This is a genomic window from Rhodoligotrophos defluvii (assembly GCF_005281615.1).
Taxonomy (GTDB): Bacteria; Pseudomonadota; Alphaproteobacteria; order Rhizobiales; family Im1; genus Rhodoligotrophos; species Rhodoligotrophos defluvii.
Window position 1 is genome coordinate 1133739 of the sequence record NZ_SZZM01000001.1, and the last position, 56953, is coordinate 1190691.

The window sequence follows — 56953 nt, forward strand, 5'->3', positions numbered from 1 at the left end:
GGCTGATCGTGAAAAGCCGGCCCGTAATAGGGATGCGGGATCAGTTTGCGGATCTCCTCGGCCGTGACCACCGCGTGCACGCCCGGCACATTCGCCGCCGCGCTCGCGTCGATGCTCTTGATGCGGCCGTGGGGCACTGTGCTGCGCACGATCTTGGCGTGCAGCATGCCAGGCAGGCGCAGATTGTGGGTATATTCCGCCCGTCCGGTCACCTTCGCCCAGGACTCCAGCCGGTGGACCGAACGCCCGACCTGGCCCTGCGGCATAAGCTTGGCTGTGGTCATTGCACGGCTGCTCCGGTATCGGTGTTGTCTAGCGCCTTGGCGAGGGCGCGCGCCACGTTCACGCGGATGAGCTGCTTCTTGTAGGCGGCAGAGCCCCGCACGTCGGACACGACGTCGGCCTGCTTTGCGGCCGCCTCCCCGGCTGCGCGAAAAGCCTCATCGCCGATGGGGGCTCCATTGAGCACCGTTTCCGCATCAGCCATGCGCGTCGGCGTCACGGTCGCCGCGCTGACCACGATGCGGGGATCACGAATGGTGTTGCCGGCCGCATCGAAAGACACGGCGATGCCGACCGCCGGCCAGTCATGCGCCGAACGGGTCGTGCATTTGATGTAGGCGCAACGGCGGCCGTCCTGCCCGGGAACCAGCAAACCGCTGATCAGCTCGCCAGGCGCAAGCGACGTCTCGTAATAGCCCACGAGCAGCTCGCCAATGGGAATCGTCCGCTCGCCCGCCCGGCTCGTCGCCACCACCTGGGCATCGAGCGCCATCAGCACGGGTGGCAGGTCCATATGGGGGTCCGCATGGGCGAGATTTCCTCCAATTGTCGCCACGTTCCGTACCCGGACATTGGAAACCACGCGCAGCGTATCCGCCAGAACGGGAAAGGCTCTGCGCACTTCAGCCGACCGCTCCAGACCGCCGAGGCGGACCAAGGCGCCGGCCTTCATCTCGCCGCCCGGACCAAAGCTGATGGAGGAGTAGCGCGGCTCGATCTTCCGCAAGCTCACGAGTTTCGAGGGTTGAAAGAACCCCGCCTTCATCATCAGCATGAGGGCGGTGCCCCCGGCAATCGGCCGCGAGCTCGGATCATCAGGATCAAGCAGGCTCATGGCCTCCGCGAGCGTGCTCGGCTCGGCAAGCGCGAAGGGTGTCACTGATCCGCCTCCCGAAGCAGCTGCTGGAGCTCGCCGGCGATCGCGTCGGGAACCTCGAGGGGGGTGAAGTGGCGCGCGCCGGGAATGACATGGAGCTGAGCATGCGGGATCTGAGCCTTCATGGCCTCCGCCATGGCGATCGGCGTCGCGTAGTCCTCTTCGCCCACCACGATGCGCACCGGCATATCGAGACCGGCAAGGGCTGCCCGCTTGTCGCAAGCGCCGAGCATATGGCAGGTGCGGGCGTAGGCTTTGACATCGTTCGCCAGAAACACATCGAGCGCCCGCTGAACCACATCCGGGTTCGTCTCCCGGAAACGGTCCCCGAACCAGCGGGTCTTCTGAAACTCGACCAGCGCCCCCATGCCCTCATCCAGCGCCTTTTGGGCCCGGCCCGCCCATTGCTTGGGCGCGTCCTCGCCGTAATAGGCCGTCGTATCGAGCAGGCCCAAGCCATCGACGCGCTTGGGGTAAGCCGCCGCAAAGGCGAGCGCGACGCAACCGCCCATCGAAGCGCCGGCCACCACCGCGCTGTTCCAGCCGACCGTATCCATGAGATCGGCGAGATCGTCGGCAAACAGCTCGACCGTGTAAGGCATGTCCGGCTTGGCCGATGCGCCATGGCCGCGGCAGTCATAGGCCAGCACATGGGCCGAGGGGGTCAGTCGCTCTGCGACCTTGTCCCAGAAGCCGCGGTCCATGGCCAACGAGTGCACCAGCACGATGCGCCCCGGCCCAGCACCCTCGTGCAGCGTATACCCGATACGGTGCCCATCGCGGGTTACAGCATCTCCCGCCCGAGACTTGGATGTCGTAGAGTTTACGAGCATTCTTCCCTGCTTGCGCCTATTCTTTTGGGAGCGGCCGGGCAAATCTGCCCGTCTGCGCTAGAGGCGACTGCCGCTGGCTCGCTTCCAGTTATAGCGACCAGCCATCCGCCCGGCCAAAGTACGCTTTCTCATGCCAAGCATGAGAAAGATTCATCCGGACGGCTCACGCGCCAGCTTGCAATTGGCGGATATTCGGGGCTGCATGATGTTCTTTCATGCTTGCATGCAAAAGCCTCACTTGCATTGAGGTGCGCTGTGCCAAGTACTAAGACGTGCCGCTAAAGCCCAGGAGGAGCCGCAAATGGATCAGAAAGTCTCCGAGAGCCATACGCTCCAGCACTACGACCTCTATATTGACGGGCGCGACGTGCCTTGCGACCGCACGATGGAGTCGCTCAATCCCTACAATGGCCAGCCCTGGGCCGTGGTGCCGGATGCCCGCGAGGAGCACATGGATGCTGCCGTGGCCGCCGCCCGCCGCGCTTTCGACGAAGGCCCCTGGGGCAGGATGACGGCGACCCAGCGCGGCGCGCTCATGCGCAAGCTTGCGGATATTATCGCACGGGATGCCGAGGAACTCGCCCAGATCGAATGCCGTGACAATGGCAAGCTCTATCGGGAGATGCTCGGCCAGTGGCGTTACATCCCGGAATACTTCTACTATTTCGCCGGAATGGCCGACAAGCTGCAAGGCGACGTGGTGCCCTCGGACCGCACCAACTTCTTCATCTATACCCGGCGCGAGCCGGTCGGCGTGGTCGGCGCAATCACGCCATGGAATTCGCCCGGCCTGCTGCTCACCTTCAAGCTGGCACCGGGGCTGGCGGCAGGCTGCACCTTCGTGGTCAAGCCGTCGGAGCACACGCCCGTCTCCACGCTCGAGCTCGGCAAGCGCTTCAAGGAAGCCGGCTTTCCCGACGGCGTCTACAACGTAGTGACCGGGCAGGGCGCGCTGGGCGCGGCACTCGTGCGGCACCCAGGCATTGACAAGATCGCCTTTACCGGCGCGACCGACACCGGCAAGAAGATCGCCGCCTCGGCAGCCTCAAACCTCACCCGCGTTTCGCTCGAGCTGGGTGGCAAGTCCCCCAATATCGTGTTCGACGACGCAGATCTCGACGTGGCTGCCAATGGCGCAATCGCCGGCATTTTCGGCGCGACGGGGCAGACCTGCATGGCAGGTTCCCGCCTGCTGGTGCAGGAGAGCGTTCACGACGCTCTGTTGGACCGCATCGTCGAGCGCACCAAGCAGATCCGCCTCGGCAACCCGATGGATGCCGAAACGGAAATGGGTCCCGTCGCCAACGAGCCGCAGTTCCGGAAGGTGCTCGACTATATCGAGATCGCCCGGTCCGAGGGCGGCACCCTCTGCTACGGTGGCCAGCGCGACCCCGACCTGGGCGGCTTCTTCGTGCAGCCGACCATCCTGTCGAACATCACCAACGACATGCGCATCGCGCGTGAAGAGGTGTTCGGCCCGGTGCTCAGCGTCATCAAGTTCCGCGACGAAGAGGAGGCCGTCCGCATTGCGAATGACACCCGCTTCGGGCTCGCCGCCGCGGTCTGGACCAAGAACATCCACCGCGCCCACCGGGTCGCTCATCGCCTGAGAGCGGGCACGGTCTGGATCAATGCGTATCGTGTCGTCTCCTTCCTCACGCCCTTCGGCGGTTACAAGGAAAGCGGTCTCGGCCGCGAGAACGGCGCCGATGCCATACGCGAATATACCGAGACGAAGTCGGTTTATGTGGAGCTCACCGGCGAGCCGCGCGATCCCTTTAAGCTGGGCTGAGCCGCCGGGCGCTGCCTGTCGGACAAGCCAGGTCTGCTCACGATCTGGAACCGTGTGCCGAATGGCGGGATGCTGTATAAAGATCACTGGAGGGGCTTGAGACAGCAGAGGTGGTCTGAGGATTGCGCAGGCATTTACCGTCCATGAAGGCGCTGCAGGCCTTCGAGGCCGCCGCACGCCACTTGAGCTTCACGCGGGCGGCGGTCGAGCTCAATCTGACGCAGACCGCCATCAGCCATCAGATCCGCAACCTCGAAGAGACGTTAGGGGTGAAGCTGTTTGCCCGCGGCACCGGCAAGCTCCACCTCACGCAGGCCGGCGAGAGCTACGCCGCAGCCGTGCGGCTGGTGATCTCGGAGATTTCGCTGGCCACCGACCGCGCAAGCTACGAACAGCGCGATGATACCCTCACCATCGCCTGTCTCGGCACATTCCAGATCAAGAGCCTGCTGCCGAACATCGAGGATTTCAGAACGCGCTATCCTGATCTCAAGCTCCGCTTCAAGACGCTGGTGCCAAACGCGCCGCCCACCCGGCCGGATTACGACGTGGCCATTCAGTATGGGGTCGGCGACTGGGCCGGCGCGATCGCCTATAAGCTCGGTGACGAGGAGGTATTCCCCGTCTGCAGCCCTGCCCTCCTGGAACGCGGTCCGCCGCTGCGGGAACCTGCCGACCTGCAATACCACGTCGTGGTCCGCACGGGATCACCGCTCCTCGTCCGTGATGACTGGCCGTTCTGGCTCGAGCAGGCCGGCGTTCCCGATCTTCGCTTTGCCGGCGAGATCAGCTGCGACCTGCTCTATCCCGCGTTTCACGCCGCCCTTGAAGGCTTGGGCGTCGTCATGGGCCGCTCCGCCGTGGTCCGCCATGACATGGATCAGGGGCGGCTGATCGAACCGTTCGACATCAGGGTGACCTCGCCATCGGCCTATTACCTGCTCATTCCCCACGGCCGGGAAGGCCTGCCGAAGGTCGTGGCTTTCCGCGCCTGGGCTCTCGAATGGCTGGTGCGGAGAGTGACGGCACCCAGCAGGGCGACGCGGTCACCAGTGGCGGCTCACCGCGCGAGGCGCATTGCCCCCGCCTAGAGCAATTTTCGAGCGAAGTGGATGCCGGTCCTCGGAAAGCGGCAAGTCCTATGAGAGGGAGACTTCGCTCGACAAGAGCGACAGGCCGAGCTCGGCGCGCCGGCGCAGCCACAGGCTCGCCCGATAGCGCGGATCTCCCGTGCGTGCCAGCAGGCCATCGAGAATGGCCAGAATGCGGGCCGGCCCAAGCGTATCGCCCAGGGACAGCGGCCCAGCGGGATAGCCGAGGCCGAGCCGCACCGCCTTGTCGATGTCGCCGGGCGAGGCGATCAGCTGCTGGGCGATGTCGCAGGCGATGTTGATGATCGTGGCGACGACGCGCTGGACGACGAAACCCGGGCTATCCCTGACGACCGAAACCTTGGCACCTGAGGCCGAAAGCACGGCCCAGGCCGCATCCCTGAACGCGCGCTGCATTGCCGGAGAGGTCATGAGGGTGAGCCGCCGATCGGGTCCAAACAGAGGATCGACCGCGACCGTGCGCGCCGGGTCGGTGCCGGCCGAAAGCGCCGCCTGGGTGGCATCCAGTCCGATGGGCGCGACAAGGCAGATGCTCTCCTCGGCCGGTGCCATGCCGTCGTCGTGCCAATCGGCAAGCCGCGCCGCCAAGGCACTGAGGAACGCCTGATCGGATATGGTCGAGCGGTCCAGCCAGATCCTCGCCGCGCTCCCCGCAAGCGCAGGCGGCGCGATCTCGGCTGGCCTCTCCATCGCTCCGTCGCGATAGCGGTAGAAGCCGCGGCCCGTTTTGCGTCCGAAATGGCCGGCCTGCACCTGCCGCTCGGGCAAGGGCGTCGGGCGGAAGCGTGGTTCCTGCCAGAACTGATCGTAAATCTTGCGCATGACCGTGTAGGAAACGTCGAGCCCGGTGAGATCGAGCAGCTCGAACGGCCCCATCCGGAAGCCGGCCGCCTCCCGCATCAGGAGATCGACCGTCGCCGGATCGGTGACCCCCTCCTGCACCACGCGCAGCCCCTCGGTGTAAAGCCCACGCCCGGCATGGTTCACGACGAAGCCGGGACTGTCGTCGGTCACGACGGGGAAATGGCCGAAGCTCTCGACGAGGCCAATAAGGCGTTCGATCACCTGCTCGGCCGTCTCGACTCCGCGGATCACCTCAACCACCTTCATCAATGGCACGGGATTGAAGAAGTGCAGGCCCGCCACCCGCTCGGGATGGGCCGAGCCGGCGGCAATTGCCGTGATCGAGAGTGAGGAGGTGTTGGAAGCAATGATCGCTGCCGGATCGAGAATAGGGTCCAGCCTGGCAATCAGCTCGCGCTTGGCCGAGAGATCCTCCACGATCGCCTCGATGATGATTTCGGCCTGACCAAGCCGGTCGAGCGACAAGGCTGGCACGATGCGCGCCTTTGCTGCTTTACCCGCGGAAGCGTCCATGCGGCCTTTCTGCACCGCGCGCTCGATCATGTCGCAGGCGAAACCGCGGCCCGCATGGGCGGCCGCTTCCGATGCATCGTGAAGCAGAACCTGCACGCCGGCCTCCGCCAGCACCTGGGCAATGCCCCGCCCCATGGTCCCGGCACCGACGACACCAACAACGCTCTCCGCTCTCGCCATGATCACCTTCCCTCGAACCGTGCCGGCCGCTTTTCCCGGAACGCCGCCCGCCCCTCGGCAAAGTCTTGAGAGGTGAACAGAATGGCCTGCGCGTCGGTCTCGGCTTTCAGTGCTTCTTCCAGCGACAGCGGCGCGCGTGCAAGCAGTGATTTCGTCATGCCGACGGCCAAGGGCCCCACACGCTTCAGCTTTTCCGCAAGAACATAGGCTTCCTCGAGCGCTCTGCCGGGTGTGACCTCGATATCGGCGAGTCCGGCGCGCACCGCATGCGTGCCCGAGAACGTCTCCCCCGTCATCATGGCCAGCTTGGCGCGACCGAGCCCCATGCGCTGCGGAAGGTACCACAGCGCAGCCGTGTCGGGCACCAGACCGATCTTGACGAACGCGCAGATGAATTTCGCGTCCGACGCCGTCACCACGAAATCGGAAGCCGCCGCCAGGGAAAGCCCGTTGCCGGCGACGACCCCCTCCGTCGCGGCGATCACGGGCTTTTCCGCATAGGCGATCTGGCGCACGATCCGATGCAGCTTCTGCAGACGCCTTCGGCACTGCAATGCCGTCTCGTTCATTCCCGAAATGTCGCCGCCGGCGCAAAAATTGCCGCCCGCTCCGGTGAGGATCACCACCCGCACAGCGTCATCGGAGAGCGCCGCCGCGAGGTGATCGTGAAAGACATCCCGCATGGGCAGGTCCATGGTGTTGCGGCGAGAGGCATTGTCGATCGTGATCAGCGCGATCCCATCGTCGACCGAAAGATGGACCACGCCGCTGCTGGCTTGACTGACACTGCTCATCGTCATTGCCCCACGAAAACTGGCTTACGCTTCTGCAGAAAGGCCGAAATGCCCTCCTTGGCATCGGCGGTCGCGAAGATCCTCGCCTGCCCCTCGGCCTCGCGGGCAAGCGTCTCGTCGTAGTCCGCCGGCTGCAGCAGAATGCGTTTCGAGGCCATGAAGGATGCGGTGGGGCCCGACGCGATCACCGCCGCCATCTTGCGCGCCTCCTCGAGCAGAGATGCGGCGGGATAGACCTCGCAGACCAGCCCCAGCCGCGCGGCCTCGCATCCATCGATCATCTTGCCGGTATAGATCAGCTGAGAGGCCTTATGGTGACCGAGCCGCTCGCGCAGCACATAGTGAGCACCCGAATCCGGCAGGAGCCCGATATTGCGAAAGGGGCTGCCCAGCCGCGCCGTGTCTGCGGCCAGAACGACATCGCAGGCCATGGCGATGCCCAGTCCGCCCCCGAGGCATGCGCCCGTCACCGCCGCGATCGTAGGCTTTGCGAAAGTTCGGATGGTTTGCAATGCCGGATTGACGAAGCCGTTTATCACGTCTGCCGGATCAACCTCGCCCCTGGCCTGGCCGAGGTCCCAGCCGGCGCAAAAGTCTTCGCCTGCCCCGCGTAGCAAAAGGCAGCGTAGGGGAAGGGTGGAGGCCCGTTCGAGCTGTTCGCGAAGCAGCCTCCAGTCCTCATTGCGCAGCGCGTTCTTCTTGTCTGGCCGGTTGAAGACAATTTCACCGACCGCATCCTCCGCGACGAATAGATCTATGGTGCCCATGTGCTATCTTCCTCCGGGCGCCGCGAAGCGAGCCCGACGAGCCGCGCTGACAGCCCCAAGAGTTGACCCGGCCGCCTCCGCATATTAATAATCCGGACGTCCATATGATTTTTGGCTATCATGAATCCACCAAGCCGACAAGGCATCGATGAGGGGGTGTAGCTCCATCATCCATGATGGCCAAGGCTTCCATGGGAGGAACTCGCTTGACCAGATCGGCCGCGGCAGCAGCGCGTACAGAGACATTTGAGAGCGAGTTTCGATTCTCCGATCCAGTGTTCCTCACAGAAGAGCTGCGCATGCTGCGCGAGCAGGTGCGCCGCTTCGTCGAAAACGAGGTGGTGCCGAACGGACCGGAGTGGGAAGCTGCCGGCAAGATCCCGCGCGAGGTGTTTCGGCACATGGGCGAGCTTGGTTTCCTGGGCATGCGCCACGCCGAGGAGCATGGCGGGACCAATATGGGGCCGCTCGCATCCGTGGTCTTCGCTGAGGAGCTGGGCCGGTCCACCTTCGGCGGTTTCACCGCGTCCGTGCTCGTCCATACCGACATGTCGAGCCCACACATCTCGATCAGCGGCACCGAAGAGCAGAAGCAGCAATACCTGCCGGACATCATCGCCGGGCGGAAGGTCTGCGCGGTGGCCGTTACCGAGCCGTGGGCAGGATCGGACGTTGCTGGCTTGCGCACCCGAGCGGAGCGCGACGGCGGGGACTGGATCATCAACGGCGCCAAGATCTTCATTACAAACGGTGTCTATGCCGACCTCTTCATCGTTGCCGCGCGGACCGATCCTGAGTCCAGCGGCAGTCGCGGGCTGTCGCTGTTCATCGTGGAGGCGGGCACCCCCGGTTTCCAGGTCACCCGCAAGCTCGAAAAGCATGGCTGGCTGTGCTCCGACACCGCCGAGCTCTCGTTCGAAAATGTTCGCGTGCCCGCGGAAAACCTGCTGGGGGAAGAGAACCGCGGCTTCTATGCGATCATGAACACGTTTCAGAATGAGCGCCTGTGCATCGGCGGCATCTGTGCCGGAGAGAGCGCCAAGGCAATCGAACTGACCGCCGACTATGTGCGCACCCGCACGGCCTTTGGCGGCACGTTATGGGACCTCCAGGCCACCCGGCAAAAGCTCGCCATGCTGGTGGCCAAGGCGGCCGCCGCCCGCGCTCTCACCTATCATACCGCCGCGCTCGAGGCGGCGGGCCATGACACGCGCCGTGACGTCTCCATCATTAAGGCGCTGAGCCCGGAGGTGCTGCATGAGGTCGTGCATGGCTGCCTGCAGCTTCATGGCGGAACCGGCTATATGCGGGGCACGCCCATCGAGCGCATGGCGCGTGATGCCCGGGTCCTGATGATTGGCGGCGGCGCGACCGAAGTCATGCTCGAGGAGATCGCCAAGCGGATCTAGGCCCGGTGCAGCCCGACGATCGAAACCGAGCAGACATTCTGCGAAGGCTGTCCGCCGAGATTGTGGATGAGCCCTAGGCTCGGCGCGGGCAGTTGCCGCTCGCCGGCCCGTCCCGACAGTTGCAAGTAGATCTCGTACAGCATGCGGATGCCGCTCGCCCCGACCGGATGGCCGAAGCACTTCAACCCGCCATCGGCCTGGCAGGGCACCCGGCCATCGGCATCGTACACGCCATCGAGCACGTCGCGCACCGCGCTCCCCTCCTCCGAGAGAAACAGGTCTTCCATGGTGACGAGTTCGGTGATCGAGAAGCAGTCATGCACCTCGGTAAGACTGATCTCCTGTCTCGGGTTGCGGATGCCGGCCTCCTCATAAGCCCGCTTGGCAGCAATGCGCGCCGTGTGCACATAGCTGCCGTCCCATTCGTTGGAGTGCATCTCCCAGCCATTGGAGGTGCACACCTGGAGCGCCTTGAACGTAATCAGGTCCTTCTTGCCGAGGCCGCGGGCGATGTCGGGGGTGGTGACGATCACGGCCGCGGCGCCGTCCGATACACCGCAGCAATCGAACAGGCCCAGCGGTTCGGCCACTATCGGGGCGGCAAGCACCTGCTCCTCGGTCACCGGCTTGCGCAGATGCGCCTTGGGATTGAGTGCGCCGTTCGCATGGCTTTTCACCGAGACATGAGCGATCGCCCGTTTGAGCAGGTCGCGGTCAAGACGATGCTTGCGCTGATAGGCGCTGGCAAGCTGCGCGAAGTTCGCCGGCGCCACCGCATTGGGATACCACTGCGGGATATAGGTCCCTACAGATCCCATGGGCAGACCGCCGTAACCGGTATCCTTGAGTTTCTCGACGCCGAGCGCCAGGGCGATATCGCAGGCGCCGGAAGCGACCGCGTAGACCGCCCCCCGGATCGCTTCCGACCCGCCGGCGCAGAAATTCTCAACCCGGGTTACCCCGATATTGGGCAGGCGCAGCGCGATGCCCATCGGGGTGCCGCCGCGGCCGGTGCCGATATCGTCCATATGGGTCGAGAACCAGGCGGCGCCGATCTGCTCCGGCGCGATGCCGGCATCGGCCATCGCCTCGCCATAGGCCTCCACCATGAGATCTTCGGGGCTTGCATCCCAGCGCTCGCCGAACCGGCTGCACCCCATGCCGATGATCGCAACCTTGTCCTTGATGCCGTTCGCCATGAAATTCACTCCGATCCGCTTTGGGATGCCGGGGCGCTTGCCACGCCCCGCACCGGCGTCGCCTTCCAGAAGTAGCGCAGAAACCCGCGCCGCTCGTCGAAGTCCTTGATCCGGAAGACCATCTCGACTTCCGTGCCCACCTCGACATCGCCTGGGGCAATGTCACTGAATTCCATAAGGATGCGCCCGCCGCCGTCAAAATCGATCTGGCCGTAATGGTGAGGCGGCGACATGTGGAACGAAAGCTGCTCGGCCGACCAGCTCAAGACCCGGCCGCGGCGTTCCGCGAGCTTGTATGGCTTCTGCGTATCCTTGACCGTTCCGCCCCCGTCGATGGACAGGCGGGAGGGTGGGAAATAAACCTTGCCCGTGACCTCGCAGCGGCCACCGACGAGGCCCAGAATGGCCTTGCGGTGCCGGTAGGCTGTGCTCAAAGCCGTCTTCTTGTCCTGCTCTCCGCGCATGCCGCGCTCCAGGCGCAGCTGCCCCTTGAACGACAGGAACTTCGTATAGTTCGTCTCCTCCACTCCACGGGCGATCCAGCCGGATACTCCGATGCGGGGACGGAAGCGCGAAACCGCCTCGGTGACGCGCAGGACCACCGCTTCTGCCCCAGCTCCGAACTGCGCTATGACGATGACCTCGCCCGGCCGGGCATTCTCCAGGGTCTGGGCGAGCAGCAAGAGACCATGCGCCGCGCCGGTTTCACCGATCTCGTTCTCCAAGACGTCCACCACGGCATCCGGCCGAATGCCGCACGTCTCGGCCACCTGTTCGGCCATGCGCGCGAAGGTCGAGGGGAAGATGAACCGGGTCACCTCTTCTGCCGCAACTCCGCTCTCGCCGAGAGCCGCCGCCACCGCGCGCGGGACGAGCTTGGCGATCCCCTCGTCGCGCACCCAGCGCTCCTCCCAGTGATAGTCGATGTCCTCGCCGGCCAGGCGGAAGTGATCGACGAAATCGACCGAAACCGTTCCCTTGCCCAAAAACGCGGCGATGACATCCTCCGTGCCGATGCGAATGGCGGCCGCACCGTCGCCGAAGTCAAGTTCCTGGGAGCTCGCCGCACGCGTCTTGCGGTTGTCGGCCGCGAGCACCACCGCATCCCCGCCAAAGGCGCGGACCCGCGCGACCGCGTCACCGAGGCAGGTCAAGGCGGCGCGTGGCGTGCCGGTGACGTCACGCGCCTCGACGTCCTCGTCGAGGGTCAAGGCTTCGCAGACGACACCGGCATTCAGCCGTTCGGCAAAGGGCAGCGTGTCCGATGCCAGATGGACACTGCGGATCGCCCGCCGCTTCTCGTCGTCCGGTCCCAGGCAGTCCCGCGCCGCGGCCACGGCCATGGTGATGCTGTCTTCATCCCAATTGGCCATGGCCCGGTGGCCCTTGCGCCTTGCAAACTGCGGCGCATACCAGAGATTGGCCTGCACGACCGCCTGGCGGCTGAGACGCAGCCGCGGAACATATCCGCCGTATCCGACAATTCCGATCATCTGTGCCCTTTTATCATAAGGCATGCGCGCGAGGCATCGGCCCATGCCTCTCGCCTCTCAATCGTCGACAAGCACGAAGGTCTTGTTCGCGTAATCCGCCTTCATGATGTGCAGCGGCTGGTTCGAGAAGCGCGAGCCCTGCTCGAAGGTGATCGGCGCCATGACACCGGTCTTCAAATCCTTCGTTTGCGCAAGCTGGCCATTCACGCATTTCCAGGTGAGGTCGTCGCCGCAGCGCTCGATGGCGCTGAGAAGCACCCGCGCTCCCGCATAGCCTGTCATGGTGTAGCGGTTGATGTGCTTCACCTCATCTTCCGAGAGGTACTTCTTTGCGAGCTCCACGAACGCCTTGCCAGCCTCGCTGCCCAGCGGCTCCACGTAATCCACGGCATAGAGGCCGTCGCTCGCCGGGCCGATCAGATTGAGGACCGCGCTGACCCGGCCGGGCCAGAAGATGCCCACCGCGGGCTTCATGCCCAGGGTCTCCATCTCCTTCACCATGGCCACGTTCTCGCTGATGATCCCACCGGCGATAAACACGTCCACGTTGGCATCGCGCGCCCGGCGGATCTCCGACGAGAAATCCTTCTGGCCACGCGCGTAGATGGATTCGAACACCACGTTGAAGTTCTTCTCTGCCTTCGCCTTCTCGAGCCCTTCGCGAAGCGCGACGCCGTAATCGTCATCTTGGGTCACGACGCCCCAGCGGGCATCCGGATGCTTCTCCGCGAGATAGAGCGCCAGCTTCCGCATACCCTCTTCGTAGGATTGGCCGACGACGAAAACGTTCTCGCGCGGCGGATTATAGAGGGGCTCGACCGGTCCGATCGAAACGATCGTGGGAATGCCGGTCTGCTCGACCAGCGAAATCGACGCCACCGCCTGTCCGGAGCCCGAAAGCGAGGTCAGCGCGAACACCCGGTCGACCGAGATGAGCTTGCGCAGCGACTGGATCGTGCGCGAGCTCACATAGCCGTCATCCTCGGCGATGAGGCGCAGCTTGCGGCCGTTGATGCCGCCATTGGCATTGGCTTCGGCCAGGGCGAGTTTCACGCCGATATTGTGCGCGATGCCCAGCAGGCCGGGTGGTCCCGACAGCGGCTCCACCTCGCCGAGCAGGATTTCGGTATCGGTGACGCCTTGGTCGGCGGCGCTCGCCGGTGCCGCAAGGCACAATGCCGCGAACGCCGCGGCCAGAATTCTCGCCTTACCCATTGTCCATTATCCTCCCTGTTGTATTCACGGATAGCTCCACCTGATGGCTCAGTAGCGGAGCGGCCAGTTGACCCAGCCGCGCTTCAGGTCCCGCCAAAGCCCGACGAGCCCATGTGGCTGAAACCTGAGGAACAGGATGATCACCAGGCCGTAGAGCATGCTCTTCAGCTCGTGCGCGCCCGTCGAGATCGCCCGCGCAGCCTCTCCCCCCAGGACGCCGAAGCCGAGATTGACCACCTCCGGCAGAAGCACGATGAAGACCGAGCCGAGCACGGCGCCGAGCGCCGTGCCGAGTCCACCGACGATGAGAATGGCGAGCGCCTGGATGGACAGGACGAAGGGGAACCCATCCACCGACACGAAGCTGAGGAAGATGCCATAGAGCGCGCCCGAAATGCCGATGATGAACGAGCTGGTAACGAAAGCGAACAGCTTGTAGGCATGCAGGTTCACCCCCATCACCCGCGCTGCCGTATCATTGTCGCGAATCGCCACGAAGGCGCGGCCTATGCGGCTGCGGCGCAGATTCAGCGTGGCGAGCAAGGTCGCGGCCGCAAAGCCCAGGCACAAGAGCGCAAAGGCGGCATCGCTCTGGAACGAGACGCCGAGAATGGTCGGCCTGTTGACGAAGATCCCGCGGGCGCCCCGCGTAAACCCGTCGAAGCTGAGGATCAGGTGATTGATGATGAACGAGAAGGCCAGCGTGGTGATCGCAAGATAAAGGCCGGTGAGGCGCAGCGACGGGACGCCCACCAGCAGGCTCGCCAGCGCCGGCACCAAACCCGCCAGAAGCAGGCCGACCAACGGATCATAGCCGTGCAGCGCGACGGGGATCGCATAGGCATAGGCCCCGAGCAGCATGAACCCGACATGGCCCAGTGAGATCAGCCCGGTCCAGCCGGTGAGGACATTGAGGCCGAGCGCGCCGACCACGGTGATCGCTATGGTGGTCAGCAGCGAGAGATAGAAGGGATTGAGATAGAAGGGCGCAACGATCAGCGCCAGCACCAGAGCGATCACCCAGGCCCGCACGGCCCACGAGTCGGTGAGCGCGATCTGCTCGGCTATCGTCTCCTTGAAATACCCGCTGCGCATCAGACCCTCTCGATCCGGCGTGTGCCGAACAGGCCGAACGGGCGCACCATCAGAATGAGAATGATGATGATGAAGCCCGCGACTTCCTTCATGCGCGGGTCGAAATAGCCGCCCACCAGGTTCTCCGCCGTGCCGATCACCAGCCCGCCGAAGGCCGTGCCCAGCACCGAGTCGAGACCGCCCAGGATGGTGGCGGGGAAAGCCTTGAGGCCGAGCGTGAACATGACGGGCGACAGTTCATAGATGATCGCGAACATGACGCCGGCGATGCCCGATATGATGGTCGCGACCGCCCAGGCCACAGACTGCACCCGCGCCGTGCTGACGCCCATCAGCAGCGCGGTTCTGTCGTCGCTCGCGACCGCGCGCATGGCCACCCCGAACCGCGACCGGCGGAAGAAGATGAAGAAACCGACGATCACGGCGATGAGGATCAGAAATACCGCGACCTGTCCGGAACGGAGGCGCACGCCACCCACCTCGAGGATTTCCTGGCCGACCCCCAGATCGAGCGCATGCGGATAGGCATCCCAGAGGAAGACGATGGACGAGCGCAGCACCACGGCAAGGCCGATCGTCACCATGATCGTGGTGAAGACCGGCTCGCCCATCATCGGGCGGATCACCAGGCGCTCTATCGCGAGGCCGAACAGGCCCGCGAACACGATGGCCGCGGCCGCCACCACGAACGGATTCCCGTCCACGTGGACCGAGATCGTCCAGGCCACATAGGCGACGATCATCGCGACCTCGCCCTGCGCGAAGTTGACGAGGCCGGTCGCCTTGTAGATGACGGCAAAGCTCATGGCGATGAGGCCGTAGATCGCGCCGATCGCCAGGCCTGAAACGATCAGTTCTGTGAGGAACGTCACGGCCGCGTCACTCCCCGTAGATTGCCTTGAGTTCGGCGGCGAACTTCTTGTCGATCATCGACCGTCGCACCTTCTGGGTGGCGGTCAGCTCGCCATCGTCGTGGTCGAGCTCCTTCTGCAGGATCACGAACTTGCGAATGTTCTCGACACGGGCGAACAGCCCGTTCACCCGGTCCACCTCGCGTTGCACCAAATCTTGCACCTCAGGCAGCTCGGTCAGCGAGCGATAGGTCGTATAGGGCAGGCCTTTGCTGCTCGCCCAGCGCCCGACATTGTCGAAATCGATCTGGACGAGCGCGCCGAGGAACTTTCGCCCCTCGCCCACCACGATCACCTCCTTGATGTAGGGGCTGTCCTTCAAGGCGTTCTCGATCTCGGAAGGAGCGATGTTCTTGCCGCCGGACGTGATGATGATCGCCTTCTTGCGATCCACCATCGCGATTTCGCCATTGTCGAGCTGGGTGACGATGTCGCCTGTCTTCAGCCACTCCCCGTCGAGTGTGGCCGCGGTTGCCTTCTCGTCGCGGAAATAGCCCTTGAACACATACGGGCCACCCAACAGGATCTCGCCGTCGTCCGCGATCTTGAACTTCGCCCCATCGATCGGGATGCCGCAGCCGCCCAGCCGGTGATGCTCCCCGCGCTGGATGAAGACGCAGCCGGCCGACTCCGTCATCCCGTAGCCTTGACTGACCGGCAGGCCGATCACCGAGAAGAAGCGGAGTGTCTCCGGCGAGACCGATGCCCCCGCGCAAAGCCGATGAACGGTGCGGTCGAGGCCGACGTGGCGCTGAACGTTTCGGAATAGCGCGAGATGGCAGGCCCGCTGGAGCATGCGGTCGACAAGCGAAAGCTGCCCGCCATTCGTCTGGCGCCGGTCATCGATGCGCCGGCCGAGCTTCAGCACCTGTGTCGCGAGCTGGCGCCGGATGGGACCGCTCTCCGAGAGCCGGTATTCGAAATTCTCCTTCAGCTTTTCCCAGATGCGCGGGACGCCGATGAACATGGTCGGCGCAATCTCGCGCACATTCAAGGCAACCGTATCGATGCTTTCGGCGAAATTGACGACGCCGCCTAGCACCAGCTGCATCACCATGGAATAGCAGCGCTCGGCGGCGTGGCAGAGGGGCAGGTACCCGACCACTTCGAAGGGATGCCGGTCCATGCCGACGGCACGCGCGTAATTCCAGGTGGAACTGATGATGTTGCGGTGGGACAGCATTGCGCCCTTGGGCGGGCCGGTGGTGCCGGAGGTGTAAACCATGAGGGCCGTGTCGTCTGGCATGGTCGCGTCTATGGCCGCGTCCAGCTCGGCCTCCGCCCCCGGGTGATCGGAGAGATAGACATCGCCCAAGTGCAGCAGTTGCTCGAACGACATCAGTCCGGGCTCGGCGTAAGAGCGCATGCCCTTCATGTCGACGCAAGCGATCGTGGCGAGATCCGGAAGCCCCTCGCCATTCGCCCGCGCGTCGAGCACCTTGTCGGTCTGCTCCTGATCACCGCAGACGGCAAGCTTCGCCCCGCAATGGCGCACGATATATTGCAGCTCGGGCCAGGGATTGGTGGGATAGATGCCGACCGGGATAATCCCCAACATCTCCGCGCCGAGATCCGCATAGTACCATTCGGGCGTGTTCTCGCTGGCAATGGCGATGCGGTCGCCGCGTCTGAGCCCGAGCGACATCAGTGCGAAGGCGAAGCGGCGCGCCTGGCGCTCGTAGTGTGCCCAGTCGTACCGTTTCCAGCACCCGTGCTCCTTCTCGCGCAGGGCGAGTGCCGTGCCGTGCAGCCGCGCCCTATGGCGCAGCAGGCGCGGCGTCGTGGTGTCGCCCGCCGCGAGCACGTCGGCGCTGGTGGGGTCTCGTCGATCGACGACAGGCGCATGGGCGGTCACGACGGAAAGCGCCGTCATTGCACGACCTCCATGCCGGGGCCTGGAATCTTGTCCTTGCCGGCGCCCAGATAGGCTTCGGCGACGCCTGCGTGCCTCTGCACCTCCTCCGGCGTGCCCTCGGTGACCGTGCGGCCGAAATTCAGGACATGAACCCGATCGGAAATATCCATCACCAGATCCACGTCGTGCTCGATCAGCAGGACCGCGATGCCCAGCTCGTCGCGGATGTCGAGAATGAACCGGGCGATGTCCTCCGTTTCCTCCTGGTTCATGCCGGCGACGATCTCGTCGAGCAGCAGCAGCTTGGGGTCGGCGGCCAATGCGCGCCCAAGCTCGACCCGCTTCTGCTGGCCATAGGAGAGTGTCCCTACGATCTTATCCCGCAGATGCTCAATCTCCAGGAATTCGATGATCTCCTCGACCCGCTGGCGGGCAGCTATTTCCTCCCGGCGGCAGCGGCCATAGTGGAAGAGCGACTCCACCACGCTGGTGCGCATATGCCGGTGCCGTCCGATCAGCATGTTCTCCACCACGGTGCCGTGTTTGAACAGCGCGAGGTTCTGGAAGGTGCGGGCGATGCCGAGCGTGACGAAATCCCACGGCCGCACGGTGGCGAGGTCGCGCCCTTCCATCAGGATGCGCCCACTGCTGACGGGCAGCACGCCCGAGATCAGGTTGAACAGCGTAGTCTTGCCCGCACCATTCGGGCCGATGATCGCGAAGATCTGGTTCGGCATCAGCGCAAAGGACACGTCATTGACGGCGCTCACCCCGCCGAAGTGCTTCGAGACGTGCTCGACCTGCAGCAGCGGCAAGCTCATGACAGCCACCTCTTGCGCCGCTTGTAATGCTTGACGTCGCGAAAGCTCTTGCGCTTGCCGCCACCAGACCGGCCGAGATAGAATTCCTGCACCTCCGAGTTCGCCATGAGGCGATCGATGGCACCGTCCAGCACCACGCGGCCATTTTCGAGGATGTAGCCGTAGTCGGCCACGGAGAACGCGTGGGCCGCGCTCTGCTCGACCAGCAGGATCGTCACGCCCATCTCGTCGCGCATCCGCTTGATGGTGCCGTAGATCGTCTCCACGATCAGCGGGGCCAGGCCGAGCGACGGCTCATCCAAGGCCAATAGGCGAGGCGAGGCCATCAGCGCCCGCCCGATCGCCACCATCTGCTGTTCGCCGCCCGAGAGATAGCCGGCAATCTGATTGCGTTTGGCCGCCACCTGGGGAAACAGCTCGAAGACCCGTTCGCGCAGTTCCTTCAGCTTGGGGCCGGGCTGGAGATGGCCGCCCATGGTGAGGTTTTCATCGACCGTCAGATCGATGAAGAGCCGGCGCCCCTCGGGCACCTGCACCAGGCCGGCGCGCACGATCTGCTCGGCGCTGCGCTCGTTGATGCTGTCGCCTGCGAAGCGGATCGAGCCGCTTTCGATCTCGCCCTCCTCGATCTCCAACACGCCGGAAATGGCCTTGAGCACGGTTGACTTGCCCGCGCCATTCGATCCCAGGAGCGCGACGATCGCCCGTTCCGGCACGGAAAGGGAAACATCCCGCACCGCTTCGATGGCGCCGTCATAGACGATGCGCAGATTGTTCGCCTCCAGGAGCGGGCTTCCTGTTGCGAGATGATCGGCCGCATACGCTGGCGAATGCATATTCATTGTGCCGCCACGACCGTCGCGGAAGCCCTGGCGGCGAGTACGGAATCGACCACCAGCTTTGCCGTTTCCGCGCAGGCCTGGGTCCCGCCGTTTCCGTACTGCTTGACCGCGTCGCCCACGCACCACAACCCGGCAATGCCGGTCTCCATCGGCAAATCATAGCCGGCGCAGGAGCGCTGGGCCGGCCAGTCCCCGCGCATGACCCGCACGGACAGCATCTTGGTGCGCTCGTCGAAATTTGGGAACTGCTCCCGCAGATCCTGCCGGGCAAGCGCGATCTCGGCCTCCTCGTCGAAATCGCCAAGCGCGGGGACCGGCACGGCATAGGCGACATATTGATGCCATCCGGCTGGGGCGAGCTCCGGACAGGTGGCCGTGAGATTGGCCATGTTGCAGAGTCGACGCGTCTTGCCGAAGGTCACGATGCCGGGCGCGTCCAGGATCGGCTCGCGGGACGCGAAATTGAACACGATATTGGCAGCGGGCTTCAGGCGGGTCTGGACCTGATCCACATAGGCGGTGGGAAAATGCGCAGCCCCCGCGAGCGCGACCGTTGCCTTCGGCCCCGCGTTGCTGATGACGGTGGTGCAGGGAATCCGGACCACGTCGCCTTCGCGGCGCAGGACAACGCCGGCCACCTCTCCGGCTTCCACCTCGATCTGCTCGGCGCGGGTGTCAAGCCACACCTCACCGTTGCTGCGGACCACATCCGCGAGCGCCTGCCAGGCCGCCCCGGTTCCTTCGGGATGAAAGCCGAACCGTTTGAATGCGCCCTTGGCGGTGAAATAGGTCAGAAACGCCCGGGCGGGCAGCTCGTCGGCGTTGCAGGCGAAGATCGCCGCGCAAAGATTGCGGAAGATCGCGTGGACGGTTTCGTTGCGGGTATAGCCCGACAGCCAATCCTTGGTCGAAAGTCCCCCATCGGGAAGCGTCCCGCTGCGCGCTTGGGCAAATTGGTCCAGGATGCGGGCCGCATGTTTGGTGAGGCCGCCAAGCAGCAGTCCCCAGCCGCCACGGCCTACATCCACGACCTTGCCGTTGAGGTAGAACGCATTGGCCGGGTTGGGGCAGCGGATGGGTAGCGCGGCGCCGACGCGCGTGAAAGTCTCTTCGAAAACACCGCCAAGCTCGAGCGCAATGGCGCCGACATTCACCCTATGGCCGTCGATGACCTCCGTGGCGGCGCGGCCGCCGACTTGCGCGTGGTCGTCCACCAGCAGCGTGCGCATACCGGAATGGGCCAGCCGGGCAGCGGCACAGCACCCGCCTGCTCCGGCCCCTATGACGACGGCATCAAAGATGAGATCGTTGTCCAACGGGTCCTCCCAAGGAGCCTTCTTGAAACTCCCTTTTTAACGAGACTATTATAATCCGGACATCCGTTCAATCTATTTTTGGGAACGGCGAGCCGCGAAACCCGGCGGCAACGGCGAGCCCCGCCGGCCCAGTTGGTTGAACGGACAACCGGTTGCCGGTAAAACGAGCTCGCGAGAATCAGGAGTGGTGGCATTGGCCCGCACGCAATCACAGAACTATCCGGAAGTTCGCAAGAACATCTTGAAGCAGGCGGCGGCGCTTTTCGCCCAGAAGGGTTATTCAGGAACCACTATCGTGGATCTGGCGAACGCTTGCGATGCTTCGCGAGGCGCTTTGTATCACTACTTCGATTCCAAGGAAGAGATCCTCTTTCACCTGCTCGATGAGCACGTGGCCCATCTCGTCGACCAGCTTCAGTCGCGGCTTGCGACGATCGATGATCCGCTGGAGCAATGCCGGGCGCTCATCTCCGAGATGGTGCTGACCAACGCGGAATCCTTGAACGAGCAAGTGGTGCTGCTCAATCATTTGAACCAGCTCAGCCCCGAGCAGCAGCAAGGCATCATCGCCAAGCAACGGAAGATCATCGAGCTGGCGGCAGATATACTGATCCGCCTCGACAAGCAGCGACGCATCGGGCCGCGCACGAAGAAAGTCTACACCATGATGCTGTTCGGCATCATAAATTACGCGCACATCTGGTTCGACCCGAAGGGTGCCGTTTCCCCGCAGGAATATGCCGACATGACGTCGGATCTCTTCCTGCGCGGCTTTACGGGGTCTTGAGAGAGGCTCGCATCTGCCCGACGGCCACGGGCGTGATCCCCTCGTTCAGCCGCCAGTCCTTGCCGAAATCCGATCGATGATGGAACGGCAGGGCCGTTAGCGTCTCGATCCCCCGGAGATGTCCGGCATAGTCGTCGAGGATGGTCTGTCGCTTCGGATTGTCCAGATAGGCGACCGACCATGCGATGAAGGGCGGCAGCACCTGCATCCCGCAGAAACGGAGCACGCCGTTCTGCAGCGGCCACAGAATGATATCCATGTCGCCGTTTATGCCGTCGGACCCGCACATGGTCGGATAGCATCCGGTGGAGAAGGCGAGCATCGCGCGCTTGCCGCTCAGGCCGCCGCGATCATACCATTTGCCGCCGCCATAGATGATCCCATTGACGAAAACCCGGTCAATCCACCCTTTGAGGATGGCCGGCACCGAAAACCAGTAGAGCGGGAACTGCAGGATCAGGCAGTCGCACCACATGAGCTTTTCCAGCTCCGCGGCGATGTCTTGCGAGAAGCTGTTGTTCTCCGCGGCAAAGCGCTGCTCGATGTCGTAGCGGATATGCTCGGGGTTTTGGGGCGCGCTGAAATCGGCATCCCGGCAGACTGGGTCGAAGTTCATCGCCACGAGATTGGAAACACGAACCTCGTGGCCGCAGGCCGAAAGCGCCTCGACAGCCGTCGAGAGCATCGCCGCGTTGAAGCTGCGGGGGCCCGGCACCACGCAGACGATGAGCACCTTCATCCCTTGCCCCCAATTAATAAACCGTATATCTGTTTTATTAATAGCCGGCCCTGCAGGACCGTCAAGTGAAAGCCGTTATCCGCGGGAATGCAATGATGCAGCTTGAGTCGGGCGAAGCCCTCGAACGGGTTCGCAAGAGGATTGCCGCCATGCTCGGCGCATGGACCAGGGAGACGAAGCTCGCGCAGATGCGCGAGGACTTCGATCGCATCATGGCGACGAAGCGGTCGGCCCAGACCGAGGATCTCGCGATTGAGGGGATGGATGGCGTGCGCATCCGGGCGGGCGAGGAGCCTACGGCCCAGGTCATCCTCTATTTTCATGGCGGGGGCTACCAGTTCGGTTCAATCACCTCCCATCGCGATCTCATGATCCGCCTCTGCCACGAAGCGGGCATCGATGTGGTCGGCTTTAACTACCGGCTCGCCCCGGAACACCGCTTTCCCGCCGCGGTGGACGATGGATTGGCCGCCTATGGCTGGCTGCTCGAGCGCGGCGCGGTGCCTGCCCAAACCGCCTTTGCCGGGGATTCTGCCGGTGGGGGACTGGCCGTCGCGACCATGCTCAAGGCTCGTGCGGCCGGACTGCCGCTTCCCGCGGCAGCGGTGCTGATGTCGCCTTGGCTGGATCTGGAAGCGTCAGGAGCGACCTATGAGACTCGGGCCGCTGTCGATCCCCTGTCGCAGCGGAACCGCATCTTGCTCATGGCGCGCGCCTATCTGGGCCGGGGCGGGGATCCCCGCCATCCCCTCGCTTCGCCCATCCATGCGGATCTCCGGCATCTTCCGCCGTTTCTGATCCATGTGGGCGATCACGAGACGGTTCTTGACGATGCCCGGGTTTTCGCACAAAGGCTGCGCAAGGCGGAGGTTCCCGTCGAGCTCGCCATCTGGGATCGGATGATCCATCAGTTCCAGCTGTTTCCGGAGCTGCCCGAGGCACAGCAATCCATTGGCGAGATGGCAGCCTTTCTGCAGGTAACGACTAACGCGCGGCGCTAGCTGAGCGCCATGCCGCCGGAGACGCCGAGCACTTCGCCGGTGATGAACGCCGCCTCGCGGGAAGCGAGAAAGGCAACCGCGGCGGCGATCTCCGCCGGATCGCCAAGCCGCTTCAGCAGCGTCGCTTGCTCCATGGCGGCGAGCAGGCCCTGGCCGCCAGCCTCTACCGCGGAATCGAGCATCGGCGTACGCACCGGACCTGGCAGCACGACGTTGGCGGTAATGTTAAACCGCGCATTCTCGCGCGCAATCGACTTGGCGAACGCAACGAGCCCGCCCTTGGCGGCAGCATAGACGGCGCCTCCCTTGGAGCCGATGCGCCCGGCCTCTGAGGAGATCATCACGATGCGTCCGTAGCCGGCCGCCTGCATGCCGGGCAGCACCGCATGGGTGAAGGCGAAGGCCGCCTCCAGGTTGACCGCCAGGAGATGGCGCCACTCCTCCGGCTTCGTATGCGTGAAGAATGCGTGCTGGTCGACGCCGGCATTGCTGACGAGGATGTCCACCGCGCCGGTGTTCGCGACCACGCGGGCGACTTCGCCGAAATCCGTCACGTCCAGCTCGGCAAAGGTCCCGTCGATCTCGCGGGCGACGGCCGCGCCGGCTTCTGCATTGCGGTCGCAGATCAGAACCTTCACGCCCTCCGCCGCAAGCCGGCGGGCAACCGCCGCGCCAATACCGCTCGCACCGCCGGTAACGATGGCGCGGCACCCCTTCAGCCGATCGGCAAGAGCAAAGCCATCCATGCATCACCGGCCGGTGAAGCGCGGCGCGCGCCGGCCGATCACAGCCGCCAGTCCTTCCCGCGCATCGGCCGTGCCCGAGAGCTCCGAAACGGTGCGGGCTTCCTCAGGCAGGCAAGCGTCGATCCCGAGGCCAAGTCCGCTCCACAAGAGCCGCTTGGATGCGGCCAGAGCCTTTGGCGCGCCCGCGGCAAGCTCGCGCGCCACGTCAAGCGCTGCAGCCTCCAGCGCATCGTCGGCCACGACCCGGGTCACCAGCCCCACGTCCAACGCCTCGGCCGCGTCCATCACCCGATTGGTGAGGATCATGTCCATGGCCCGGCGAAAGCCGATCAGGCGCGGCAAGGCCACCGAAGCGCCGGCATCGGGCGCCATGCCCACCCGGGTTGCGCCGGCCATGAACTTCGCCGAGCGCGCCGCGATGACCAGGTCGGATGCACAGACGAGGCCAAGCCCGCCGCCACCGGCGGCATAGCCCTGTACGGCAGTGACCACTGGCGCTTCCAGGTGGATCAGCGCCGACGCCGAGATCTGGAGATAGGACGTCGCCTGGCGGAGAAAGTCGGGCAGCCCCTCGCCCTTGGCGGCGAATTCCTTTACGTCGCCTCCCGCACAGAAATTCGGGCCCTCACCTGAAAGGAGCACGACGCGGATGCGGGGATCGCCGTGGCACCTCATCACCGCCTGATGCAGCGCCTCGAGCAGCGCGATGCTGATGCCGTTCGACTGCTGCGGCCGGTTGAGCCTCAGCCGCGCAATGCTGCCGTCGAGGGACAACAGAACCGGCCCTTCACCGATCAGGATTTCGCTGGCTTGCGTGGACACGATAGGTCACCTCCGCGCGGCGCTTACACTAGGAACGACAGGGTGTAGATCGGCTTGTCGTTGTTGACGAGCACGACTTTCTTGCGGATCATCTTCAGCGTGCCGTCGACGCGCCGCAGGCTATACTCGTTCCTGGTTGCCCAAACGGTTTCGCCGCGCATATTGCACTCGAAGATCATCGTGTTCGCGGCGACCCGGATCTCGTCGCCAGCCTCGTCCAAGAGCTCGATATTCGAAACGATCCGCGCCAGCTGGGAAGGCGGGGTCTGAGAATGGCGCTTGCCAGTCTTCAGCTGCTTCACGCGCAGCGATATGCGCGAGCGGTTGTCATAGATGAACGACATCTGGGTTTCCGGGTCCGGGTCGGTACCGTTGGCCGGCACCCAGTAGATCGCATCGTCTTCCCACAGCGCTTCCCACTCGTCATAGGCGTGGGTATCCTGAAGGCGCGCCTCCCGGTAGAGAAACTGGACGACGTCTTCGGGCACGGACTTGATCGATGTTTTGGCGGACATCACGCCGCCTCCATCAGCGTCTTGTAATGCCGCCAGATCCCCCGCGACGGCAGATCGTCGGTGGAGTGCGCAATGCGATACCCGTCCTCATCGTCGCGTTCGCGGTGCATGCCCCGTTCGAGAAACAGCCATTCCGGGTTGCGCGTGAGGAGCCCACGCTGGTTCCGCTCGTACATTTCAGTATCGTCCGCGAGAAGGAAGCCCGCCGGCCCGACCGAGCCCATGGTCTGCTGGCGCATGCGCCGATTGAAATCGGGCGCTCCTTTGAACTGCAGAGCGGTCACGTGCTGGATCGTCTCATCCACGGCGACCGGCTGGATCACGAAGAGCTGGATCTCGGCAATGAACAGGTTGGGGAAGATCATGGTATGCGGCGTGCCGTCGATCATGATCTGGCGGGCTTTCTCCCTGCCATAGGCTGCCTCCATGGCGGCCACATAGCCGGGCAATCGCGCCGGGGTGGTGCCAAACCAGCTCAGCGGCTCGCCCCGGCGGCGGAACTCGGGCCTAAGGTCGACCTCCGTGTGCCCGTTGCCGAAGTCGCGGGTGACCGCGATGGAGCTAGCTCCATAAAGCTCGCCGATCTTGCTGTCGGCCACCGAAAAGATCGAGGCATGCACGAAGCCCGGATGATAGCCGTCGCACTCGTTCTCAAGGATGAACTTCCAGTTGGCCTTCGTGCGGTGGCGCAGGAAGCCGGCGGTCAGCTCGATCTCGCCTTCGGGCGAGTTCTCGCAGAGCTGGTCGATGGCGCGGATAGCACCGCCCAGGTGCTCCTCGAGCGAAGGTCCATCCTCGGCCATGCTGCCGAACACGAAACCCTTGTGGATGGCGATCCGCGGCACTTGGGCCAGGCCGAGGTCGGACCTCTCCACCCCCTGATACCCGTCCGGAAAGGCATAGCCGATGAGCCGGCCGTCATTGGCGAAGGTCCAGGAGTGATAGGGGCATGTGAACGATGATCGGTTGCCCTTCTCGATCACGCAGACCGCGTTGCCGCGATGCGGACAGCGGTTCAGGAGCAGCCTGATCTCGCCCTCGCGGTCGCGCACCATGAGAACCGGCATGGGCCCGATCGACTTGGTCACGTAATCGTTGCGGTTTGGAACCTCGCTCACATGGCCGACATAGACCCATGTGCGAAACCAGATCTTCTCCAGCTCCGCCTGGAAAATGGCGGGATCGCTATAGAGCGCGCCGTGAACGCGGCCCGGCTCGATCAGGCGGGACCATTGGCTGATCGGCGTTTCAACATTCATCTCTGGTTCCTTTGACGGCAGTTGGGCCCACAATATCGACGCACCCTGCGCCCATCAATATTAAAACGCCCGTCCGGTTTAAGATTGGCACTCATGAGCTGCATGACCTCACCTATTAAGCGGGAAGCAGCTGGCGGGCATCGAGCCCGAGATCGGCCGCCCGTTCGGGGTCCAGCCCCGCACCGCCACGGGCGATGATACGCTTTGCGATATTGAACTCCGCCGGCGAATTGATCGCATCGAGCGCCACGAGCACCGTGTCCGAGAAGTAGAAGACGGCGAACTTCCCTGTGGCCGGATCGCCGCGAACGACTGCCCGGTCATAGCCTCTGCTGATGAGGCCGGCGGTCTGAAGCTTCAGGTCATACTGATCGGACCAGAACCACGGTACGGCAGGAGATGGCGGCTCTACCCCGCAAGCATGCGCGGCGGCGATGCGGGCCTGTTCTATGGCGTTGGCGACCGATTCGATCCGGCCTCTCCGCCCGGCACAATCGTTCAAGGCAAAGGCGCAGTCGCCCATGGCATAGATATCGGGATCGCTCGTGCGCATGGCGCGGTCGACAACAACACCCTCGCCCGGCTCCACCTCGACGCCCGCATACATCGCGATTTCATCATTGGGCACGATGCCGATGCCGACCACGGCCAGGTCGCAAGGCAATTCGCTTCCGTCCGCCAGCACGGCCGTTCGCACCCGGCGTTCTCCCGTGAAAGCCGATACGGTGGCGCCCAGCCGGATATCGACGCCCTTGGTCCGATGGAACTGCTCGTAAAAGCTGGAGACGACCGGGGCGGTCACGCGGCCGAGCAATCGCGGGCCGGCCTCCACCACGGTGACACTCAAGCCCTTCTTGCGGGCGACGGCCGCTACCTCCAAGCCGATGTAGCCTCCACCCACGATCACGAGATTGGATCCGGCCGTGAAGAGCGGCTGCAAGCGCCGGCTGTCTTCAGCACTGCGGATAAAGCCCACGCCCTCGAGATGGGCACCCGGCACCGCCAAGGACCGCGGCCGCGCCCCCGTCGCCAGAAACAGCTTGGCATAATGAAGAACCGTTCCTTCGCTCGTCACCACCGCATTGTCGCGCCGGTCGATGGCGGTGACCGACTCGCCCAATCTCAGCTGGATCCGCTCCGCCTCGTAGAAGCCGGCGGCACGCAGGAAAAGGCGCTCGACCGGCATTTCCCCGGCGAGAAAGGCCTTGGACAGCGGCGGGCGCTGGTAGGGCGGAAGCTCCTCCGCCGCGATGACGATGATCTCGCCGGGCCACCCGTTCTGGCGCAGGCTGGTTGCGCATTCGACGCCCGCCTGCCCTCCCCCAACGACGATCGCGGCATTAGATCTCGCGAGCGATCCGGCTTCCGAAACACCAGTCAATCGACACTCCATATCCGACTTGCCCGCGTAGGCACGCATGAGAGGTCAATAATAGACCGTCTATCCGGATTATTATAATCAGCGACAGAATTGTCAAGAACCGAGCCTTCCCCGCTCAGAGGTCTGCAAAGAGCCGCTTTCTCGTAGGAATAATACTGCGGTCGCGCCTCACCTCGTCGCAGCCCCAGGCCGGCGATTGCCGCCGACGCGGTTAATCGGCCTGCTCTTCGGAGCCGCGCTGCACCGTACCTTCCGGCAGCACGGCTGGAGCGATCTCCATCTGCGTCGGCCGGGGTGATTCCCCCGCGCCGGACGAGGATGCAGCTGGCTCTTGTCCGGTGAGCCGTTCGTCCGCGGATGCCGCCGGCGCCCCGCCATCCGATTGTGGCGCGCCGGTTCCGGCAGTCGATCGTGAGTCCATCGGTGCGGCCGCGGTGGCCGCGCCCTGCGCCCGTCCGCCGACGGAGCCGGTGACCATCTCGTCCGTGCCGACCGGCTCCGGGGTTACGGAGCCGTCCGCCGCCGCAACGCGCCAAACCGTGTTACCGGCATCGTCAGCGATGATCAGAGCGCCCGTGCCGTCAATGGCGACATCGACCGGACGCCCGTGCGCCTGGTCGCCGTTGATGAAGCCGGTCACCACATCCTGCGCCTTGCCGGAGGGCGCGCCGTTCTCGAAGGGTATGTAGACGACCTTGTAGCCGGTGAAGGAACTCCGGTTCCAGCTACCGTGCTCGCCGACAAAGGCGCCGTTGCGATAGGGTTCCGGCAAGGCCGAATTCATCGTGAAGGTCATGCCCAAGGGCGCGACGTGGCTCGAAAGCGCGTAATCGGGAACGACGGCCTTTTCCACCATGTCGGGCCGCTTGGGGTGGACGCGCTCGTCGACATGGCTGCCGAAATAGCTCCATGGCCAGCCGTAGAACGCGCCATCCTTGACCGAGGTCATGTAGTCGGGGACGAGGTTGGGGCCGAGCTCGTCACGCTCGTTGACCACCGACCACAGCGCACCGGTCTCCGGGTTGAAGGTCAGGCCGTTGGGATTGCGCAAGCCCGAGGCGTAAATGCGGCTTGCGCCTGTCATGCGGTCCACCTGCCAGATGGCAGCGCGGCCCTTTTCCGCCTCTAGCCCACGCTCCGCCACGTTGGAATTGGAGCCGACCGACGCATAGAGGTAGCGCCCGTCGGGGCTCAGCGCGAGATCCTTGGTCCAGTGGTGGTTGATCGGCCCGCCCGGCAGTGGGGTGAGCACGGAAGGCTGCGCGGTGATCTCGGTATCGCCAAGCGCATAGGGATAGGCCAGGATCGCATCGGTCGCCGCCACGTAAAGCGTGCCGTCATACCAGGCGATGCCGAAGGGCGAGTTGAGGCCTGTCAGCAGGTCGTGTCGCTCGTCCACTTCTCCGTCGCGGTTGGTATCGCGCAGCAGTGTGATCAGATTGCTCTCCTTTTGCTCGCCTCCGCCGCCATGGGCAATCGACATGATCCAGCCGCGGATGATGTCCTTCGGTCGCGAGACGGGCTTGCCCGACGGCCCGCGTGCCTGGACGACGAGCACGTCGCCATTGGGCAGCGTGTAAAGCGAGCGTGGATTGGCAAGATCCTCGGCATAGGCCGTGACCCTGAGCCCGTCCGGCACTGAAGGCATCTCGCCATCCTGCCAGCCGACCACCTCGGCCAGCTTCATATCGGCCAGAATGGGCTGCTGCGGCTCCGGAAGGACAGGATCAGGTCCGATCTGCTGCGAAACGTCGAAATCCGAGCGGTCGTCGCATCCGGCGAGCAGGGCGAAGGCCAGGCAGCCGGCCCCCAGGGCGGCGTAGCGCGCGGGAGTCCACTTAGTCATGATCGCTCACTCCCACGCCGTGGCGGAAAACAAGGGCGCGGCCGAACCAGTCGGATATGACCATTACGACGACCGTTACGGCGGAAAGGGTCAGCCCCCAGGGGACCACGGCCGTCCAGCCGTCGCGGGCATGAATGAGGCTGTTGACGAACGCCAGCGCCAGGACGACCAAGCTGCCGATCGCGTGGGGCCAAGCGGGCCAGGGTCGGCGTACCGCGGGGCGGAACAGGAAGTCGACCATGCCGGCGATTGCCGCAAGCGCACCGAACACGAGCCCGGCGAAAAGCAGCCAGGATGAAAACTCCTGCCACATGAGATGCGATGTGCGCCAATAGGCGATGTCGGTCAATAGCGCCAGCGTGAAGCAGACGATCGGGAACTGGACGAGCATGGAATGAATCGGCTGCCCGGCGATTGCCGCAGTGCTCTGGGGATGTGTGTGGGTCATCGGCCACCCCCTTGAATAGGATCGGTTGACGGACGCTGAATCTACAAACGAAGACGTGTTTCGTTCCCAACCCGCATAAAAGTCAGCTGCATCAGCGCCATCACGGCGTATGAAGAGCGGCGCCTCCGTTCATGGCCATGTGCAGCACCTCGGCCAGGTGCAGCGCTCTCCGGCCCGTGCACTGGGCGATCTGCTCGCGGCAGCTGAAGCCGTCGGCAATGATCAGCGTATCCGCATCGGCCCGCCGTACCTCGGGAAGGAGCACACGCTCGCCGCATTTGACCGAAACATCGTAATGGCCTGCTTCGAAGCCGAAGGGGCCCGCCATCCCGCAGCAGCCGGCATTCAGGTCGCGGTGCCGGAGGCCCAGCGTATCGAGCATCGCGTTCTCGGCCTCCTTGCCCATGATCGCATGGTGGTTGCAGTGAAAATGCACGAGCGCGTTCCGCTCGAGCCTCGGCGGCTCGAAACCTTCCTCACGCAGGAACTCGCTCAGCAGAAAGGTCTGGCCGGCGAGCTTTCTCGCGTCCTCGTCCTCGGGAAACAGATTGACAAGCTCGTCGCGAAAGGCCGCCACGCAGCTGGGCTCGATCCCCACGAGCGGGATGCCCTCGCGGATTGCCGGTCGAAGATGCTCTAAGGTCTGCCGCCACAGCGATTTCGCGCGATCCAGCATCCCGATCGCATAAAGCGGACGGCCACAGCAAAGGGGACGTGGCGGGATCTCGACCCGATAGCCCGCGGCCTCGAGCACCTCCACCGCTGCCTGGCCGGGCTCCGGCGTCAGATAATTGGTGAAGGTGTCCGGCCAGAGCAGGACGCGGCGCTGGGCTGGGCGGCGATCTCCCTGGGGCACAGACCGCCGGCGGAACCATGCGGTCAGAGTCGGTGAGGCGAATGGCGGCATTTGTCGCTGGGGCGCGATCCCCCCCATTCGCTTCAGGACGCCTGCGAAAGGCTCGGTTCGCGTCATGGCGTTCACCACCCTCGGCATGTGGGAGGCGGCGCGCGCCCACCAGTAGATCAGGCCCATGCTGTACATGTGCATCGGCCGCAGCCGCCCCTTGTAGTAATGGGCCATGAACTCGGCCTTGTACGTGGCCATGTCCACATTGACCGGGCAGTCGCTCTTGCAGCCTTTGCAGGCGAGGCATAGGTCGAGCGCCTCGTGCACCTCCTCGCTCTTCCAGCCCTCCTTGATCGGCGGCCCGCCATGGAGCATTTCGAACAGGCTGCGGGCCCGACCGCGCGTGGTGTGCTCCTCCTCGCGCGTGGCCATGAAGCTCGGGCACATGACCTGTCCGCTCCTCATGCGGCATTTGCCGACGCCGACGCAGCGCGAGAGAGCGCGTGCGAAGCTGCCGCCATCTTCCGGATAGGCGAAGTGCGTATCGAGGTTCGGCGGCCGATAGCCGGGGCCCGCCCGCAGGTGAGCGGTGATGGGATAGGGATCGACCACCTTGCCCGGGTTCATCCTGCCCTGGGGATCCCAGATGGCCTTGAACTCGCGGAAGGCGGTCACGAGTTCATCCCCGAAAAGCTTCGGCAGGAGCGCGGCGCGCGCTTGTCCATCGCCGTGCTCGCCCGAGAACGAGCCGCCATAGCGGACCACGAGGTCCGCCGCGTCGTCCAGAAAGGAACGCCAACGGGCCACGCCCTCCGGTGTGCCGATGTCGAAATTGATCCGGCAATGGATGCAGCCCTGGCCGAAATGGCCATAGAGCGCGGCAGAGTAATCGTAGCGGTCGAACAGCGCCTTCAGATCGCGCAGATACTCACCCACCCGCTCCGGTGGCACGGCCGAGTCCTCCCAGCCGGGCCAGTTCTCCGCCCGGCCGGGAACGAAGGCCGTAGCGCCAAGGCCGGATTCGCGGATGTGCCAGATCGCCGTCTGCTCCTCGGGCTCGGTGATGAGGCGCATGGCAGGCGGGTGGTTCCTCTTGCCGAGCGCGTCCATCAGCTCGCGGGCCTGAGCCTGGGCCTCCGCGAGGGTCTCGCCACCGAATTCGGCCAGCAGCCATCCGCCGCCTTCGGGCAGCAGGTCGAGATCCTTCGTATGCAGCCCCTTGCGCCGCATGTTCTCGATCAGCCGGGCATCGATCGCCTCCAGGCCCACCGGGCCACTCGCCCTCACCTCGGGCACATGGTCGCCGGTGGCATAGACGTCGGGATAGCCGATCACCAGCATTGCCCGCGCAGGCGGGCTATCGACCAGCCCGACCGTCGCTTCCAGCACCGTCACGCAGGTCCCCTCGGTGCCGACCAGGGCGCGGGCCACATTGAACCCGTGCTCCGGCAGAAGCTGCGGCAGGCTGTACCCGGAGACCCGCCGCGGTATCTTCGGAAAGCGCTTGCGGATCAGGTCCGCATATCTGTCGCGCAGGGCCTTGAGCCCGCCATAGATCTCGCCGCGCCGGCCCCCTGCCCGGATGATCCGTTCCAGCTCGTCTTCGGGGGTCGGGCCCACCTTCAGGCGCAGGCCGTCATAGGTCAGCACCTCCAATTCGTGGATGTTGTCTTCCGTACGGCCGGAGCCGGCGCCCATCTTCTCCGCGAGCACCGAGTGCACGCCGCAGGAGTTATTGCCGACCATGCCGCCGATGGTGGCGTAGGCATGGGTCGAGGTGTCGAACGCGACCGTGAGGCCGTTCCGCTCCACCTCGTTGCGCAGATCATCGAAAATCGCCCCGCTCTCCACCCGGGCGCGCTTCTCCCCATAATCGATATCAAGCACCTGGTTGTGATATTTGGAGAAGTCGATCACCACCGCCACATTGCAGGTCTCGCCGGAAAGGCTGGTGCCGCACCCCCTCGGCAGGATCGGCGCGCCGTGCTCGCGGCAGCAGGCGACCGTCTGCACCGCGTCCTCGGCATCGCGGGGGATCACCACCCCGATCGGCACCTGGCGATAGTTGGACGCATCCGTTGAATAGAGCGCGCGGTCCTCGGCGCGGAACCGGACTTCCCCGCGGACACGGCGCTCGAGATCGGCGGCGAGCGCGGCGGCCGCTTCGCCCGAAAGACGTAATGGCGGCTCCGTGCGGATGAAGGACATGATATTCTCCTGTCGGGAAATCAGATGGCGTAACGGTGTGCTTCCCTGTCCCGGAATTCGAGCCCTAAGCCGGCTCGAGAGAGGTCGGGGCTGAGCGCCCCTTTCACCGGCGGGCGGGTGCCGTCGAACAGCATCTGTTCGATGCGTGCATGGTCGAAGAAGTGTTCAACATGGCGCGCATTGGGTAGCGCGCAGCAGGGATGGACATGCAGGGCGGGCGCCGTATGGGCCGAGAACGGAACGCCGAAAGCCTGGCAGAGCACGCCGGCCTGCATGAAGCCTGTGATGCCGCCGCAGCGGGTCGCATCGGGCTGGAGCACGTCAACCGCGCCCGCTTCCAGCATGCGGCGAAAGGAGAAGAGATCATGCCCATACTCACCGGCGGTAATCTCCATGCCGGCGGGCGCGCGGTCGCGAATAAGTCGCAGGCCCTCGAGATCGTCAGAGGAGACGGGCTCCTCGAACCAGCTCACGCCGTATTCGCGGAAAGCCTCGGCCTTGGCCAGCGCCTGCTTGCGGTCATAGGCGCCGTTTGCATCGACGAATAGCTCCGCCTCCGGCCCGATCGCCTCGCGCGCCGCCCGCACGCGGGCGACGTCATCGGCAGGCGTGCTCCCCACCTTCATCTTCACGCGGGTAATGCCCTGCTCGACCCACGCGCCGAACTGGCCCTGCAGATGCTCGATCGAGTAGGTCGTGAAGCCGCCGCTGCCATAGACCGGGATCGCCTCGCGCACCTGGCCGAGAAGGCTGACCAGGGGAACGGCCAAAAGCCTTGCCTTCAGGTCCCAGAGAGCGATGTCGACCGCCGAGATCGCCTGGAAGGCGAGCCCGGCCCGCCCGAGATTGCGCACGGCCGCGCTCATCGCCTCGAAGCAGCCCGTCACGCCCATGGCATCGCGCCCGACCGCCATTTCCGCGAGCTTCGACCGGATCAACGCGCCGGCCGACTCATGGCTATAGGTATATCCCAGGCCTTGCTCGCCGCCGCCATGGGCGCGCACCAGCACCATGGTCGTGGCATCCCAGCGCAGCGTACCGTCGGCCTCGGGACCCTCGGTCGGAATGCGGTACGCCGCGACGTCGATGGTCTCGATCTTCGCGCGTTTCATGTCTTGCTCCGCCAGCCACGGGCAGCGCGGTCACCGCCGTTCAATGCGGCTGATCGTTGACGTCCTGAATCTCGCCGGACCCTGGAGCTGTTCCGCTTTTCTTCGAATCGCGGAACCGCTCCAAGTTCTTGCTTGGTCGCATTTTCTTCACGCGAAGCGGCATCCACTTCGCTCGAAAATGCTCTAATGTCTGGTCGGCAACACGCCCTGCATGGCTTGCTTGACCGACTGCCAGACGATGCCGATCGCCTCCGGGTCGCCCTTCACCAGGGCCTGGGCGTATTTCTTCGCCTGCTCATAGCTGATATGCGGCGGCAGCGGCGGCACCTTCGGGTCGGTGAGCATGTCGAGCACGCATGGCCTGTCCGCCCTTAGCGCCTCATCCCACGCGGGACCGACCGCTTCGGGCGTTTCCACCCGGATGCCCCTGAGCCCCAGCGTTTCTGCATAACGCGCGTAGTCGAAGGCCTGCACATCCTGGGAAGCGGGAAATTTCGGGTCGCCCGCAAGCACCCGCTGCTCCCAGGTGACCTGGTTGAGATCGCCGTTGTTCAAGACGAGGATGACCAGCCGAGGATCGCTCCACCGCTGCCAATATTTGGCGACGTCAATCAGGCAGTTGTTGCCGAGCATCTGCATGGCGCCGTCGCCCACGAGGCCGATGGCGACGCGCTCGGGATAGGCGAATTTCGCCGCCAGGGCGTAAGGCACGCCCGGGCACATGGTCGCGAGCCCGCCGGACAGCGACGCCTTCATTCCGGATCTGAGCTTGAGGTCGCGTGCGAACCAGTTCGCCACGCTGCCTGAATCGGCGCTGATGATGCAGTTCTCCGGCAGCCGCGGCGAGAGCTCCCACAACACCCGTTGCGGGTTGATGGGATCGGCGGCAACCATGGCCCGCTCCTCGGTCACTGCCCACCAGTCGCGGACATTCTTCTCGGTCTCCTGCCGCCAGGAGCGGTCCGCCTTCCGCTTTAAATGGGGGATCAGCGCCTGCAGGGTCGCCGCGCTGTCGCCGACGAGATTGACCTCCATGGGATAGCGGATGGAGAGCATGCGGCCGTCGATATCGATCTGCACGCCGCGCGCCTGGCCCTCGGGCGGGAGGAATTCGGAATAGGGAAAGCTGGAGCCGACGACGAGCAGCGTGTCGCAGTCCATCATCAGGTCATAGCTGGGCCGGGTGCCGAGGAGGCCGATCGAGCCGGTGACGAAGGGCAGATCGTCCGGGAGCGCTGCTCTGCCAAGCAGCGCCTTCGCAACGCCCGCACCGAGCAGGTCGGCGACCTCCATCACCTCGGCGCTCGCATGAAGCGCGCCGGCCCCCACCAGCATGGCCACGCGCTCGCCGCCGTTGAGCACCTCGACCGCGCGCTTCAGTTCCGGCTCGCCCGGCACGTGCGCCGGCTGGGGATAGCCGATCCCGGAAAACAGGGCACCGTGCTGGCGTGGGGGAGAAGGCACCGCCTCCATCTCCTGCACGTCGTTCGGCACGATGATGCAGGTGACGGTGCGCTCGGCCAGCGCGATGCGCATGGCCCGATCGATCAGATGCCGCATCTGCGCCGGCTCGGTGCACATGTGGACATACTCGTTCGCCACATCCTTGAACAGCGAGATGAGGTCGACTTCCTGCTGGTAATTGCCGCCGAGGGACATCCGCTTCTGCTGCCCGACGACGGCGACCACGGGCGTGTGGTCGAGCTTCGCGTCGTAGAGACCATTGAGCAGGTGGATGGCGCCCGGCCCGGAGGTCGCCAGGCAAACGCCGGCCTCGCCGGTCCACTTGGCGTGTGCGCAGGCTGCGAAGGCGGCGATTTCCTCATGCGCGGTTTGGACGAATTCGATCTTGCCTTCCGCGCGGCCCAACGCGCCGAGTATGCCGTTGATCCCATCGCCGGGATAGCCGTAGATGCGCTTCACGCCCCATTCGCTGAAGCGGTCGAGCATGAAATCGCCAACCGTCTGAGCCATGACGTCCTCCTCGCAGGGTAGCAGCTTGGTTGTGAAGCCAACCGGGCCCGCTGTCCGAGGTTCCAGACACGGTCGATTTGCCATGCTTGCGCCGGCAGTTTGCGCGCGCCCGCAGTTCAGTGCTCCGGCCGGATGAGCACCAGGCCGCTCTCGGGGTCGTATCTCTTTTCGAGATGCGCGGGGTTCTCCGTGAGGATCACCTCGAGCGTCGGCCGCACGTGCGCTTCCGCCAGATGGCCGGCGAGCGCCGTTCCGTCACGCCTGCCGAGCACGGTGTGGATATGGATGGCCCGGCTGCCGTCGGGCGCGACCGCCACGTCGCCGTTGAGCGAGGCGACCTCGACCTGCTCTCCTACCGGATTGGGGATGTAGTCCTTCTTGTCCCAGTCGAAGAAGGTGATCACCGCGTCGCTGAACGCCCCGATCGCGGAGAACTGCGCGGCTGTCAGCCGCTCGCGATCGGCGAATTCCTGCAGCGCGGCCATGACCTCGTCTCCGGTCTCCAGAACGAGGGCATAGGTCCTCTGCCCATCATTCTCTGCCAAAATCCTGCTCTGCATCTTGCCACCTCAACCAGTGTTCACCTCGGAAATGAACGCCCACGTCTGTCAAACAGCATGCGTGGCGGTTGGTTTCAGCAAGACGTCGAATGTCATGGCGCGGCCGTCGCGCAAAGCCATGGCGAGTGGAACTCCCTTTGCGAGGTCCGAATTCCCACTCGAAGCCGTAGGGAACTTGAATGGGACTGCGCATAGAAGATTACGCGCTCATCGGCGATTGCCGGACCGCGGCCCTGGTCGGCAATGACGGATCGATCGACTGGCTGTGCCTGCCAGGCTTCGACTCGCCCGCTTGCTTCGCGGCCCTGCTCGGGGAGCCCGGAAACGGGCACTGGAAGATTGCGCCCAGCCAACCACCGAAACGCGTTAGCCGTCGATACCGACCGGAAAGCCTGGTGCTGGAGACGCTGTTCGAGACCGAAGATGGCGTCTGCAGGCTCACCGACTTCATGCCGATGACGAACGCTGCGCCGTCGCTTGTACGCATCGTGACGGGGCTCGAGGGCCGCGTCGATCTCAGGATGGATCTCGTCATCCGCTTTGACTACGGCCGGCTGATACCCTGGGTCAGCCGGGCCGATCACGAGCTCGTCGCCATCGCCGGCCCCGATCTGCTCGTGCTGCGCACGCCCGCCCGGCATCGTGGCGAGGATCTGAAGACCGTCGTCGATTTTGCGGTTGGTCCGGGCGACGAGGTTCCGTTTGTCCTCAGCCACGGTCCGTCCCACCACGAGATGCCGGGCCCAATCGATCCGCAAGCCGCGCTGGAGCATACGGAGACCAGTTGGCGCGACTGGGCTGCCCGATGCAACTACGAGGGCCGCTGGCGCGAGGCTGTCGTGCGGTCACTGATCACGCTCAAGGCGCTGACATTCAGTGCGACGGGCGGCTTTATAGCCGCGCCGACCACCTCGCTCCCTGAGATGCCCGGCGGCTCACGAAACTGGGACTACCGTTTTTGCTGGCTCCGGGACGCCACGTTCGGACTGCTGTCGCTCATGCAGGCAGGCTACCGCCAGGAGGCGGTGGCCTGGCGCGATTGGCTGGTGCGGGCCGTGGCTGGGCATCCCTCCCAAATCCAGCCGCTCTACAGCATCACCGGTGCCCACCGAATGGATGAGTGGCAAGTGCCCTGGCTGCCCGGCTACCGCGGAGCAACACCGGTGCGCGTCGGCAACGCCGCGTTTGCGCAGATCCAACTCGACACCTTCGGCGAGGTGCTGGACGCGCTCCATCACGCCCGCCGCTACGATCTCGCCCCGAGCCGGGAGAGCTGGTCTTTGCAGAAGGCCTTGCTCAGCTATCTCGAAACCCTGCGTGATGAGCCGGATCACGGCATTTGGGAAGTGCGCGGCCGCAAGCAGCATTTCACCCATTCGAAAGTCATGATGTGGGTGGCCTTCGATCGGGCAGTCTCAGCCGTCGAGGACTTCGATCTTGATGGTCCGGCCGACCGTTGGCGCAATCTGCGCGACAGCCTGCACGCGGAGATCTGTGAAAAGGCATTCAACCGGGATCTCGGCGCCTTCGTTCAGGCCTACGGGTCGAGCAATCTCGATGCAGCAACGCTCCTCATCCCGCTCGTCGGCTTCTTGCCGGCCAGCGACCCCCGCATGGTCGCCACCGTGGAGGCCATCGGCAAGCGGCTCGTGCGCGATGGCTTCGTCCATCGCTACGACACGCGCGAGGCGGAGGATGGCCTGCCGCCCGGCGAGGGCGTCTTCCTGGCGTGCACCTTCTGGTATATCGACAATCTCGTCCTGCAGGGCAGATATGATGAGGGCAGCCGCATGTTCGAGAAGCTGCTCGGCATCCGCAATGATGTCGGCCTCCTTTCCGAGCAGTATGATGTCGACGAGAGAACGCTCCTCGGCAACTTCCCCCAAGCGCTGTCGCATCTCGCCCTTATCGACACCGCCTACAACCTGCATGCGGCGCAGGGGCCCGCACGGGAACGGGCCAAGCACCGGCGGGGAATGATCCTGCAAGCGGCCGAGGCCGACCCTCGGGAAGGTAGGAGGTATCGTTTACAACGAGAACTATATAGTTTACATCGTCAACTAAATTGTGGCTGGCGCAATCGAGTGGACGACATTGTTGCTGGTCAGCCATTATCCCGCATGGACATGATGCCGCACGAGGTACCGAATGAACGCTGAATCGGAGGCGAAAACACTGAACGGGCAAGCCGCGGACCAGCGCCTCCGCGATGTGCGCGACCTGTTCTCGTTCCAGCTTCAGCGGCTTGCCGCGCTTTCCAGCCGCATCGCCGTTTTGTCCATCGGACCACGCTACCGGCTCACCGTGTTGGAATGGCGCGCGCTCGCGGTGCTCGATTATCTTGGCCAGGCGCCATTGCAGAAGCTCGCGACCCACAGCGGCCTGCTCAAGAGCCAGATGAGCCGAACCGTATCAGGGCTCATTCAGCGGGGGCTCATCAGCCGGTCGGAAAACCCAGAGGACGGCCGTAGCATCCTGTTGCGGCTCACCGGCGCGGGCAAGGACGTGGTGACGCGAATCCTTGCGGATTCCGAAATGCGCAACGAGAACATGCTTGCGGATCTCTCGCCGGAAGAGCGGGCGCAGTTGCAAGCCGCACTGAAGGTCGTGTTCGCGACCAGCCTTGCCTATTACGATCGCCTTCGTTCCGAGGTCTCTTCCGCGGACGCGGCAGCTTTCGGCTTCGAGCCGTAACCCTCTCCCTCCGAAAGCTCCTCTTCCTCGCTACCAATCGAGCGTCCACTTAGTTGACAATATGAACTATATAGTTTACGTTGTGAACAAAATGGGAGTGGGCGGCGTTGACGGAACAGGCGCAGATATTCATCGACGGCGCATGGACGGGCGGTGAGGCGGGCCGCTGTGGCGACGTCATCGATCCGGCCAGCGGTCAGGCCTTCGCCACCGTGGCCCATGCATCCCTGGCCGATCTCGACCGTGCCCTTAGGGCTGCGGCGCGGTCCTTCGCCGAATGGCGCACGGTTTCCTCCTACGAGCGCTCGAAGCTTCTCCGCCGCGCTGCCGACCTCTTGCGCCAGCGCACGGAAGCGATCGCCGCGCTCGTCACGCGCGAGCAAGGAAAGCCGCTCAGCGAAGCGCGGCTTGAGGTGGCGGGCTCGGCCTGGTACGCAGAGGAGGGACGCCGTGCCTATGGCCGGCTCATCCCAGCGCGTGCGCCGGGCATCCGCCAACTGGTGGTCAAGGAGCCGATCGGCCCGGTCGCGGGGTTCTCGCCCTGGAACTTCCCGGTCAGCCAGGCGGTGCGCAAGATCGCCGGCGCGCTTGCGGCGGGCTGCAGCATCATCATCAAATGCCCGGAGGAAACACCCTTCAGCTGCATCGAGCTGGTGCGCTGTTTTGCTGATGCGGGCGTTCCGGCCGGGGTGGTCAACCTCGTGTTCGGCGAGCCGGCGGAGATCTCCCAATATCTCATCCCCGCGCCACAGATCCGCAAGGTGTCCTTCACCGGCTCGATTCCCGTCGGCAAACGCTTGGGGATGCTGGCGGCGCAGCATGTCAAGCGCTGCACCCTGGAGCTCGGCGGGCATGCGCCTTTCATCGTCTGCGCCGATGCCGATCCGGAAGAGGCCGTAAAGCTCGGCATTGCGCTCAAGTTCCGCAATGCCGGCCAGGTTTGCGCCGCACCGTCACGCTTCTATGTGCATGAGCGGCACTATCGTCGCTTCACCGATGCCTTCGTTGCCGGGGCCGAGCAGCTCAAGGTGGGGCCGGGCACGGAGCCGGGCGTGAACATGGGCCCGCTGGCGAACGCCCGCCGGCTCGAAGCCATGGCAGGTTTCGTGGCCGATGCGGAGGCGCGCGGCGCCAAGGTGCTCACCGGCGGCCGGCGCATTGGCAATCAGGGCAATTTCTTCGCCGCCACCGTGCTGACGGACGTGCCGGAGGACGCGCGTCTGATGGTAGAGGAACCCTTCGGGCCACTTGCGCCGATCGCGCGGTTCTCTGACCTCGACGATGTGATCGCCCGCGCCAACAGCCTGCCTTACGGGCTCGCCGCCTTCGCCTTCACCCGCTCGGAGCGCAATGCCACCTATCTCGGCGACAGGCTCGAGTCCGGCATGGTGTCGATCAACCACTTCGGCATTGCCGCGCCCGAGACGCCCTTCGGCGGCGTCAAGGAGAGCGGCTATGGCAGCGAAGGTGGGTCCGAAGGGCTCGAAGCATTTCTACAGACCAAGTTTATCAGCCAAGTCGGCCTGAGAGAGGCGGCAGCCTAGCCGCCGAAGAGTTCGGTCGCATGCTGGCAATGCCGGCAACCAAGGGAGGGAAAGACATGAAGGAGCGTAATTACCTGAGGAGGGGTTTGCTCGCCGCCATGGCGCTTGCCGCCATGGCCAGCATGGCGGCTGCCCAGGAGACCACGATCACGCTGGCCGGATTCGGCGGCAATCTCCAGGCGGATCTGAGCAAGACCCTGTTCGTCCCGGCCGCGGAGAAGGCCGGGATAAAACTGCGCGAGGAATCCCACGATGGCCTCGCCGGCGTTCGGGTGCAGGTTCAGTCGGGATCACCGGGCTGGGATGTCGCGCATCTCGGCGCGGAAGACTGCGCCATCGGCGCGAAGGAAGGCTTGTTCGAGCCCATCGACTACGCGGTCGTGGACGCGAAGGGGATTTCCGAGAATGCTCGCGGCGAGGATTGGGTGGGGACCAACACCTATTCCGTCGTGCTTGCCTGGCGCACCGACAAATACGGCGACAACCCGCCCAAGAACTGGAAGGACTTCTGGAACGTCGAGGCCTTCCCCGGCCGTCGCGCCCTCAGCGTCTATCCGCAGGAGATGATGGAGATCGCGTTGATTGCGGATGGCGTGCCCTTGGACAAGGTCTATCCGCTGGACGTCGAGCGCTCGCTCGCCGCGCTCGAACGGATGAAGCCGAATATCGGTGTCTGGTGGACCTCCGGCGCGCAATCCGCGCAGCTGATCAAGGACGGCGAGGTCGACATGCTGGCCATCTGGGGAAGCCGCGTGGCCGGCGTTATCGCCGATGGCGCGCCCGTGAAGTTCACCTACCAGGACGGCATCCTCGGCTTCGGCTGCGTGGCCATTCTGAAGGGCTCCGAGAACGTCGAGGCAGCGCAGAAGTTCATCGCCGGGGTCGTGTCGCCGGAAATCCAGGCGCGTATCCCTACTATGATGAGCTATTATGGCCCGACCAACAGCCGCGCCTTCGAGGTCGAGAAATTCCCGCCCGAGGTGCTCGCGCAATCGAACGCCTCGCCCGAAAACGCGGCCAAGCAGCTGGTGCTGCAGCCCGCCTGGTGGGCGGACAACAACCAGGACGTGAGCGAGGAATACAAGAACCTGATCATTCAGTAATCGCGTGCGAGGTGGATGGCAGCCATGCCGGGCAAGGTTTCAATCCGCAAGGTCAGCAAGACCTATGGCGCGTTCACGGCGCTGGATGACATCTCCCTCGACATCGCGGCGGGGGAGTTCCTGACGCTGCTCGGGCCATCGGGGTCGGGTAAGACCACCTTGCTCAATGTGCTCGCCGGTTTCGTGCGGCCTGACCGCGGGAGTGTGATGGTCGATGGCGTGGAGTTCCTGGCTTTGCCGCCGAACAAGCGCAATGTCGGCATGGTGTTCCAGAACTACGCGCTGTTCCCGCATATGGATGTGCAGGAAAATGTCGGCTATCCGCTGCGCCTGCGTGGCGTGAGGGGCGCTGCGCAGGCGGCGCGGGTGCAGGCAGCGCTCGACATGGTGCAGATGGGGCATCTCGCCTCCCGCGGGATCAACGCGCTCTCAGGTGGCCAGCGTCAGCGGGTGGCGCTGGCCCGGGCCATCGTGTTCGAGCCCTCGATTCTCCTGATGGACGAGCCGTTGTCGGCCCTGGACAAGAAGCTGCGCGAGCATATGCAGCTCGAGCTGAAGCGTCTGCACCAGCGGCTCGGCACCACAACGGTCTATGTCACGCACGACCAGCGCGAGGCGTTGACCCTGTCGGACCGGATCGCGGTGATCAATGACGGCAGGGTGGTCCAGCTGGGCACGCCGGACGACGTCTACAACCGGCCCGTCAACAAATTCGTCGCCGACTTCATCGGCGATACCCATTTCGTCCCCGTTGATATCAGCCCGTCGGGTCCTGCCCTGCAGGGCCGAAGCCTGGACATGCGGGAACCCTGGACCGGGGGCGAGAAGCCGTGGCTGGTCGTCCGGCCGGAACGGCTGAGCTGGCGAGAGACCGAGGGCAGGCCGTCCAACCGCATCGACGCAACAGCAACCGGCGTCATCTATCAGGGAGACAGTTACCTCGTGTCGCTGCGGCTGCCCGAGGGCATCGAGATCGACCTGCGCCGTTCGCCCGAGCTTGCCGGCGAACGACTGCCCGAGCCGGGAGAGGACATCTCCCTCTGGCTCGATCGCGAGCACACCATCCTGGTGGCGGACCGGCCATGACGATGCCGCTTCTCATGGAAGGCACGGCCACCACCACCCGCACGCTCAATGAACCGCTGCTCAAGCGCCAGGAACTCCGCGAGCGGGCCGCGCTTTGGTCGCTCTCGCTTCCCGGCGCGGCGCTGATCTTCATCGTGCTCGTTCTGCCGATAGGCTGGCTGTTCTGGCTCTCCTTCTTCGATGCGGCCGGCGAGCCGTCACTGGTGAATTACCAGCGTATGCTGCGCTCGGTTTATGTGAAGACTTTCATCACCACCTTCGAGGTGGCGGGTCTCGTGACCGTGCTCTGTGTGCTGCTCGGCTATCCCGTCGCCTATCTCCTGTCGCAGGTTTCGCGCCGCACGGCCACCATTCTCCTTGTGTTCGTCATGCTGCCGTTCTGGACGTCGGTGCTCGTGCGGACCTATGCCTGGCTCGTGCTCCTGCAGCGCACGGGGCTCATCAACAGCTGGCTCGTCGGCAGCGGACTGATCGATGAGCCAGTCCCCCTTGTCCACAATTTCTTCGGCACCGTCGTCGGCATGGTGCACATCATGCTGCCCTTCCTGGTGCTGCCGCTCTATGCTTCGATGCGCGCGATCGACCCGGTGCTCGTGCGCGCCGCCGCCAATTGCGGCGCCTCGCCCGCGCAGGCTTTCCGCCAGGTCTTCCTGCCGCTGTCGCTGCCGGGCCTTGCTGCGGGTGTCGGCCTCGTCTTCGTGCTCTGCCTCGGCTTCTTCGTCACGCCGGCGCTGCTCGGCGGCGGGCGCGTGCCCATGTGGGCCATGCGGATTGCCGACAACATCGCCGTCTATGGCAATTGGGGCGCAGCGAGCGCTCTCGGGGTGGCGCTGCTTGTGGTCACCGGGCTGATCCTTCTCGCGCTGCGCCGGCTGTTCAAGGTCGACGCCATGGGCGGAGGCCACTGATGCTGAACCAGCCCGCCACCGCCACCCAAATTACCCATCTGCAGCGCCTCTGGCTCTATGGGCTGGTGGGTGCCGTGCTCCTGTTCCTGATCGTGCCGTGCCTGATCGTCGTGCCGATGTCCTTCTCCGGCAGCCAATATCTGGAGTTCCCGCCGCGCAGCTGGAGCCTGCGCTGGTATGAGGCCTATCTCGCCTCGCCGGAATGGCGTGCGGCGACCTCCGTCTCCATTCGCGTGGCGTTGATCACCACCGCGCTCGCCACAGCATTGGGCACCCTCGCGGCCTACGGGCTCGTGCGGGTGCGCAGCGCGCTGGTGACCGCCGGGCGCGCGGTTTTCATGCTGCCCATGCTGGTGCCGTTGATCCTCGTGGCGATCGGCTGCTTCTTCGTCTATGCCCGTCTTGGGCTGAACAGCACCATCACCGGCCTCGTGCTCGCCCATACGGTGCTGGCGCTGCCCTTCGTCGTCATTGCCGTGTCGAGCGGGCTCGCGAGCTACGACATGAATCAGGAGCGCGTCGCCCAGAGCCTCGGCGCCTCGCGGCCATGGGCGTTCCTCACCGTCACCCTGCCGCAGATAAAGCTGTCGGTGGTCTCCGGTGCGCTGTTCGCCTTCGTCACCTCCTTCGACGAGGTCGTCGTGGCGCTGTTCGTTTCCAGCGGGGAGACCGCGACGCTCACCCGGCTGATGTTCGCCAACATCCGCGACCAGATCGACCCGACGGTTGCGGCGATCTCGTCCCTGCTCATCGGGCTGTCGATCCTGCTCCTGCTGGGATCGCAGCTTCTGCAGCGCGCCGGAGACAGCAGGCAATGAGGCCGGAGGTCACCATTTGCGAGTGCTTCGCGCGCGACGGCCTCCAGCACGAGCCGGAGTTCGTGGCGACCACGGACAAGATCGCTCTGATCGACGCCTTCACGACCACGGGCTTTCCGCGCATCGAGGCCACGAGCTACAGCCATCCCGAGCGGGTGCCCGCCTTTCGCGACGCGAGCGACGTGCTCGCCGGCATCTCGCGCAGGCCGGGTGTCTGGTATAAGGCCACATGTCCGAACCGCAATGCGGTCGAGCGTGCGCTCGCCGACCTCGCGGCCGGCCGAGGCGCCAACGAGATCAGCCTGCTCGCCTCGGCCACGGAAGCGCATACCGAGCACAATCTGCGCACGAGCCGCGCGGGCCAGTGGCAGCGCATCGAAGAAATGGCGCGAATAGCCGGCGGTCGCTTCCGGCTGGTCGGTGTCATCTCCGTGGCGCTCGGCTGCCCGTTCGAGGGCGCCGTCGACCCCCACAGGGTGGCCGAGGACGCACGCCGCTTTGCCGCCCTGGGCGCTCGACTCGTCACCATCGGCGACACGACCGGCCTTGCCACGCCATCCAGCGTCCGGCGGCTGTTCCGCATCCTGCGCGAGCAGGCGCCCGAGGTGAGCCCGATCGCACATTTCCACGATACGCGCGGCGCTGCCCTCGCCAATTGCCTTGCCGCGTTCGAGGAAGGCTGCCGCCATTTCGACTCGTCGTTCGGGGGCGTGGGCGGCCATCCCGCTGCGATCCGCTACGGCGAAGGCCACACGGGCAACGTGGCGACCGAGGATCTCGTCAACCTGCTCGAGGCGGAGGGGATTACCACCGGTCTCGACCTTGACCGAGTGATGGCGGCCTCGCGCCTTTGCGAGCAGGTGCTCAAGCGCGAGCTCGACAGCAAGGTGGCGCGCGCCGGCTTCGGCGGGCTTTCGCGCGGGAAAATGCAACATGCCTGAAGGAATAGCGGTGAAACCACTGATCGTGGAGGATCGGGGGCCTGTGCGCATCCTGCGCATGAACCGCCCCGACAAGCTCAATGCGCTGAATACGGAGCTCACCCAGGCCCTGCTCGACGGGCTGCTGGAGGCGGATTCGACCGAGGGCGTGCGGGCCATCGTGCTGGCCGGCGAAGGGCGCGCCTTCTGCGCCGGCGCGGATCTCTCGGAGTTCAAGGAGCTCACGCCGGAGCGGCAGCACCTCGTCGTGACGCGCGCTGACCTCACCTGCCGACTGCAGTCGCAGCTGCAGCGTTCATCGAAACCCATCGTCTCGGCGGTGCAGGGGGCGGCGCTTGGCGGTGGGGCCGGGCTTGCCATTGGTTGCGACATGATGGTGGCGGCGAGCGATCTCAAGTTCGGCTATCCCGAACTCAGGCACGGTATCGTGCCGGCGCTGGTGATGACCGGCCTGCAGCGCCAGCTCGGCCGCAAGGCGGCCTTCGAGATGATCAGCCTCGGCCGGTTGATCGGCGCGGAAGAGGCGAAGACGCTGGGCCTCGTCAACCGGATCGCCGCGCCTTCCGACATTCTTGATGTCGCGCTGGAGATCGCCGAGGCTTGGGCCGCGGCCAACCCGCGAGCCATGGCGGCGGCCAAGGGCCTGTTCTATCGCGTGGCGGACCTTCCTTTCGATGCGGCCATGGCCGCCGGCCGCGACGTCAACGCGCTGATGCGCGGCTTTCGCGAGGCCGCCGGATGAAGCCGCTGCAAGGCCTCAATATCCTTGATTTCACGCGCGTGCTCGCGGGGCCCATGGCCACGCAGATCCTGGCGGAGCTGGGCGCGGACGTGATCAAGATCGAGCGGCCGGGCACGGGCGACGAGACCCGCAGTTTCGAACCCAGGGTCGAGAGCGGCGACAGCGGCTATTTCTTCGCCTTCAACCGCGGCAAGAAATCGGTGACGCTGAATCTCAAGTCCCCGCGCGGGCAGGAGATTGCCCGGGCGCTTGCACGCGGCGCCGACGTGGTGGTTGAGAATTTCCTGCCCGGCGAGATGGACCGCTTCGGGCTGGGCTATGAGCAGCTCGCAGCGGAGAACCCGGGCCTGGTCTATGTCTCCACCACCGGCTTCGGCCAAACCGGCCCCTATAGCGACCGCAATGGCTACGACACCGTCTTCCAGGCGCTCTCCGGCGTGATGGCGCTGACCGGCCATGCAGATGGCCCGCCGGCAAAGGTCGGGGTTCCCTTCGCCGACTTGACCTCCGGCCTGTGGGTCGCGATCGCGATCCTCGCCGGCGTGCTCGGCCGCCAGGCATCGGGCAAGGGCACGCGGGTTGACCTTTCCATGCTCGATGTGCAGGTCAGCATGCTGACCATCGCCGCTGCCCGTTATTTCATTCTCGGCGAGGACCCGCAGCGCAGCGGCACCGAGCATCCCGGCCGCGTGCCATCGGCCGCCTTTCCCTGCGCCGATGGCAAGTGGTTGCATATCAGCGGCAGCGACCAGCACTGGCGCGCCATCTGCCGGGTGCTGGAGCTCGACGACCTCGCCGCCGATCCGGAGCTTGCGCACAATACTGGCCGCGTGGCTGCCCGTTCCCGGGTGATGGCGGCCATGGGCGAGGCGATCGCGCGACATCCTCGCGATGCGCTCGCCGAGACCTTGCGCGCGGCCGGCGTACCGGCGGGCGAGGTCAATACGGTGGTGGAGACACTGAACGACCCACACGTGCAAGCGCGCGGGCTTGTCGATGCTTTCGATCATCCCCGAGCCGGGCGGGTGAGGGCGCTGCGCACGCCCGTCCGCTTCACCAGCTTTGACGATCCCGAAACCGCCGCGCCGCCGCTTCTCGGGGCCGATACCGATGCGATTCTGGGGCACCGGCTCGGGCTTTCAGATGCGGAGCTTTCGGCCTTGCGCGCAGAAGGAGTGATATGACCATGACCGACGAAGCGCCGGTCCTGCTGGAGCGCGACGGCACCATTGTCCGCGTGGTGCTGAACAGGCCCGAGGCGCGCAACGCCCTCAACCTGCCTATGTGCTTGGCGCTGCGCGAGGCCTTCGAGCGCATCGATGGGGATCTTGAGATCCGTGCGGTGCTGGTGGAGGGGAAAGGCGACGTGTTCTGCGCTGGCGCGGATATGAAGGAGCGCAAGGATCGCGATGCGATTTGGATCCGCCAACGGCGCATTGCTGCCTTTCAGGCTTACGCGGCCATCGAGCGCTGTACACGGCCGGTGATCGCGCTCGTTCAGGGCCCGACCGTGGGCTCCGGTGGCGAGATCGCCATGAGCTGCGATTTCGTGGTCGCGGCCAGCAATGCGAGCTTCCGCTTTCCCGAGGCACATTGGGGGACGGTGGGCGCCACCCAGCGCCTGCAGCGCGTCATCGGCCGCTCGCGTGCGAAGGAGCTGCTGTTCACCGCCCGCCAAATGCCGGTGGAGGAAGCGGTCACGCTTGGTTTGGTGGCACGCATTGTGGAGCCGGAAGTCCTGGCCGAGACGGGGCTCGCCCTGGTGCGCCGGATTGCGGAGGCGCCACCGCTTGCCATGGTACTGACCAAGCAGGCGGTGGAACTCGGTGCTTGCGCCGATCTCGATGCGGGCATCAGGATCGAGCTCGCCGCCATTGAACGCCTGCTCGCCGATGGCGGGTGGAAGGCGAGCATCGATAATTTCGTCCGCACCGTCGGGGGCAAGGGCGACGCGACGGACTGATCCGGAGACACGCGGTATTGCCGGCCACCCGCCAGGACAGGAGAACCACATGAACCTCATCGCCAATTCGCCTTCGGCGCGCGACATCGCCTATCAGGTGCACCCGCAGACCAATATCCGCCTGCACGAGGCGGGCGGCCCGCTCATCATTGCGCGCGGCGAGGGCGTGTACGTCTTCGACAACGATGGCAAGCGCTATCTCGACGCCATGGCCGGCCTCTGGTGCGTGTCGCTCGGCTATTCCGACACTGCCGTGAAGGAGGCGGTGAAGGCGCAGATCGACGAGCTGCCCTATTTCCATCTGTTCGCCCACCGCTCCAACAATCCGGCCATCGATCTCGCCCAGCGTCTCATCGAGAAGGCGCCCGGCATGTCGAAGGTGATTTTTCAGAGCTCCGGCTCGGAGGCCAACGACACGGCGGTCAAGCTCATCTGGTACTATTGGAACGCGCGCGGCAGGCCGGCGAAGAAAAAGATCATCGCTCGTAAGCGCGCCTATCACGGCACCGGCATCGCGTCGGGAAGCCTGACCCACCTTCCCAATATTCATCGCGAGTTCGATTTGCCGATCGATCGCTTCCTGCATACGACGTGCCCGCATTTCTATCGCGAGGGCAGACCGGGCGAGAGCGAGGCGGCGTTTGTGGAGCGCTTGGCTGGGGAGCTCGAAGAGCTGATCCTGGCGGAGGACCCGAACACGGTGGGCGGCTTCTTCGCCGAACCGGTCATGGGCACGGGCGGCGTGGTGGTGCCGCCCGAGGGCTATTTCGAGGCGATCGGCAAGGTGCTGAAGAAATACGATATCCTCGCCGTGTCGGATGAGGTGATCTGCGGGTTCGGCCGTACGGGCAGCTATTGGGGCGCCGACGCCCTCGGCTTCACGCCGGATATCCTGACCTGTGCCAAGTCGCTCTCCTCCGCCTATCTACCGATTTCCGCGGTGTTGGTGTCCGAGTCGATCTTCGAGGCCATGCGCGGGCAATCGGACAAGGTGGGGGTGTTCGGCCATGGCTATACCTATGGCGGCCACCCGGTTTGCGCCGCGGCGGCTGTTGCGGCGATGGATCGCTACGACGCGCTGCAGACCACGCGAAACGCGCGCGAGACAGGGGCCTACCTGCAGGAGCGCCTGCAGGCGCTGGCGGCGCATCCGCTGGTGGGCGAGGTGCGCGGCATCGGCCTGATGGCGGGCGTCGAGTTCGTGCGCGACAAGGACACGAAGGCGCCCTTCGATCCGGCGCTGGCGGTGGGCGCTGCCTGCTCGAAATTCGCGCTCGATCGCGGCCTCATCACGCGCAACCTCGGCGACACCATGTCGTTCTCACCGCCGCTCATCATCACGCGCGCGGAGGTCGACGAGATCGTCTCCACCTTTGCGACCGCCTTGGACGAGACGCTTGCCTGGGCCAGGGAGAAGGGCCTGAAATAGCTCATGCCCCTCCTCTTCAGGCACCGGAGGTCGCGCGAAAGCCTTCCATGAAGCGGATGAGGTTGAGCCCGAGGATGGGCGAGGGATAGCCGCCCTCCTGGATGATCACCGTCGGCCGGCCGATGGCGCCCAGCATTTCGCCCATGCGGGCAAAGCCATCGCTCGTCACGCGCATGCAGGCGAAGGGATCGGCCTCCGAGGCGTCGAGCCCGAGCGGGAGGATAACCATATCAGGGGAAAAGTCGCGGGTTGCCGCAATCCCTTCTTCGACGGCGGCGAGGTAGGCCTCGTCGCCCGAGAGCGGGGCAACCGGCAGGTTGAGGTTGAATCCCTCGCCAAGCTCCGCGCCGCGCTCGTCCGCGTAGCCCGCATAGAACGGAAACGTTGTCGACGGATCGGCGTGCACCGAGATGGTCTGCACGTCCGGTCGGCCATAGAAGATCGCCTGAGTGCCGTTGCCGTGGTGAACGTCCACGTCGAGGATGGTGACGCGCTCGACCGAGCGTCTGGCGCGTGCTGCGGCGATCGCCCCATTGTTGAGAAAACAGTACCCGCAGGCCATGTCGGGATAGGCGTGATGCCCCGGCGGCCGGCAGAGCGCGTAGGCCGCCGGCGCGCCGTCGAGCACGCGGCGAGTGGCCTCGAGGGCGCTTGCGGCGCTGGCCAGCACGGCCGGCCACGTATCCTCCACCAGCACGCTGGCCGCGTCGTTGATGTAGTAGCCGGCGCGTCCGAGCAGATCCTCCGGCAGCCGGCGCATATAGGGGCTGATATGCAGGCTGGGCCGCAGCTCGACACTGTCGGGAAACCGCTCCTTCCAAGCCGCAAACCCCGTCTCCAGAAAATGCAAATAGCCGCGGTCGTGAATTTCTTGGATCACGTCCATCGCCGCCGGTCCGGGCTCGACAATGGCCGAGGTGCACTGCTTCGCTGCCTCGAGCAGGGCCGAAAGCCGCTCGGGTGTCTCCACGGCGTCAATCAGCCTCCCGCCGGAAAGCCGGGTGCGCACGCGATGCCCGAGCTCGTGTTCATGAAAAACGGTGATCATTTATCCTCCGCATCCGGCTCACGGCAGGGCCGCCGCGCTCGCGTCGCGCAGCCCTTTCTCGCTTCGTTGACACGAGGCCGCACGGGCCGTTTGATGCAGGTGGCCACAGATCCAGGGAGAGCGAATGTCCGAGCAGAACACCGTGCTCGTCAGCGGCTATGCCCAAGCGCCGAGGGGCACGGGCATGGCGGAGACCATGACATGGATCGGTGTCGTGCTGGAGGTCGACTGCACCACCCACGCCATCGTCGCCGCGGATGCGACCTTCATCACGGATCTGGCGCGTGACTTCCTGCGCCGCACCATCATTGGCTACAAGCTGACGGACGGCCTGGAAGGACTGCTCAAGCTGGTGGACAGGAAAATGCATACGCCCTCAAAACACGCGCTTCAGGTTGCGCTGCAGGCCGCCTTCCAGCGCTATGTGGAATTCCGACAATCGGGCAAGGGCTGAGCGGCACTCGTCGACGAGCCGCTCCGTCAGCGCTGCTGCGCCGGGCAGATCCCCGATGAGACCGGCGCTCTGACCGGCCTCCAGCTTGCCATTGTCGACGTCGCCTTCAAGCGCGGCGAGCTTGAGTGAGCTTTGTGCAAAAATGCCTCGCCGCACCTCGATATCGGCGCCGGCCGCCTCGCTCTCCAGGTAACGCGCTGAAAAGCGGTTGGCGATCATCCGGATCGGCGACAGGCCCTTGCCGACCAGGGCCGTGTCCGCGATGCCCGCCGCGAGCACCGCCTGCTTATAGGCATCGTGCACGCCCGCCTCCCGCGTGGCGAGATAGCGCGTGCCCAGCTGGGCTGCGTCCGCGCCCAGCGCCAGCATCGCGGCGATGCCGGCCCCGTCGGCAATCCCGCCGCCGGCAATCAGGATCGCCTCGGGCGCAGCCTTCGCGACCGCCCGCACCAGCACAAGCGTCGAGACCTGATCCGGCGGCGGATGTCCGCCGGCCTCGCCACCCACCACCACGATGGCATCGACACCGGCCTCCAGCGCCTTCAATGCATGGCGCTCGGAGGCGACCACGTGGATGCACTTCACCCCTGCCGCCTTGAAGCGCTCCACATACTGCTTCGGCCCACCCTGCGAGGCGATCAGGATCGGTGCTTTCTCTTCGAGCACGATGTCGAGAACCTCGCCAGCCCGCGGCCGATAGAGCGGGACGTTGACGGCGAAGGGGCGGTGGGTCGCCTGTTTCAAAGCGCGCAGAGCGGCACGGAAATCCTCGACGAACATCGGTCCGGCCGCGAGCACGCCGAGGCCGCCGGCATTCGACACCGCCGCCGGCAAGGCGACGTTGGACGAGGCCCAGCTCATGCCGGCCTGGACGATCGGATAGGCAACCCCGAACGCCTCGGTGAAGCGCGTTCTCATGATGTCACCTCCGGGCGGGCGAGGCCGAAGTGCTTCAGCGCATGCTCGATGAGCAGGCGCTTGGGAACCTTTGCACTTGCCGTCAGGCCGATCGCATCGAAGCTCTCGATCACCGCGATGTGCCTGGGCATCTTGAAGCCGGCGAGCCGTGCGCGCGCCCATTCCGTCAGTTCCTCGGCGGTCAGGACCTCGCCCTCGCGCGGTACCACATAGGCGCCCGGCACCTCGATCAACCGCGGATCCGGCAAGGCAAAGACCTGCGCCTGCCGCACCTTGGGATGGCCGTTGAGCACGTCTTCGACCTCAGCCGGCGCCACATTCTCCCCGCCCACGCGGATGAGCTCCTTCAGCCGGCCCACGAAGGCAAAGCGCCCATCGGCGCGCATCACGCCGATATCGCCCGTCTTCAGGAAGCCGTCGGGCGTGATGGTGGCGCGAGTCGCCTCGGCATTGTTGTAGTAGCCCTTCATCACGCACCAGCCGCGCACCCGGATCTCCCCGCGCTCGCCTGCAGGAAGCGCCTCATCGGTTGCGGGATCGCAGATGCGCACCTCAAGCCCCGGATGCGGCCGCATCCAGCCGGCGATGCGATCGTCCAGCGGATCGCGGTGGTCCGAAGCCAGAATGTTGGGCGAGGCTTCCGACAAGCCATAGGCCGTGATCGTTTCGGTCGCGCCAAACGCCTCCACGATGCGCTTCATGATGGTGGGACTGACGGCCGCCCAGCCGCCCCGCAGGGTATAGCCGCGCGGCCGGAACTCCGGGCTGTTCAGCATCATCAGATACATGGTGTCGTTTCCGGAGGTGAGCGTGCAGCGCTCCCCGGTGATAAGCTTCAGCGCATCTTCGCCGGTGAAGCGCTTCATCGTGACCAGCGTGGTCATGTGAACACTCGCCAGCACCACGGCGAGCGTTGAGCCTGCCACGTGGAAGAAGGGGCGCGCGCTCAAATAGCGGTCCTGCGGCCGCACGCCCATGCGCAGGCCGACGAAATACGCATCCGTCACCATGTTGCGATGGGTGAGCAGCACGGCCTTCGGAAAGGATGTGGAGCCCGAGGTGAACTGGATAAGGGCGGCGTCATCCGGTGCGGGCGGCGCCGGAAGCTGGTAGCCGCGGCCATGCTCGAGAAAGGCCGTGAAGGTCTCGCAAGCGGCGGGGGCGGCGCCGATGACGACCACTTTCGCCAGTGCCGGCAGCTCAGGCGAGGGAAGAGCACGGTCCACACCCGGACAGATCTGCCGGAGCACCTTAAGAAAATCGATCTTGAGCAAGCTTTCGACGGTGATCAGCAGGCGTGCATCGGACAGCTTCAGCTGGACCGCGATCTCGGCGGGCGACAGCCGGGTGTTGATCGGCACGCAGACGGCACCGATCCTGACGATGCCGTAGAAGACGGCCACCCATTCGACCTCGTTGCCGGCGCAAAGCGCCACGTGGTCGCCCGCCCTGATGCCGGCCCCCACGAGCGCCCGCGCGACGCGAAGGCTTTCGTCCTGTAGCGCCGCATAGGTGATGCGGTTCTTCCCCTCGACCACCGCTTCGCGCGCCGGCTCCCGTTGCGCCGCCCTGTCCAGGGCGGCTGGGATGGTCGCGGGAATATCGGGAAACCGGTCGCTGACCGATAGGTCCGAGCTGTGCTCCATGGTCACTTGGCGCCTCTCCAAATAAAAAACCGGCGGTGCCATGGCGCTTTCGCCAAAGCATCCGCCGGTTTGAATTCCTTCACATGCGCCGTAGGCACTCGCGCCGCGGCTTTCTCAGTACGGCGCCGGAAACTCTCCTAGCTCCGGCTTGAATGCCGTCCGGCCGTGGCCTTGTCAAGACCGGCCCGCCCAGCTGTGCCGTCGACTACGCCATTTCGGTCATCTTCTGGATGATCCAATCGCGGAATGCCCGGCCCGCCGCCAGCTCTCGCGCGTTTTTCGGCCAAACCAGATAATAGGCATAACGGGCCGGAATCTCGGTCGCAAATAGACGCTCGAGCCGGCCGGCACGCAGATCATCGCGTACGAGAAGGCTACGGACGAGCGCCACGCCCTGCCCCTCGGTCGCAGCCGTGATCATATCGCTCAGGTTGTCGAAGCGTGGACCGCGGTCCACGACACGGCGGCGGGCGCCGGCAGCGGTGAGCCAAGCCGGCCAATACTCGTGCCTGGCATCGGCATCGCGTAACAGAGGCAGACCGAAGATCTCGTCGACGCTCTCGAGAGGCTGCGACACGAGATCGGGCCGGCAGACCGGAAAGACATTCTCGCGAAACAAGAGCTCACAGCTGACGCCGCGCCAGCGGCCGCCGCCGTAGAGAATGCCGAGATCGGCGCCGCAGGTCTCAACATCGGAGGGCTCGAATGCCGGATAGATCGAAACGTCTATGTCGGGATAAAGCGCGTGGAACAAGGGCAGTCGCGACACGAGCCAGCGGGCGCTGAGCGAAGGGACCACCGCGACGGCCAGCTCACGCGGCCGCGCATCGCCGTGCATGCGATCGGCCGCCTCGCCAATCAGGTCCAGGGCCTGGCGCACCGCCGGAGCAAACAGTTCACCGGCGCTCGTCAAAGCAAGACGCCGAGGCAGCCGCCTGAAGAGCGGCCTGCCCAACGCGCTCTCCAGCAGCTGAATCTGCTGGCTCACCGCCGACTGTGTGATGTTGAGCTCGCGAGCTGCCGCCGTGAAGCTTCCGAGGCGCGTCGCAGCTTCGAACGCTCTCAGCGTCTGCAACGGTGGGAGGCGCGACATCCTGCCAATCCATAAGCAATCCTAATGCAGCTTGATTAGGAATTGCCGTTTGTCAAGGCAAAGAAGTTCCGTTGCTATGGCAACGAGCCGGCCGTAACACCCACTGCAACAGGCCGAGTTCCGCCGAAAGAGGCCTTGGAATGAGCTCCCTTACGCGCTTCGATGTTGCGGTGATCGGCGGCGGTGTCATGGGCTGTGCGGCAGCTCGCGCGCTCGCCCTGCGAAAGCAGCGCGTCGTGCTCTTCGAGAAGGCCCATCTCGGTCATACAGGTGGCAGCTCGCACGGCCGCTCGCGCATCATTCGCCTCGCCTATGCCCATACCGCTTATATCGCGCTCAGCCGCGCAGCCTATCCTGCCTGGGAGCGGCTGAGCGAGGAGGCGGGCGAGCCGCTCATGCGCATCACGGGCGGGCTCGATCTGGCCTTCGCCCCGGTGGAGTCGTGGCACGAGACGGCGAGAGCCATGACCGCCGCCGGCGTTCCTTACGAGGTCCTCGACCGAGACGAGATCGCGCGCCGCTTCCCGCAGTTCCGCCTGCCCGAGGGCACGAGAGCCCTCCTGCAGCCAGATGCCGGCGTGCTCCATGCGGACCGCTGCCTGCACGCGCTCGCCGCGGCTGCACGGCGCGCGGGCGTGAATCTCCGGGAGCACGAGGAGGTCCTGTCTATCAAGCCGCTTGCAAACGGCGTCGAGCTGCAGACACCGCAAGCGGCTTACGGTGCCGATCGTCTGGTGATCGCCGCAGGCGCCGCGACGGACAAGCTGCTGCAACCGCTCGGTTGCACATTGCCGATCAGCGCCTCCAAGGAACAGGTCGTCTTCTTCCGTCCGCACGACCCGGCACTTCACGGTCCCGATCGCTTGCCGGTGTTCATCTTCCATTTGGGCGGCCGGCGCCTCGCCTCCGGTTTCCCGCTCCTCCGCGAGGACGGCCTCAAGCTGATGATCGAAAACAAGCGTCCGGCCCTCGACGGCGACAACGCGATCGATCGAGCGCTTCTCGAACGGCTGAAAGCCGAGGTCCGGCGTATCCTGCCAGGCCTCGACGCCCAAGCCGCCCGCGCGGAAACCTGCCGCTACACCCTCACGCCGGACGAGGACTTCATCCTCGATCGCCATCCTGCCTATCCGCATGTCGTGATCGCCTCGCCCTGCTCGGGTCACGGTTTCAAGTTCGCCCCGCTGTTTGGCGAGGTGCTGGCGGACCTCGCCATGGACGGAACGCCTTCGATCGACCTCGATCTCTTCCGCATCGATCGGCCGGCGCTCCGCCCGTCGGCTCGGAGCGCAACGGCATGAGTCTGCACGAGCCCATCACCGACCCGCACGGCACGACCGCTACCGCCATCGTGGGATCTGCGGGACTGGAGGCGATCCAGACGAGCCTTACAAGAGAAAGAAGGGGAGAACCATGAAATCGCGATTTCTCATTGCGGTCAGCCTCATCCTGGCGATTGCCGCGCCAACTGCAGCGCGCGACCTTGAAGCAGTGAAAGCATCCGGTACGATCAAGATAGCGACCGAGGGCGCCACCCCGCCGTTCAACTTCTTCAAAGGCAAGGAGCTCACCGGGTTTGACGTCGAGCTCGGCAATGCCATCGCCGAGAAGCTTGGGGTCACGCCGGAATGGGTGACCCTCTCCTTCGATGCCCTTCTCGTCGGGCTCGGACAGGACCGCTACGATCTCGTCGTCGCAGGGCACGGCATTACGCCGGAGCGGCAGAAAGCCGTCGACTTCAGCATCCCCTATGTCTGCAGCGGCGCTGCCATTGTCGCCAAGCCGGGCGGTGCCCAGACGGCCGCCGACCTCCGCGGCAAGGTCGTTGGGGTGCAGGTCGGCACCACCTATCTCGCGGCCGTGCGGGAGGTGCCTGGCGTGAAGGAGGTGAGGACGTTCCCGAAGGATACCGATGCCCTCCAGAACTTGCTCGCCGGTCGCACCGAGGTGTGGATCTCCGACAAGCTCACTGCCCTCGATGCCGCCTCCAAGAACCCCGAGGCGAAGCTCGCGATCGGCGATCTCCTTTATGAGGAACGCTACGGCATGGCGTTCAAGAAGGGAAATGACAGCCTGCGCAACGCGGTCAACGACGCACTCGAGCAGGTTTTCGCGGATGGCACCTACGCCAGGATCTCCGAGGGCTATTTC

General features: G+C 65.0%; 51 protein-coding genes (2 of these 51 only partly in view). 20 read left to right on the plus strand and 31 right to left on the minus strand.

Annotated elements, in window-relative coordinates; genetic code table 11:
- The 3 genes in view from E4P09_RS05440 to E4P09_RS05450 are tightly spaced (each overlapping or abutting the next) and all read right to left on the minus strand, a layout consistent with a single transcriptional unit that may run on beyond the window.
- Positions 1-284, minus strand: partial view of a xanthine dehydrogenase family protein molybdopterin-binding subunit gene (locus E4P09_RS05440; protein ID WP_137388519.1) — the beginning only. Its footprint begins 2011 nt before the window's first position; 284 of the gene's 2295 nt are visible here — the first part of the coding sequence; it begins with the start codon at positions 282-284; the stop codon falls past the left edge of the window.
- The gene (locus tag E4P09_RS05445) at positions 281-1162 is read right to left on the minus strand and encodes an FAD binding domain-containing protein (protein ID WP_137388520.1); all 882 of its coding nucleotides are present in this window, start codon (positions 1160-1162) and stop codon (positions 281-283) included. The genes E4P09_RS05440 and E4P09_RS05445 overlap by 4 nt, the downstream gene beginning before the upstream one ends.
- Positions 1159-1992, minus strand: coding sequence for an alpha/beta fold hydrolase (locus tag E4P09_RS05450; RefSeq protein ID WP_137388521.1), 834 nt, complete (start codon positions 1990-1992; stop codon positions 1159-1161). Before E4P09_RS05450 ends, E4P09_RS05445 begins: the two co-directional genes overlap by 4 nt.
- Positions 1993-2293: 301 nt before the next feature.
- On the opposite strand from E4P09_RS05450, the gene E4P09_RS05455 reads away from it, so the two are divergent.
- Entirely contained in the window at positions 2294-3784 is a 1491-nt protein-coding gene (locus E4P09_RS05455; RefSeq protein ID WP_137388522.1) for an aldehyde dehydrogenase, read from the plus strand.
- A gap of 122 nt (positions 3785-3906) precedes the next feature.
- The gene (gcvA, locus tag E4P09_RS05460; protein ID WP_275406442.1) at positions 3907-4875 is read left to right on the plus strand and encodes a transcriptional regulator GcvA; all 969 of its coding nucleotides are present in this window, start codon (positions 3907-3909) and stop codon (positions 4873-4875) included.
- A gap of 48 nt (positions 4876-4923) precedes the next feature.
- Here gcvA and E4P09_RS05465 read toward each other — a convergent pair whose 3' ends face one another.
- From E4P09_RS05465 to E4P09_RS05475, 3 genes are read right to left on the minus strand one after another with little or no spacing between them, the layout of a single operon-like run.
- The gene (locus E4P09_RS05465; protein WP_137388524.1) at positions 4924-6453 is read right to left on the minus strand and encodes a 3-hydroxyacyl-CoA dehydrogenase; all 1530 of its coding nucleotides are present in this window, start codon (positions 6451-6453) and stop codon (positions 4924-4926) included.
- Between the two features lie 2 nt (positions 6454-6455).
- Positions 6456-7247: an enoyl-CoA hydratase/isomerase family protein gene (locus tag E4P09_RS05470; protein ID WP_170984244.1), complete on the minus strand. Its 792-nt coding sequence runs from the start codon at positions 7245-7247 to the stop codon at positions 6456-6458.
- A 2-nt stretch (positions 7248-7249) separates the two neighbouring features.
- Positions 7250-8014 carry an enoyl-CoA hydratase/isomerase family protein gene (locus E4P09_RS05475; RefSeq protein ID WP_137388526.1) on the minus strand — a complete coding sequence of 255 codons (765 nt, stop codon included), beginning with the start codon at positions 8012-8014 and terminating at the stop codon, positions 7250-7252.
- Between the two features lie 206 nt (positions 8015-8220).
- Here E4P09_RS05475 and E4P09_RS05480 point away from each other — a divergent pair, with 206 nt between their 5' ends.
- Positions 8221-9423 (plus strand): acyl-CoA dehydrogenase family protein, encoded by a 1203-nt coding sequence (locus tag E4P09_RS05480; protein WP_239025029.1) that lies wholly within the window; start codon positions 8221-8223, stop codon positions 9421-9423.
- Here the strand turns inward: E4P09_RS05480 and E4P09_RS05485 are convergent.
- The 9 genes from E4P09_RS05485 to E4P09_RS05525 are packed head-to-tail and all read right to left on the minus strand — an operon-like array spanning position 9420 to position 20170.
- A complete protein-coding gene (locus tag E4P09_RS05485) occupies positions 9420-10622 on the minus strand; it encodes an acetyl-CoA acetyltransferase (RefSeq protein WP_137388528.1) in 1203 nt (400 codons plus the stop codon). The two genes, E4P09_RS05480 and E4P09_RS05485, sit on opposite strands and share 4 nt — an antisense overlap.
- Positions 10623-10627: 5 nt before the next feature.
- A complete protein-coding gene (locus E4P09_RS05490; protein ID WP_137388529.1) occupies positions 10628-12115 on the minus strand; it encodes a hydroxymethylglutaryl-CoA synthase family protein in 1488 nt (495 codons plus the stop codon).
- A 57-nt stretch (positions 12116-12172) separates the two neighbouring features.
- Positions 12173-13330 carry an ABC transporter substrate-binding protein gene (locus E4P09_RS05495; RefSeq protein WP_137388530.1) on the minus strand — a complete coding sequence of 386 codons (1158 nt, stop codon included), beginning with the start codon at positions 13328-13330 and terminating at the stop codon, positions 12173-12175.
- 48 nt (positions 13331-13378) lie between these two features.
- Positions 13379-14425, minus strand: coding sequence for a branched-chain amino acid ABC transporter permease (locus tag E4P09_RS05500; RefSeq protein WP_137388531.1), 1047 nt, complete (start codon positions 14423-14425; stop codon positions 13379-13381).
- Complete coding sequence (locus E4P09_RS05505; protein WP_137388532.1) at positions 14425-15297, minus strand: branched-chain amino acid ABC transporter permease; 873 nt, start codon at positions 15295-15297, stop codon at positions 14425-14427. Before E4P09_RS05505 ends, E4P09_RS05500 begins: the two co-directional genes overlap by 1 nt.
- A 7-nt stretch (positions 15298-15304) precedes the next feature.
- Entirely contained in the window at positions 15305-17209 is a 1905-nt protein-coding gene (locus E4P09_RS05510) for an AMP-dependent synthetase/ligase (protein WP_137388533.1), read from the minus strand.
- Positions 17206-18012 (minus strand): ABC transporter ATP-binding protein, encoded by an 807-nt coding sequence (locus tag E4P09_RS05515; protein WP_137388534.1) that lies wholly within the window; start codon positions 18010-18012, stop codon positions 17206-17208. Before E4P09_RS05515 ends, E4P09_RS05510 begins: the two co-directional genes overlap by 4 nt.
- Entirely contained in the window at positions 18009-18848 is an 840-nt protein-coding gene (locus E4P09_RS05520) for an ABC transporter ATP-binding protein (protein ID WP_170984245.1), read from the minus strand. The genes E4P09_RS05515 and E4P09_RS05520 overlap by 4 nt, the downstream gene beginning before the upstream one ends.
- 2 nt (positions 18849-18850) lie before the next feature.
- On the minus strand, positions 18851-20170 hold the full coding sequence (locus E4P09_RS05525) for a phytoene desaturase family protein (protein WP_137388536.1): 1320 nt from the start codon (positions 20168-20170) through the stop codon (positions 18851-18853).
- A 193-nt stretch (positions 20171-20363) separates the two neighbouring features.
- Here E4P09_RS05525 and E4P09_RS05530 point away from each other — a divergent pair, with 193 nt between their 5' ends.
- Positions 20364-20957 (plus strand): TetR/AcrR family transcriptional regulator, encoded by a 594-nt coding sequence (locus E4P09_RS05530; protein ID WP_137388537.1) that lies wholly within the window; start codon positions 20364-20366, stop codon positions 20955-20957.
- On the opposite strand, the gene E4P09_RS05535 is transcribed toward E4P09_RS05530, so the two are convergent.
- Positions 20944-21696, minus strand: coding sequence for an NAD(P)H-dependent oxidoreductase (locus E4P09_RS05535; RefSeq protein WP_137388538.1), 753 nt, complete (start codon positions 21694-21696; stop codon positions 20944-20946). The genes E4P09_RS05530 and E4P09_RS05535 overlap by 14 nt on opposite strands.
- A gap of 92 nt (positions 21697-21788) precedes the next feature.
- Here E4P09_RS05535 and E4P09_RS05540 point away from each other — a divergent pair, with 92 nt between their 5' ends.
- On the plus strand, positions 21789-22697 hold the full coding sequence (locus E4P09_RS05540; RefSeq protein ID WP_137388539.1) for an alpha/beta hydrolase: 909 nt from the start codon (positions 21789-21791) through the stop codon (positions 22695-22697).
- On the opposite strand, the gene E4P09_RS05545 is transcribed toward E4P09_RS05540, so the two are convergent.
- From E4P09_RS05545 to E4P09_RS05595, 11 genes are all read right to left on the minus strand, one after another.
- Complete coding sequence (locus E4P09_RS05545; RefSeq protein WP_137388540.1) at positions 22694-23443, minus strand: SDR family NAD(P)-dependent oxidoreductase; 750 nt, start codon at positions 23441-23443, stop codon at positions 22694-22696. The genes E4P09_RS05540 and E4P09_RS05545 overlap by 4 nt on opposite strands.
- Before the next feature lie 3 nt (positions 23444-23446).
- Entirely contained in the window at positions 23447-24265 is an 819-nt protein-coding gene (locus E4P09_RS05550; protein ID WP_239025030.1) for an enoyl-CoA hydratase/isomerase family protein, read from the minus strand.
- Positions 24266-24288: 23 nt separating this feature from the next.
- Positions 24289-24780 (minus strand): aromatic-ring-hydroxylating dioxygenase subunit beta, encoded by a 492-nt coding sequence (locus E4P09_RS05555; RefSeq protein ID WP_137388541.1) that lies wholly within the window; start codon positions 24778-24780, stop codon positions 24289-24291.
- Positions 24780-26039 carry an aromatic ring-hydroxylating oxygenase subunit alpha gene (locus E4P09_RS05560; protein WP_137388542.1) on the minus strand — a complete coding sequence of 420 codons (1260 nt, stop codon included), beginning with the start codon at positions 26037-26039 and terminating at the stop codon, positions 24780-24782. Before E4P09_RS05560 ends, E4P09_RS05555 begins: the two co-directional genes overlap by 1 nt.
- A 115-nt stretch (positions 26040-26154) precedes the next feature.
- Entirely contained in the window at positions 26155-27420 is a 1266-nt protein-coding gene (locus tag E4P09_RS05565) for an NAD(P)/FAD-dependent oxidoreductase (RefSeq protein WP_239025031.1), read from the minus strand.
- A gap of 211 nt (positions 27421-27631) precedes the next feature.
- Positions 27632-29266 (minus strand): PQQ-dependent sugar dehydrogenase, encoded by a 1635-nt coding sequence (locus tag E4P09_RS05570; protein ID WP_137388543.1) that lies wholly within the window; start codon positions 29264-29266, stop codon positions 27632-27634.
- A complete protein-coding gene (locus E4P09_RS05575; protein ID WP_137388544.1) occupies positions 29259-29714 on the minus strand; it encodes a DUF2231 domain-containing protein in 456 nt (151 codons plus the stop codon). Before E4P09_RS05575 ends, E4P09_RS05570 begins: the two co-directional genes overlap by 8 nt.
- 100 nt (positions 29715-29814) lie before the next feature.
- Entirely contained in the window at positions 29815-32769 is a 2955-nt protein-coding gene (locus E4P09_RS05580) for an FAD-binding and (Fe-S)-binding domain-containing protein (protein WP_137388545.1), read from the minus strand.
- Positions 32770-32789: 20 nt separating this feature from the next.
- Entirely contained in the window at positions 32790-33881 is a 1092-nt protein-coding gene (locus E4P09_RS05585; RefSeq protein ID WP_137388546.1) for an enolase C-terminal domain-like protein, read from the minus strand.
- A gap of 183 nt (positions 33882-34064) precedes the next feature.
- Positions 34065-35855: a thiamine pyrophosphate-requiring protein gene (locus E4P09_RS05590; protein WP_137388547.1), complete on the minus strand. Its 1791-nt coding sequence runs from the start codon at positions 35853-35855 to the stop codon at positions 34065-34067.
- Positions 35856-35971: 116 nt separating this feature from the next.
- On the minus strand, positions 35972-36415 hold the full coding sequence (locus tag E4P09_RS05595) for a PPC domain-containing DNA-binding protein (protein ID WP_137388548.1): 444 nt from the start codon (positions 36413-36415) through the stop codon (positions 35972-35974).
- A gap of 179 nt (positions 36416-36594) precedes the next feature.
- Between E4P09_RS05595 and E4P09_RS05600 the strand changes: the two genes are divergently transcribed.
- From E4P09_RS05600 to E4P09_RS05655, 12 genes are all read left to right on the plus strand, one after another.
- Positions 36595-38574, plus strand: coding sequence for a glycoside hydrolase family 15 protein (locus tag E4P09_RS05600; RefSeq protein ID WP_137388549.1), 1980 nt, complete (start codon positions 36595-36597; stop codon positions 38572-38574).
- The gene (locus E4P09_RS05605) at positions 38564-39109 is read left to right on the plus strand and encodes a MarR family winged helix-turn-helix transcriptional regulator (protein WP_137388550.1); all 546 of its coding nucleotides are present in this window, start codon (positions 38564-38566) and stop codon (positions 39107-39109) included. Before E4P09_RS05600 ends, E4P09_RS05605 begins: the two co-directional genes overlap by 11 nt.
- 107 nt (positions 39110-39216) lie before the next feature.
- On the plus strand, positions 39217-40653 hold the full coding sequence (locus tag E4P09_RS05610) for an NAD-dependent succinate-semialdehyde dehydrogenase (RefSeq protein ID WP_137388551.1): 1437 nt from the start codon (positions 39217-39219) through the stop codon (positions 40651-40653).
- Positions 40654-40709: 56 nt separating this feature from the next.
- Positions 40710-41756, plus strand: a complete 1047-nt coding sequence (locus E4P09_RS05615) for a polyamine ABC transporter substrate-binding protein (protein WP_170984246.1) — start codon at positions 40710-40712, stop codon at positions 41754-41756.
- A 24-nt stretch (positions 41757-41780) separates the two neighbouring features.
- Positions 41781-42842 (plus strand): ABC transporter ATP-binding protein, encoded by a 1062-nt coding sequence (locus E4P09_RS05620; RefSeq protein ID WP_137388553.1) that lies wholly within the window; start codon positions 41781-41783, stop codon positions 42840-42842.
- Entirely contained in the window at positions 42839-43750 is a 912-nt protein-coding gene (locus E4P09_RS05625; RefSeq protein ID WP_239025032.1) for an ABC transporter permease, read from the plus strand. Before E4P09_RS05620 ends, E4P09_RS05625 begins: the two co-directional genes overlap by 4 nt.
- A complete protein-coding gene (locus E4P09_RS05630) occupies positions 43750-44568 on the plus strand; it encodes an ABC transporter permease (protein ID WP_137388554.1) in 819 nt (272 codons plus the stop codon). Before E4P09_RS05625 ends, E4P09_RS05630 begins: the two co-directional genes overlap by 1 nt.
- The gene (locus E4P09_RS05635; protein WP_137388555.1) at positions 44565-45509 is read left to right on the plus strand and encodes a hydroxymethylglutaryl-CoA lyase; all 945 of its coding nucleotides are present in this window, start codon (positions 44565-44567) and stop codon (positions 45507-45509) included. The genes E4P09_RS05630 and E4P09_RS05635 overlap by 4 nt, the downstream gene beginning before the upstream one ends.
- Positions 45502-46251: an enoyl-CoA hydratase/isomerase family protein gene (locus E4P09_RS05640; protein WP_137388556.1), complete on the plus strand. Its 750-nt coding sequence runs from the start codon at positions 45502-45504 to the stop codon at positions 46249-46251. Before E4P09_RS05635 ends, E4P09_RS05640 begins: the two co-directional genes overlap by 8 nt.
- Positions 46248-47435, plus strand: coding sequence for a CaiB/BaiF CoA transferase family protein (locus E4P09_RS05645; RefSeq protein ID WP_137388557.1), 1188 nt, complete (start codon positions 46248-46250; stop codon positions 47433-47435). Before E4P09_RS05640 ends, E4P09_RS05645 begins: the two co-directional genes overlap by 4 nt.
- Complete coding sequence (locus E4P09_RS05650; RefSeq protein ID WP_239025033.1) at positions 47432-48214, plus strand: enoyl-CoA hydratase/isomerase family protein; 783 nt, start codon at positions 47432-47434, stop codon at positions 48212-48214. The genes E4P09_RS05645 and E4P09_RS05650 overlap by 4 nt, the downstream gene beginning before the upstream one ends.
- A 49-nt stretch (positions 48215-48263) precedes the next feature.
- Positions 48264-49643, plus strand: a complete 1380-nt coding sequence (locus tag E4P09_RS05655; protein WP_137388559.1) for an aminotransferase — start codon at positions 48264-48266, stop codon at positions 49641-49643.
- 16 nt (positions 49644-49659) lie between these two features.
- Here E4P09_RS05655 and E4P09_RS05660 read toward each other — a convergent pair whose 3' ends face one another.
- On the minus strand, positions 49660-50691 hold the full coding sequence (locus E4P09_RS05660) for a histone deacetylase family protein (RefSeq protein ID WP_137388560.1): 1032 nt from the start codon (positions 50689-50691) through the stop codon (positions 49660-49662).
- 124 nt (positions 50692-50815) lie between these two features.
- Between E4P09_RS05660 and E4P09_RS05665 the strand changes: the two genes are divergently transcribed.
- Positions 50816-51145: a DUF3870 domain-containing protein gene (locus tag E4P09_RS05665; protein WP_137388561.1), complete on the plus strand. Its 330-nt coding sequence runs from the start codon at positions 50816-50818 to the stop codon at positions 51143-51145.
- Here E4P09_RS05665 and E4P09_RS05670 read toward each other — a convergent pair.
- From E4P09_RS05670 to E4P09_RS05680, 3 genes are all read right to left on the minus strand, one after another.
- Entirely contained in the window at positions 51068-52063 is a 996-nt protein-coding gene (locus E4P09_RS05670; RefSeq protein WP_137388562.1) for an NAD(P)H-dependent flavin oxidoreductase, read from the minus strand. The two genes, E4P09_RS05665 and E4P09_RS05670, sit on opposite strands and share 78 nt — an antisense overlap.
- Positions 52060-53709, minus strand: a complete 1650-nt coding sequence (locus tag E4P09_RS05675; protein WP_137389255.1) for a class I adenylate-forming enzyme family protein — start codon at positions 53707-53709, stop codon at positions 52060-52062. The genes E4P09_RS05670 and E4P09_RS05675 overlap by 4 nt, the downstream gene beginning before the upstream one ends.
- A 205-nt stretch (positions 53710-53914) precedes the next feature.
- Positions 53915-54802, minus strand: a complete 888-nt coding sequence (locus E4P09_RS05680; RefSeq protein WP_137388563.1) for a LysR substrate-binding domain-containing protein — start codon at positions 54800-54802, stop codon at positions 53915-53917.
- A 140-nt stretch (positions 54803-54942) separates the two neighbouring features.
- Here E4P09_RS05680 and solA point away from each other — a divergent pair, with 140 nt between their 5' ends.
- Together solA and E4P09_RS05690 are read left to right on the plus strand one after the other, a co-directional pair.
- Entirely contained in the window at positions 54943-56103 is a 1161-nt protein-coding gene (gene solA, locus E4P09_RS05685; protein WP_137388564.1) for an N-methyl-L-tryptophan oxidase, read from the plus strand.
- 112 nt (positions 56104-56215) lie between these two features.
- Positions 56216-56953, plus strand: partial view of an ABC transporter substrate-binding protein gene (locus tag E4P09_RS05690; protein ID WP_137388565.1) — the 5' portion only. It continues 27 nt past the right edge of the window; the window shows 738 of its 765 coding nt (coding positions 1-738); it begins with the start codon at positions 56216-56218; its stop codon lies off the right edge, out of view.

What these genes read in the sequence shown, in the direction of transcription:
- solA (WP_137388564.1), top strand. Translation starts at nt 54,943, where the DNA reads ATGAGCTCCCTTACGCGCTTCGATGTTGCGGTGATCGGCGGCGGTGTC.
- E4P09_RS05645 (WP_137388557.1), top strand. Translation starts at nt 46,248, where the DNA reads ATGAAGCCGCTGCAAGGCCTCAATATCCTTGATTTCACGCGCGTGCTC.
- E4P09_RS05640 (WP_137388556.1), top strand. Translation starts at nt 45,502, where the DNA reads ATGCCTGAAGGAATAGCGGTGAAACCACTGATCGTGGAGGATCGGGGG.
- E4P09_RS05555 (WP_137388541.1), bottom strand. Translation starts at nt 24,780, where the DNA reads ATGTCCGCCAAAACATCGATCAAGTCCGTGCCCGAAGACGTCGTCCAG.
- E4P09_RS05660 (WP_137388560.1), bottom strand. Translation starts at nt 50,691, where the DNA reads ATGATCACCGTTTTTCATGAACACGAGCTCGGGCATCGCGTGCGCACC.
- E4P09_RS05585 (WP_137388546.1), bottom strand. Translation starts at nt 33,881, where the DNA reads ATGAAACGCGCGAAGATCGAGACCATCGACGTCGCGGCGTACCGCATT.
- E4P09_RS05560 (WP_137388542.1), bottom strand. Translation starts at nt 26,039, where the DNA reads ATGAATGTTGAAACGCCGATCAGCCAATGGTCCCGCCTGATCGAGCCG.
- E4P09_RS05450 (WP_137388521.1), bottom strand. Translation starts at nt 1,992, where the DNA reads ATGCTCGTAAACTCTACGACATCCAAGTCTCGGGCGGGAGATGCTGTA.
- E4P09_RS05665 (WP_137388561.1), top strand. Translation starts at nt 50,816, where the DNA reads ATGTCCGAGCAGAACACCGTGCTCGTCAGCGGCTATGCCCAAGCGCCG.
- E4P09_RS05515 (WP_137388534.1), bottom strand. Translation starts at nt 18,012, where the DNA reads ATGAGCTTGCCGCTGCTGCAGGTCGAGCACGTCTCGAAGCACTTCGGC.
- E4P09_RS05455 (WP_137388522.1), top strand. Translation starts at nt 2,294, where the DNA reads ATGGATCAGAAAGTCTCCGAGAGCCATACGCTCCAGCACTACGACCTC.
- E4P09_RS05650 (WP_239025033.1), top strand. Translation starts at nt 47,432, where the DNA reads ATGACCATGACCGACGAAGCGCCGGTCCTGCTGGAGCGCGACGGCACC.
- E4P09_RS05625 (WP_239025032.1), top strand. Translation starts at nt 42,839, where the DNA reads ATGACGATGCCGCTTCTCATGGAAGGCACGGCCACCACCACCCGCACG.
- E4P09_RS05675 (WP_137389255.1), bottom strand. Translation starts at nt 53,709, where the DNA reads ATGGAGCACAGCTCGGACCTATCGGTCAGCGACCGGTTTCCCGATATT.
- E4P09_RS05500 (WP_137388531.1), bottom strand. Translation starts at nt 14,425, where the DNA reads ATGCGCAGCGGGTATTTCAAGGAGACGATAGCCGAGCAGATCGCGCTC.
- E4P09_RS05570 (WP_137388543.1), bottom strand. Translation starts at nt 29,266, where the DNA reads ATGACTAAGTGGACTCCCGCGCGCTACGCCGCCCTGGGGGCCGGCTGC.
- E4P09_RS05535 (WP_137388538.1), bottom strand. Translation starts at nt 21,696, where the DNA reads ATGAAGGTGCTCATCGTCTGCGTGGTGCCGGGCCCCCGCAGCTTCAAC.
- E4P09_RS05595 (WP_137388548.1), bottom strand. Translation starts at nt 36,415, where the DNA reads ATGCAGAGCAGGATTTTGGCAGAGAATGATGGGCAGAGGACCTATGCC.
- E4P09_RS05465 (WP_137388524.1), bottom strand. Translation starts at nt 6,453, where the DNA reads ATGGCGAGAGCGGAGAGCGTTGTTGGTGTCGTCGGTGCCGGGACCATG.
- E4P09_RS05670 (WP_137388562.1), bottom strand. Translation starts at nt 52,063, where the DNA reads ATGAGAACGCGCTTCACCGAGGCGTTCGGGGTTGCCTATCCGATCGTC.
- E4P09_RS05490 (WP_137388529.1), bottom strand. Translation starts at nt 12,115, where the DNA reads ATGATCGGAATTGTCGGATACGGCGGATATGTTCCGCGGCTGCGTCTC.
- E4P09_RS05540 (WP_137388539.1), top strand. Translation starts at nt 21,789, where the DNA reads ATGATGCAGCTTGAGTCGGGCGAAGCCCTCGAACGGGTTCGCAAGAGG.
- E4P09_RS05475 (WP_137388526.1), bottom strand. Translation starts at nt 8,014, where the DNA reads ATGGGCACCATAGATCTATTCGTCGCGGAGGATGCGGTCGGTGAAATT.
- E4P09_RS05575 (WP_137388544.1), bottom strand. Translation starts at nt 29,714, where the DNA reads ATGACCCACACACATCCCCAGAGCACTGCGGCAATCGCCGGGCAGCCG.
- E4P09_RS05615 (WP_170984246.1), top strand. Translation starts at nt 40,710, where the DNA reads ATGAAGGAGCGTAATTACCTGAGGAGGGGTTTGCTCGCCGCCATGGCG.
- E4P09_RS05600 (WP_137388549.1), top strand. Translation starts at nt 36,595, where the DNA reads ATGGGACTGCGCATAGAAGATTACGCGCTCATCGGCGATTGCCGGACC.
- E4P09_RS05510 (WP_137388533.1), bottom strand. Translation starts at nt 17,209, where the DNA reads ATGACGGCGCTTTCCGTCGTGACCGCCCATGCGCCTGTCGTCGATCGA.
- E4P09_RS05680 (WP_137388563.1), bottom strand. Translation starts at nt 54,802, where the DNA reads ATGTCGCGCCTCCCACCGTTGCAGACGCTGAGAGCGTTCGAAGCTGCG.
- E4P09_RS05470 (WP_170984244.1), bottom strand. Translation starts at nt 7,247, where the DNA reads ATGAGCAGTGTCAGTCAAGCCAGCAGCGGCGTGGTCCATCTTTCGGTC.
- E4P09_RS05590 (WP_137388547.1), bottom strand. Translation starts at nt 35,855, where the DNA reads ATGGCTCAGACGGTTGGCGATTTCATGCTCGACCGCTTCAGCGAATGG.
- E4P09_RS05485 (WP_137388528.1), bottom strand. Translation starts at nt 10,622, where the DNA reads ATGGCGAACGGCATCAAGGACAAGGTTGCGATCATCGGCATGGGGTGC.
- E4P09_RS05545 (WP_137388540.1), bottom strand. Translation starts at nt 23,443, where the DNA reads ATGGATGGCTTTGCTCTTGCCGATCGGCTGAAGGGGTGCCGCGCCATC.
- E4P09_RS05495 (WP_137388530.1), bottom strand. Translation starts at nt 13,330, where the DNA reads ATGGGTAAGGCGAGAATTCTGGCCGCGGCGTTCGCGGCATTGTGCCTT.
- E4P09_RS05635 (WP_137388555.1), top strand. Translation starts at nt 44,565, where the DNA reads ATGAGGCCGGAGGTCACCATTTGCGAGTGCTTCGCGCGCGACGGCCTC.
- E4P09_RS05620 (WP_137388553.1), top strand. Translation starts at nt 41,781, where the DNA reads ATGCCGGGCAAGGTTTCAATCCGCAAGGTCAGCAAGACCTATGGCGCG.
- E4P09_RS05630 (WP_137388554.1), top strand. Translation starts at nt 43,750, where the DNA reads ATGCTGAACCAGCCCGCCACCGCCACCCAAATTACCCATCTGCAGCGC.
- E4P09_RS05520 (WP_170984245.1), bottom strand. Translation starts at nt 18,848, where the DNA reads ATGCATTCGCCAGCGTATGCGGCCGATCATCTCGCAACAGGAAGCCCG.
- E4P09_RS05580 (WP_137388545.1), bottom strand. Translation starts at nt 32,769, where the DNA reads ATGTCCTTCATCCGCACGGAGCCGCCATTACGTCTTTCGGGCGAAGCG.
- E4P09_RS05655 (WP_137388559.1), top strand. Translation starts at nt 48,264, where the DNA reads ATGAACCTCATCGCCAATTCGCCTTCGGCGCGCGACATCGCCTATCAG.
- E4P09_RS05605 (WP_137388550.1), top strand. Translation starts at nt 38,564, where the DNA reads ATGAACGCTGAATCGGAGGCGAAAACACTGAACGGGCAAGCCGCGGAC.